This is a genomic window from Robiginitalea aurantiaca, from assembly GCF_030380815.1.
GTDB classification, from domain to species: Bacteria; Bacteroidota; Bacteroidia; order Flavobacteriales; family Flavobacteriaceae; genus Robiginitalea; species Robiginitalea aurantiaca.
The window spans coordinates 1-57,671 of record NZ_JAUDUY010000010.1 but is presented as its reverse complement, the minus strand read 5'-3'; the positions used below and the strand labels follow the sequence as shown (position 1 = coordinate 57,671).

The 57,671-nt window shown below is 48.2% G+C and carries 54 protein-coding genes and 2 riboswitches (1 of these 56 running past the window's edge); of the genes, 12 read left to right on the top strand and 42 right to left on the bottom strand.

Features of this window, described 5'->3' with window-relative positions; translation table 11 throughout:
* The 3 genes in view from QU605_RS13765 to gldB are tightly spaced (at most 50 nt apart) and all read right to left on the bottom strand, a layout consistent with a single transcriptional unit that may run on beyond the window.
* Positions 1-721 carry the 5' portion of an ATP-dependent 6-phosphofructokinase gene (locus tag QU605_RS13765; RefSeq protein WP_289725898.1) on the bottom strand. 599 nt of this gene lie to the left of the window's left edge, so the window shows 721 of its 1,320 coding nt (coding positions 1-721); the start codon lies at positions 719-721; its stop codon lies off the left edge, out of view.
* 50 nt (positions 722-771) lie between these two features.
* On the bottom strand, positions 772-1,119 hold the full coding sequence (gene gldC, locus QU605_RS13760; RefSeq protein ID WP_289725897.1) for a gliding motility protein GldC: 348 nt from the start codon (positions 1,117-1,119) through the stop codon (positions 772-774).
* 1 nt (position 1,120) lies between these two features.
* Positions 1,121-2,056 carry a gliding motility lipoprotein GldB gene (gene gldB, locus QU605_RS13755; RefSeq protein WP_492008285.1) on the bottom strand — a complete coding sequence of 312 codons (936 nt, stop codon included), beginning with the start codon at positions 2,054-2,056 and terminating at the stop codon, positions 1,121-1,123.
* 125 nt (positions 2,057-2,181) lie between these two features.
* On the opposite strand from gldB, the gene nadE reads away from it, so the two are divergent.
* A complete protein-coding gene (gene nadE / locus QU605_RS13750) occupies positions 2,182-2,979 on the top strand; it encodes an NAD(+) synthase (protein ID WP_289725895.1) in 798 nt (265 codons plus the stop codon).
* 151 nt (positions 2,980-3,130) lie between these two features.
* Positions 3,131-3,760, top strand: coding sequence for a response regulator (locus QU605_RS13745; protein ID WP_289725894.1), 630 nt, complete (start codon positions 3,131-3,133; stop codon positions 3,758-3,760).
* Between the two features lie 58 nt (positions 3,761-3,818).
* Here the strand turns inward: QU605_RS13745 and dnaG are convergent, their stop codons facing one another.
* On the bottom strand, positions 3,819-5,795 hold the full coding sequence (gene dnaG, locus QU605_RS13740) for a DNA primase (RefSeq protein ID WP_289725893.1): 1,977 nt from the start codon (positions 5,793-5,795) through the stop codon (positions 3,819-3,821).
* Between the two features lie 106 nt (positions 5,796-5,901).
* Between dnaG and QU605_RS13735 the strand changes: the two genes are divergently transcribed.
* The gene (locus QU605_RS13735; RefSeq protein ID WP_353655892.1) at positions 5,902-6,174 is read left to right on the top strand and encodes a zinc-ribbon domain-containing protein; all 273 of its coding nucleotides are present in this window, start codon (positions 5,902-5,904) and stop codon (positions 6,172-6,174) included.
* 45 nt (positions 6,175-6,219) lie between these two features.
* On the opposite strand, the gene QU605_RS13730 is transcribed toward QU605_RS13735, so the two are convergent.
* From QU605_RS13730 to QU605_RS13715, 4 genes are all read right to left on the bottom strand, one after another.
* Positions 6,220-7,323 carry a hypothetical protein gene (locus QU605_RS13730; RefSeq protein WP_289725892.1) on the bottom strand — a complete coding sequence of 368 codons (1,104 nt, stop codon included), beginning with the start codon at positions 7,321-7,323 and terminating at the stop codon, positions 6,220-6,222.
* A gap of 84 nt (positions 7,324-7,407) precedes the next feature.
* Positions 7,408-8,163, bottom strand: coding sequence for a hypothetical protein (locus QU605_RS13725; RefSeq protein ID WP_289725891.1), 756 nt, complete (start codon positions 8,161-8,163; stop codon positions 7,408-7,410).
* Positions 8,150-8,710: an RNA polymerase sigma factor gene (locus QU605_RS13720; RefSeq protein WP_289725920.1), complete on the bottom strand. Its 561-nt coding sequence runs from the start codon at positions 8,708-8,710 to the stop codon at positions 8,150-8,152. Before QU605_RS13720 ends, QU605_RS13725 begins: the two co-directional genes overlap by 14 nt.
* Before the next feature lie 89 nt (positions 8,711-8,799).
* Positions 8,800-9,777, bottom strand: a complete 978-nt coding sequence (locus QU605_RS13715; protein ID WP_289725890.1) for a polyprenyl synthetase family protein — start codon at positions 9,775-9,777, stop codon at positions 8,800-8,802.
* Between the two features lie 234 nt (positions 9,778-10,011).
* On the opposite strand from QU605_RS13715, the gene QU605_RS13710 reads away from it, so the two are divergent.
* Positions 10,012-10,293 carry a DUF202 domain-containing protein gene (locus QU605_RS13710; protein ID WP_289725889.1) on the top strand — a complete coding sequence of 94 codons (282 nt, stop codon included), beginning with the start codon at positions 10,012-10,014 and terminating at the stop codon, positions 10,291-10,293.
* A gap of 92 nt (positions 10,294-10,385) precedes the next feature.
* On the opposite strand, the gene rlmN is transcribed toward QU605_RS13710, so the two are convergent.
* Both rlmN and queA read right to left on the bottom strand, forming a co-directional pair.
* The gene (gene rlmN, locus QU605_RS13705; protein WP_289725888.1) at positions 10,386-11,435 is read right to left on the bottom strand and encodes a dual-specificity RNA methyltransferase RlmN; all 1,050 of its coding nucleotides are present in this window, start codon (positions 11,433-11,435) and stop codon (positions 10,386-10,388) included.
* A 45-nt stretch (positions 11,436-11,480) separates the two neighbouring features.
* Complete coding sequence (gene queA / locus QU605_RS13700) at positions 11,481-12,530, bottom strand: tRNA preQ1(34) S-adenosylmethionine ribosyltransferase-isomerase QueA (RefSeq protein WP_289725887.1); 1,050 nt, start codon at positions 12,528-12,530, stop codon at positions 11,481-11,483.
* Positions 12,531-12,752: 222 nt separating this feature from the next.
* On the opposite strand from queA, the gene QU605_RS13695 reads away from it, so the two are divergent.
* Together QU605_RS13695 and QU605_RS13690 are read left to right on the top strand one after the other, a co-directional pair.
* Positions 12,753-13,559 (top strand): META domain-containing protein, encoded by an 807-nt coding sequence (locus QU605_RS13695; protein WP_289725886.1) that lies wholly within the window; start codon positions 12,753-12,755, stop codon positions 13,557-13,559.
* Between the two features lie 53 nt (positions 13,560-13,612).
* The gene (locus QU605_RS13690; protein ID WP_289725885.1) at positions 13,613-13,960 is read left to right on the top strand and encodes a VOC family protein; all 348 of its coding nucleotides are present in this window, start codon (positions 13,613-13,615) and stop codon (positions 13,958-13,960) included.
* Here the strand turns inward: QU605_RS13690 and QU605_RS13685 are convergent.
* The 9 genes from QU605_RS13685 to QU605_RS13645 all read right to left on the bottom strand — a co-directional run bounded on the left by QU605_RS13685 (position 13,957) and on the right by QU605_RS13645 (position 21,946).
* Positions 13,957-15,186: a 3-phosphoshikimate 1-carboxyvinyltransferase gene (locus QU605_RS13685; RefSeq protein ID WP_289725884.1), complete on the bottom strand. Its 1,230-nt coding sequence runs from the start codon at positions 15,184-15,186 to the stop codon at positions 13,957-13,959. The genes QU605_RS13690 and QU605_RS13685 overlap by 4 nt on opposite strands.
* A gap of 37 nt (positions 15,187-15,223) precedes the next feature.
* A complete protein-coding gene (locus tag QU605_RS13680) occupies positions 15,224-15,550 on the bottom strand; it encodes a nucleotide pyrophosphohydrolase (protein ID WP_289725883.1) in 327 nt (108 codons plus the stop codon).
* Positions 15,551-15,609: 59 nt separating this feature from the next.
* Complete coding sequence (dtd, locus tag QU605_RS13675; protein ID WP_289725882.1) at positions 15,610-16,062, bottom strand: D-aminoacyl-tRNA deacylase; 453 nt, start codon at positions 16,060-16,062, stop codon at positions 15,610-15,612.
* On the bottom strand, positions 16,059-17,009 hold the full coding sequence (gene rsgA, locus QU605_RS13670) for a ribosome small subunit-dependent GTPase A (protein WP_289725881.1): 951 nt from the start codon (positions 17,007-17,009) through the stop codon (positions 16,059-16,061). The genes dtd and rsgA overlap by 4 nt, the downstream gene beginning before the upstream one ends.
* 207 nt (positions 17,010-17,216) lie before the next feature.
* On the bottom strand, positions 17,217-17,891 hold the full coding sequence (locus QU605_RS13665) for a head GIN domain-containing protein (RefSeq protein ID WP_289725880.1): 675 nt from the start codon (positions 17,889-17,891) through the stop codon (positions 17,217-17,219).
* 91 nt (positions 17,892-17,982) lie between these two features.
* Positions 17,983-19,065 (bottom strand): bifunctional 3-deoxy-7-phosphoheptulonate synthase/chorismate mutase type II, encoded by a 1,083-nt coding sequence (locus QU605_RS13660; RefSeq protein ID WP_289725879.1) that lies wholly within the window; start codon positions 19,063-19,065, stop codon positions 17,983-17,985.
* A 6-nt stretch (positions 19,066-19,071) separates the two neighbouring features.
* The gene (locus tag QU605_RS13655; RefSeq protein ID WP_289725878.1) at positions 19,072-19,932 is read right to left on the bottom strand and encodes a prephenate dehydrogenase; all 861 of its coding nucleotides are present in this window, start codon (positions 19,930-19,932) and stop codon (positions 19,072-19,074) included.
* A complete protein-coding gene (locus tag QU605_RS13650; protein ID WP_289725877.1) occupies positions 19,932-21,119 on the bottom strand; it encodes a pyridoxal phosphate-dependent aminotransferase in 1,188 nt (395 codons plus the stop codon). Before QU605_RS13650 ends, QU605_RS13655 begins: the two co-directional genes overlap by 1 nt.
* Positions 21,116-21,946, bottom strand: a complete 831-nt coding sequence (locus QU605_RS13645) for a prephenate dehydratase (RefSeq protein WP_289725876.1) — start codon at positions 21,944-21,946, stop codon at positions 21,116-21,118. Before QU605_RS13645 ends, QU605_RS13650 begins: the two co-directional genes overlap by 4 nt.
* 421 nt (positions 21,947-22,367) lie before the next feature.
* Here QU605_RS13645 and gldA point away from each other — a divergent pair, with 421 nt between their 5' ends.
* Entirely contained in the window at positions 22,368-23,273 is a 906-nt protein-coding gene (gldA, locus tag QU605_RS13640; protein WP_289725875.1) for a gliding motility-associated ABC transporter ATP-binding subunit GldA, read from the top strand.
* Here the strand turns inward: gldA and QU605_RS13635 are convergent.
* The 19 genes from QU605_RS13635 to metK form a co-directional block, all read right to left on the bottom strand.
* Positions 23,270-23,980 (bottom strand): SIMPL domain-containing protein, encoded by a 711-nt coding sequence (locus QU605_RS13635; RefSeq protein ID WP_289725874.1) that lies wholly within the window; start codon positions 23,978-23,980, stop codon positions 23,270-23,272. The two genes, gldA and QU605_RS13635, sit on opposite strands and share 4 nt — an antisense overlap.
* 112 nt (positions 23,981-24,092) lie before the next feature.
* Positions 24,093-24,854, bottom strand: coding sequence for an SOS response-associated peptidase (locus QU605_RS13630; RefSeq protein ID WP_289725873.1), 762 nt, complete (start codon positions 24,852-24,854; stop codon positions 24,093-24,095).
* Positions 24,855-24,956: 102 nt separating this feature from the next.
* On the bottom strand, positions 24,957-25,391 hold the full coding sequence (locus QU605_RS13625; protein WP_289725872.1) for a DUF4174 domain-containing protein: 435 nt from the start codon (positions 25,389-25,391) through the stop codon (positions 24,957-24,959).
* A 118-nt stretch (positions 25,392-25,509) separates the two neighbouring features.
* Positions 25,510-26,205 carry an SIMPL domain-containing protein gene (locus QU605_RS13620; RefSeq protein ID WP_289725871.1) on the bottom strand — a complete coding sequence of 232 codons (696 nt, stop codon included), beginning with the start codon at positions 26,203-26,205 and terminating at the stop codon, positions 25,510-25,512.
* 301 nt (positions 26,206-26,506) lie between these two features.
* A complete protein-coding gene (locus QU605_RS13615; protein WP_289725870.1) occupies positions 26,507-27,055 on the bottom strand; it encodes a DUF1643 domain-containing protein in 549 nt (182 codons plus the stop codon).
* A 77-nt stretch (positions 27,056-27,132) separates the two neighbouring features.
* The gene (locus QU605_RS13610) at positions 27,133-27,504 is read right to left on the bottom strand and encodes a VOC family protein (RefSeq protein WP_289725869.1); all 372 of its coding nucleotides are present in this window, start codon (positions 27,502-27,504) and stop codon (positions 27,133-27,135) included.
* Between the two features lie 73 nt (positions 27,505-27,577).
* The gene (speB, locus tag QU605_RS13605) at positions 27,578-28,354 is read right to left on the bottom strand and encodes an agmatinase (RefSeq protein WP_289725868.1); all 777 of its coding nucleotides are present in this window, start codon (positions 28,352-28,354) and stop codon (positions 27,578-27,580) included.
* A complete protein-coding gene (locus QU605_RS13600; RefSeq protein ID WP_289725867.1) occupies positions 28,351-29,076 on the bottom strand; it encodes a DUF6090 family protein in 726 nt (241 codons plus the stop codon). The genes speB and QU605_RS13600 overlap by 4 nt, the downstream gene beginning before the upstream one ends.
* A 145-nt stretch (positions 29,077-29,221) precedes the next feature.
* The gene (locus QU605_RS13595) at positions 29,222-30,043 is read right to left on the bottom strand and encodes an META domain-containing protein (RefSeq protein ID WP_289725866.1); all 822 of its coding nucleotides are present in this window, start codon (positions 30,041-30,043) and stop codon (positions 29,222-29,224) included.
* Between the two features lie 119 nt (positions 30,044-30,162).
* Positions 30,163-31,713 carry a S10 family peptidase gene (locus tag QU605_RS13590; protein ID WP_289725865.1) on the bottom strand — a complete coding sequence of 517 codons (1,551 nt, stop codon included), beginning with the start codon at positions 31,711-31,713 and terminating at the stop codon, positions 30,163-30,165.
* A gap of 84 nt (positions 31,714-31,797) precedes the next feature.
* Positions 31,798-32,880, bottom strand: coding sequence for a serine hydrolase domain-containing protein (locus tag QU605_RS13585; RefSeq protein ID WP_289725864.1), 1,083 nt, complete (start codon positions 32,878-32,880; stop codon positions 31,798-31,800).
* A gap of 1 nt (position 32,881) precedes the next feature.
* Positions 32,882-33,640, bottom strand: a complete 759-nt coding sequence (locus tag QU605_RS13580; protein WP_289725863.1) for a head GIN domain-containing protein — start codon at positions 33,638-33,640, stop codon at positions 32,882-32,884.
* A gap of 13 nt (positions 33,641-33,653) precedes the next feature.
* Positions 33,654-34,757, bottom strand: a complete 1,104-nt coding sequence (locus tag QU605_RS13575) for an acyloxyacyl hydrolase (protein ID WP_434967935.1) — start codon at positions 34,755-34,757, stop codon at positions 33,654-33,656.
* Between the two features lie 59 nt (positions 34,758-34,816).
* Positions 34,817-35,767: a methylenetetrahydrofolate reductase [NAD(P)H] gene (metF, locus tag QU605_RS13570; RefSeq protein ID WP_289725862.1), complete on the bottom strand. Its 951-nt coding sequence runs from the start codon at positions 35,765-35,767 to the stop codon at positions 34,817-34,819.
* A gap of 46 nt (positions 35,768-35,813) precedes the next feature.
* Positions 35,814-38,498, bottom strand: a complete 2,685-nt coding sequence (gene metH, locus QU605_RS13565) for a methionine synthase (protein ID WP_434967934.1) — start codon at positions 38,496-38,498, stop codon at positions 35,814-35,816.
* Positions 38,495-39,541, bottom strand: coding sequence for a homocysteine S-methyltransferase family protein (locus QU605_RS13560; RefSeq protein ID WP_289725861.1), 1,047 nt, complete (start codon positions 39,539-39,541; stop codon positions 38,495-38,497). Before QU605_RS13560 ends, metH begins: the two co-directional genes overlap by 4 nt.
* Before the next feature lie 100 nt (positions 39,542-39,641).
* A riboswitch (SAM riboswitch) is annotated at positions 39,642-39,783 on the bottom strand.
* 163 nt (positions 39,784-39,946) lie between these two features.
* Positions 39,947-41,149: a trans-sulfuration enzyme family protein gene (locus QU605_RS13555; RefSeq protein ID WP_289725860.1), complete on the bottom strand. Its 1,203-nt coding sequence runs from the start codon at positions 41,147-41,149 to the stop codon at positions 39,947-39,949.
* Positions 41,136-44,546 (bottom strand): bifunctional aspartate kinase/homoserine dehydrogenase I, encoded by a 3,411-nt coding sequence (thrA, locus tag QU605_RS13550; RefSeq protein WP_289725859.1) that lies wholly within the window; start codon positions 44,544-44,546, stop codon positions 41,136-41,138. Before thrA ends, QU605_RS13555 begins: the two co-directional genes overlap by 14 nt.
* A 102-nt stretch (positions 44,547-44,648) precedes the next feature.
* Positions 44,649-44,766: riboswitch (SAM riboswitch) on the bottom strand.
* A gap of 54 nt (positions 44,767-44,820) precedes the next feature.
* Positions 44,821-46,077 (bottom strand): methionine adenosyltransferase, encoded by a 1,257-nt coding sequence (gene metK / locus QU605_RS13545; protein ID WP_289725858.1) that lies wholly within the window; start codon positions 46,075-46,077, stop codon positions 44,821-44,823.
* A 349-nt stretch (positions 46,078-46,426) separates the two neighbouring features.
* Here metK and QU605_RS13540 point away from each other — a divergent pair, with 349 nt between their 5' ends.
* Positions 46,427-47,041: a deoxynucleoside kinase gene (locus QU605_RS13540; RefSeq protein ID WP_289725857.1), complete on the top strand. Its 615-nt coding sequence runs from the start codon at positions 46,427-46,429 to the stop codon at positions 47,039-47,041.
* 14 nt (positions 47,042-47,055) lie between these two features.
* Here QU605_RS13540 and QU605_RS13535 read toward each other — a convergent pair whose 3' ends face one another.
* The 4 genes from QU605_RS13535 to QU605_RS13520 form a co-directional block, all read right to left on the bottom strand.
* Positions 47,056-48,060, bottom strand: a complete 1,005-nt coding sequence (locus QU605_RS13535; RefSeq protein ID WP_289725856.1) for an App1 family protein phosphatidate phosphatase — start codon at positions 48,058-48,060, stop codon at positions 47,056-47,058.
* 93 nt (positions 48,061-48,153) lie between these two features.
* Complete coding sequence (locus tag QU605_RS13530) at positions 48,154-50,571, bottom strand: sodium-translocating pyrophosphatase (protein ID WP_289725917.1); 2,418 nt, start codon at positions 50,569-50,571, stop codon at positions 48,154-48,156.
* 132 nt (positions 50,572-50,703) lie between these two features.
* Entirely contained in the window at positions 50,704-53,196 is a 2,493-nt protein-coding gene (locus tag QU605_RS13525; RefSeq protein ID WP_289725855.1) for a DUF5686 family protein, read from the bottom strand.
* Positions 53,197-53,348: 152 nt separating this feature from the next.
* Positions 53,349-54,326, bottom strand: a complete 978-nt coding sequence (locus QU605_RS13520) for a pyruvate dehydrogenase complex E1 component subunit beta (protein ID WP_289725854.1) — start codon at positions 54,324-54,326, stop codon at positions 53,349-53,351.
* A gap of 185 nt (positions 54,327-54,511) precedes the next feature.
* Between QU605_RS13520 and QU605_RS13515 the strand changes: the two genes are divergently transcribed.
* From QU605_RS13515 to QU605_RS13500, 4 genes are all read left to right on the top strand, one after another.
* Complete coding sequence (locus tag QU605_RS13515; protein ID WP_289725853.1) at positions 54,512-55,258, top strand: electron transfer flavoprotein subunit beta/FixA family protein; 747 nt, start codon at positions 54,512-54,514, stop codon at positions 55,256-55,258.
* Positions 55,259-55,275: 17 nt separating this feature from the next.
* Positions 55,276-56,244: an electron transfer flavoprotein subunit alpha/FixB family protein gene (locus tag QU605_RS13510; protein ID WP_289725852.1), complete on the top strand. Its 969-nt coding sequence runs from the start codon at positions 55,276-55,278 to the stop codon at positions 56,242-56,244.
* Between the two features lie 86 nt (positions 56,245-56,330).
* Positions 56,331-56,963 carry a bifunctional nuclease family protein gene (locus QU605_RS13505; protein ID WP_289725851.1) on the top strand — a complete coding sequence of 211 codons (633 nt, stop codon included), beginning with the start codon at positions 56,331-56,333 and terminating at the stop codon, positions 56,961-56,963.
* The coding region (locus tag QU605_RS13500; RefSeq protein ID WP_289725850.1) for a Na+ dependent nucleoside transporter N-terminal domain-containing protein at positions 56,914-57,671 on the top strand (758 nt) is incomplete at its 3' end. The genes QU605_RS13505 and QU605_RS13500, both read left to right, overlap by 50 nt.

Genomic DNA, 57,671 nt, shown 5'->3' with positions numbered 1-57,671 from the left:
CTTTAGCCTCATTATGGGCATCCCTGATTATAGGTGATGCCACATCAAAGGCCGTTTCAAAGCCAAAGGATTTATCGATTAGATCGATATCGTTGTCAATAGTTTTGGGAATTCCAATCACCGAAATATCCAGGCCGCGCTTTTCAACTTCCTGTCCAATAGCCTCACATCCCTTTAACGTGCCGTCACCACCGATTGTAAAAAGCATGTCAATGTTCATCCGCACAAGCGAATCGACAATATCGGAGGCTTTCTGGCCTCCCCTGGAAGAACCGAGGATCGTACCTCCAAATTGATGTATATCCCTGACCTTATCCGGGTTTAGATCGTGATATGGATGCGGATTATCAGGTCCAAGACCCTGATATCCATACGGAATCCCTATAATTCTCGGCACTCCGTAAAAATAGTGGAGCCCCATTACCAGACTGCGGATTACGTTGTTGATTCCGGGACACAATCCTCCACAGGTAACAATCGCAGCCGTCGTTTTGGCCGGGTCAAAAAAGATTTTTTTTCGGGGTCCGGCCTTCTCTACGGCAGCAGGAATGCCTCCCTCCTTCAAGCCCAGGGAATACGCTTCAAGACCGGGATTAAAAAGTACCTTCTGGGCATCGGTGACAAAATTAAAAAGCTTATCGCCTTTCTCACTGCTCAGCGGTAAGGGGGATGTAAGCGACGCCGGTCCCAGGGTCTTTATCTTAAATCGGTCAGTTTTCATGAGATGATTCTTTTTGGAATGGAAGGTTAGCGTCAGGTAAAGGTGCTCCATCAGGGCTTTATGCCACCCAGCTCGAGTTTTTCAGCAAAATAGTCGCAAAAATCCCGCATGGTGGCCGTCATTTTTTCATCCTGTGTGGCCTTCATAAACGTATCTGACATGGCCACAAGGGTCTGATGAAAGAAGACCTTCATCTCGTCCAGGGGCATATCTTTGGTCCAAAGATCGATTTTAAGGGATTCCTTGGATTTGTGATCCCAAACAGAAAGCAGCATGGCTTTGGCCTCCTGATCTTCAATCCCCCCATCCTCGGCTGACCATGTGAGTCCTTCGGGAACCCGGTTCTCATCCAGGGTTACCGTTAACGTAATCTCTGAGGTATGTTCTTGTTTTGACATTTTATTTTTGAGGTTTGTAGTTGGACTCCCTAAAAAGCTCCTCTTCAGGAAAAGCCAGCAGTTCTGAGAGTTCAAGCTCTTTTTTCTCCATAAAGGCACGGACAATCTGCCAACCCATGTATTGTCCGATGCGCCCCGGGGATTCATTATCCAGCAAGAGTCCGAATTTACTGAAGGGCGCCGTGTCCAGAAAACGAGGCCCGAGTTTTTTATCGGTGCTGTAGAGCAACTCCCGCTCTATGAAATAACGCCAGACCTGATTCTCATTTGCTTTAGCCCACTCCAGTTCGGAAGCGGAGTACTTTATCTTGACGGAATCCGCCGCCAAAGGCATCATGCGATCCTTTAGATACAACCCCTTCCCGTAATATACCATCTGAGCAATAAAACTGCGGTCTCCGGGGGGTGGTACACTTTTCTGATTGAATGCCCCGGCCACATCACTCACCATAAAGGCGGGATCCAATTCTTTAGAAACAAAATTGGGCAGTCCTTCATAAAAAGGATGGTCCGGGCCCAGATAGTTGTCCAGGCCAATGAGAAGTAGGGAATCCGTCAGGATAACCCTGTTCTTATAGTCTACATTTGAGGTGACGGTGAGCACCCCTGGTATGGGGGCCTGAGGAAAATAGTAGGCCACATGCTTAAAGTACAGTTCGAGTTCCATCTCATAGGGCCTGAAATCCGAAAATGATTTCCGAACTTCCTCCCGGAGCTGTCGCTGAAGCGTATCACTCATGGTGGAGATCCAAACCGAATCCGGAAACTGTTGCGGAAACAGGTAGGGATAATCCGCCTTAAGGCGCGGAAGGTCCTCCGGGGCCGAAGCTCCAAAGTCGAGATCGAATCGGGTGACCTGCAGAGAAATCGGTGTGTTTAACACGGCTTCTTCGATCCCAGGCTCGGGTCCGGCACATTGAATGAGCAGGATTATCATTACAATACCAATGGTCGTTTTGGGGAGTGACCCAACAATTCCTTTCAAGTCTTTCTTATTTAAGGGATCAGATGCTATTTTTACAAGGGCAAAGTTACCCTTTTTCCAATTCAATCCGAACACCTATGCATACAGAAAAAGTGATTAACCATATTGTAGACTGGCTCAAAACCTATGCTGAGGATGCAGGGATGAAGGGTTTTGTCATCGGGGTTTCGGGAGGGATTGACTCAGCACTGACCTCTACTTTATGTGCCCGCACCGGCCTGGAGCTTCTTTGTCTTGAAATGCCGATTCACCAGTCGCGATACCAGATCACACGGGCGGCAAACCACATTTTCTGGCTGAAGCAGCACTATCCCAATGTGAGATCAGAGTGGATAGACCTGACACCGGTCTTCGATAATCTGATAGCGGCCTTCCCTCCCGTGGATAACGAAGAGGACCGTTTGATGTCCCTCGCCAATACACGGGCCCGGCTCCGGATGACTTCCCTGTATTACTTCGCTGCCCTGCAGGGTCTGTTAGTGGCGGGCACCGGAAATAAGGTAGAAGACTTCGGGGTAGGTTTCTATACCAAATATGGGGACGGAGGTGTTGATCTCAGCCCCATCGCCGACCTGATGAAAACAGAAGTATACCAACTTGCAGAATTCCTGGGAGTGGGCGAAGACATCCTTCAGGCGCCACCTACCGACGGGCTCTGGGGGGACGATCGCACCGACGAGGACCAGATTGGTGCCTCCTATCCCGAATTGGAATGGGCCATGGAAATGGATTCCAGGGGTAAAAACGCTTCAGATTTTACAGGTCGCGAACAGGAAGTCTTTAAAATCTATAAAAAATTCAATACCGTTAATCGGCATAAAATGCTTCCCATCCCGGTCTGCACAATCCCGGATTCCCTGAAATCTACCTCTTAGCTAACAATCAGGTCATTATCTCGAAAAATAAAGGTCCTTTTCCATCACATCGGAAATTTATGGACACCTTTGTTATTCCCCTGACAAGTACTGTATATCCGGGGGATGTCTGTTTAAGACAACTCAAAAATATCAGCAAAAGCAATTGAAAATGATCAAAGTAATCGTTGCGGACAACCACCCCATTGTCCGATATGGTATCAGGGCCCTTCTCAGAGGAGCAGAAGATATTCGGATTATCGGAGATGTCCCCTCAACAAATGCCTTGTTTGAGATGCTCCAGGAGTATACCCCGGATGTCCTTATTCTGGAACTGGATATCCCTCAGATCAATGGCATCGCAGCCCTCAGGCATATTAAAGAAGCCTATCCCGATATCAAGGTGCTCATCTACAGTGGCCAATCGGAAGATGTATATGCCCTAAGTACCATACGGGCGGGAGCCAGCGGTTATCTTTCAAAAACTTCTGATTCCGAAAATCTCGCCACCGCTATACAGAAAGTAGCCCGGGGGAGTATGTTTATTACCAATGAGCTGGCCCAGCGTCTTGCTTTTGACCAGGGCAGCCAGAAACCCCGACGTTTTTTCAGAAAATTATCTACCCGTGAGGTAGAAGTCCTTAAAATGCTTGCCAACGGGAAGCGCAATAAAGAAGTTGCCCTGGGTCTGAACCTGAATGAAAAGACAGTTAGTACTTATAAGGCACGATTGATGAAAAAACTCAACGTTGATAACCTGGTGGACCTTTTGCAACAAGCCAAGGCCCTGGAACTCTATTAATCCCGCTCGATTTAATATCCGGCCGTAATCCCTGTTTTGCAAATCCTGCAGTATCCTCTCAGGAAAGCACCCTGTTTAACTTTGTGTTCAGCAGCTTATTGAGTTGGAGGTAATTCACAATTTCCTCCAGCACTTCTGAATGATCTTCAGAGCCCGCCCCTTCAGTCTTTTTTTGCAACGTTTCTATACGCCTTTTAATCAGGTAGCATCGGAGTGAGAGGATTGTTTCACTCACCAGTTGGGCAATAGAATTCTTTTTTGGTTTGGGATAGATATCCTTTCGCTCCCATTGATGGAGCTGATAGCGCTCTTCTTCCATCAAAATCGCTGAGATTTCGGAGGCCAACTCCTGATCCGAATCCCGCATCAGGTCCTGAATCTGAAATTCACCTTCCTCGTTAAGCTTCTCGATCAGGGCGAAGTAGATTTTCCGGAAATGTTCATGCGTGAGTTCAATCTCATCCTCCTGCAGGTCCAGATACACTTTCTCAAAAACACGGACTTCAGAGATTTCCGGCTCCAGGGTAAGTTCGCCTTCCTCGTTTTCCTTCAGTACCAGGTCCTCAAATTGCTGGGTTTCCATACCGTAGAGCAACAACATCTCGATGATTTTTCGCTCCAGTTCGTACTGAAGATCCACACGGTCATCCTCGGGTTGGGGCGGCACGACTTCCATGGGTGCAGGAGCGGGCTTTCGGCTTTGGTCCAGCGCCTGCTTTTTGCCCAATTGGGCCAGGGTACTGAACAGGACACCCTCTGAGACACCGAGCAGGGAAGCGCATTCCTGCACGTAGATCTCTCTTTTGATGCGATCCGGAATCCTGGCGATACTACCCACGATGTCCCTTACCGTTTCCGCTTTGCGTATGGGATCATTGGCAGCTTCCCGCGTAAGCAGTGCGGCTTTGAATTGAATAAAATCCTGAGCATTGTCTGTGAGATACGCCTCAATCGCATCTTTGGAATTGTTTCGGGCAAAACTGTCCGGATCCTCGCCCTGGGGAAAGGAGCAAATCCGCACATTCATGCCCTCTTCAAGGATAAGGTCTATCCCTCGTAAAGAGGCCCTTAGACCGGCCTCATCTCCGTCAAAGAGTACCACAATGTTTTGAGTAAGGCGGCGGATTAAACGGATTTGTTCAGAAGAAAGCGCAGTTCCGCTTGAGGCCACAACATTCTCAATACCACTCTGATAAAGCTGGATGACATCGGTATAGCCTTCGACCAGATAACAGACATCTTCCCTGGCAATGGCTTGCTTGGCGTAGTATATCCCATAAAGCACCTTGCTTTTATGATAGATTTCGCTCTCCGGTGAATTCAGGTATTTGGCCTGCTTTTTATGTGAACTCAGCGTTCTGCCCCCAAACCCGAGGACCCGGCCACTCATGGAATGGATGGGGAAAAGGACGCGTCCTTTAAACCGATCGAACCTCTTTTCTGAGCTGCCTTCCGCAGTTGCCGGCTTGACGATGGTCAATCCGGTTTTTTCTAAAAACTCGAGGCTATACCCTTTATCCAGGGCAGCTGAAGTAAAAGCGTCCCACTGGTCCGGATTGTACCCCAATCCAAAATGCCTTATGGTCTCTTCGGAAAACCCCCTTTCTTTAAAATAGCTGAGCCCAATAGCCTTGCCCGATTCTGTATTCCAAAGTGTATCGGAGTAGAATTCCTGAGCGTACTCGGTGACCAGCATCATACTTTCCCGCTCACTGGCATGCTCTTTCTCTTCCGTGGATTGCTGGGTTTCTTCGACCTCAATCTGATACTTCTTTGCCAGATATCGTATGGCCTCAGGGTATGTGAAGTGTTCATGCTCCATCAGAAAGGCCACGGCATTCCCACCTTTCCCACTGCTGAAATCCTTCCAAATCTGTTTCACGGGGGAAACCATAAAACTCGGGGTCCGCTCATCGGTAAACGGACTGAGTCCTTTGAAATTGGAACCCGATTTCTTCAATTGAACATAGTCGCCAATTACCTCCTCTACGCGGGCCGCTTCAAAGACTTTATCAATTGTACTTCTGGAGATCAAGAGCTTCGGGATTTAAAGGCTTAAAAGTAAGAAAAGCCAGGGCCACTGAAAAGGATTCCGGTATTCAAATCCATGTGCTGAAGGATTTATTACCTTTAACCAACGTATGAAGCTCTATCTGATGTTTATCCTTTTTTTCGGGACCCGCCCGGGCAAAACGAGGGAATCCCACCTTCCAGGGGTTTCCTGCCCTTTCTGCTCGCAGACGGGCCAGCTTAAAGCCCGGATTCAGCCCAGGTACATCCATATATTCTGGATTCCCGTTTACAGGTTATCGCCCTCCGAATTGATCCAATGCGGGCACTGCAAAAAAGCATATAGTAAGGGCGATTGTTCCCACGAAATGCAGGAGGCTTTAAAAAAGCTGAAAAACGAATAAAAAAAGGGCTCAAATGAGCCCTTATGATTTCGTGTGTCGGCGTTTCTAAATTTGAAGCTGCAGTCCAAAGGCAACAAAACGCTGTTCCACATCCGCATTCTGGAAAATTGGGTTTAAATCGTATTTCGCGTATAGGAGCACTCCCCCAATGCCTATATAGCCATTTAGACCGTAGATCAGATCACTGGTGTTATAGCCTCCTTTGAGTTTGTCCTTAACCTTGTTTCCATCCCGTGTATACTTGAGTTTCTGACGGGCTCCGATATTGAGCCCTCCATAAGCGCCAAGCCCTAATCGGAACTGATCCTTCAGCGAATACCGAACGCCGTGTTTTGATATCCGCTTGCGAGAGGGTCCGAATTCAAAGTATACGGGGACGACGAGATTATCCATCCTGAATTTTGATTTTCGCAGATCGTACGGAAATACCTCAAGGGTCGTTTGCCCATTCTCATTGACGAAATATTGGTTGTCTTTAGGTTTCAGACCATTGAACTGAAATGCAAAACCGTAATGGAAGCGAAGCCAGTTTGAATTCTGGAATACCCGGGTTCGCCAGGACCATCCAATTTCAAAAAAACGACTACCCGCTTTTTTATATGGTGATGCTTCTAAAGAAAGTCCCTGAACGTCGGCATTACTAAATCCAAAGGACATGACCAGATCGGAATACGTACGGCGGTCGTATCTGTAATTGTCCTCCCAATCCCAATCCCATCCCCAGGAATCACAACCAAACTCGAAAAACTCACAATCAAATTCGTCCTCATCGTCGGGATACTTATAGACGGTAACGCGTTCTTCCTTCTCGGAAATACTGTCCTTAAGGGCGAGTGTCTCATCCTTATTGCGTTCCAGAAGTGCAATTTCATTATCGATGATGGCCTGGCGGTTTTTGATGTTCGCCGCCCTTCGCTGTGCTGCCTGTTCCTTTAATAAAAGTGCTTCTGCTTCGTCGATTTCCCCGGCTTCAAACCTACCGTCGATTTGGATAACTTCCTTCTTAAGGGCTTCCTTTTCCTGTTTCTCCACGAGGTCTCGCTGAGCCCTTAACTCACGAATTTTTTCCTGATAGGCTTCTTGTCCGCTAACCTGTTGCAGGCAACAGAGGACCATAATTGGAATCAGTAATCGTACTAGTGTGTGCATAGTGATTGATTTTATTGATTGATGAATAAATTTCGCCCTTTTCACTTGGTGTGTGAGCCGGGTAACTTAAAACTTGCCTGTTGGCTATTCAGAGCGATCTGCCACGGCAGTGCGCACTTTATTATAGCCTGTTTTCAATTTTTTAAGGACCTTTTCCCTAAAGGACTCATCCAGTTCAGATTCAACTTCACCCAGTAACCTGGCCGGATTCACAGTTACAGTATCCGTTGGAATACCCTTGTTATCCGCAACCTGCATGGCCTGGGTCAGAAGCGCGTCCACTTCCGAATCACGTAACCCGTCCTTACTTTCTTCATCATCCGCAGCGGCGATCAAATCGGGCGTTGCAGACTTAAACTCCTCCTGAACATCTGTGGGAAAGACTTCGAGGGTCTGATCCGCTAAATCAACCTGTTTTACAGGTTCCGATTTATTTTTAGCCACCAATGGCGCCGTCTGTTTTTCGGTTGCTCTTTTATCTGCTTCCACTTCATCCGTCGGTTGTGCAGATGCAACCCCGGCCGGCAAATCGGATTTGAAGACCTCAAAATCTGTCTTTTGCTCACCCTTATTTAAAAGGTCGGGTTTATCAGCTTCAGGGCGTTCAACGACCCCATCGGTTTGCGGAATTTTCACGCTCGGTTCCTGTAGGAGGAAATATCCCAAAAGGGCGACTACACAAGCCGCAGCCAGGACCTTCCACTTCACTGAACCTCGTTTTACTGCTGGTGCTTCAGCGTCCAGTCGGGCTTCAATGCGATCCCATGAATCCGCCCTGGGTTTTACTTCCCTGGAGCGTATTCTTTTTTGTAATTCTTTTTCAAATTCAACGGGTGCCATAACGCGGGATTCTAGATTCGTTAATTTGTTTTTGCAGTAGTTTACGCGCCTTGTATAGCTGCGATTTGGATGTGCTTTCTGAAATGGCCAGCAATTCTGCGATTTCCGAATGTTTATAACCCTCTACTGCATAGAGTGTAAAAACTAGGCGATACCCTTCTGGCAATGCTTCGATGAGTTGTTCCAGGGCCTCCAGCTGGTAGGGATCTGATGACGGGGATTCTGTCACCGGGTCCTCCATTCTGGTTTCATCGTAAACCACAAAGGGTCGTTTGCGAAGAAAGTCTATGGCCTCCCGAACCATTATTTTTCGGATCCAACCTTCAAAACTGCCCTGTGAGCGAAACTCAGCTAGGGAACGAAACACCTTTACAAAACCATCGATCATTACATCCTCCGCATAATGCGCATCTTTCACATATCGCTGACAAAGTGCAAGCATGCCCGGCGCATAGCGCTCATAGATACCCTTCTGGGACTCGCGATGGCCTTCTGCAGCCTTGCGGATCTCAGACTTCTCATTTTGGAGTAATGAAATGATTTTCACTTTCATTAGTGCTTCTATTTCTATAGACGAGAGAAATCAAAAAAGGGTTGCCCGGGATGGGCAAAAAAAAAGAAAACGCAAGGATGGGATCAGATCTTTCGATCCACCACGTAATTAACCATGAGCTCCAGGGCCTGTTTATACGGGGATGCCGAATAAGGTTTGAGGATTTCCAAAGCCTGGTCCCTAAATTCGCACATACGCTGTTCGGCGTATTCCAATCCCCCCGAATCTTTGACGTATTGAATCACCTGCTTTACGCGCTTTCTATCCTTATTGTGATTCTTAATAGAATTTATAATCCATTTGCGCTGCTTCTGGGGAGCCTGATTCAGCACATAAATAAGCGGCAGGGTCATTTTTTGTTCCTTGATATCGATCCCCGTAGGTTTTCCGATCCGCTGCTCTCCATAATCGAAGAGGTCATCCTTTATCTGGAAAGCCATACCACTGAGCTCTCCGAATTTACGAAATACTTCAACCTCCGCTGAGTCCGGTTGGACCGAAGCGGCACCAAGACTGCAACAGGCGGCAATAAGTGTGGCTGTTTTTTGCCTGATGATCTCGTAATATACCTCTTCCGTAATGTCCAGTAATCGGGCCTTTTCGATCTGGAGCAGTTCCCCCTCACTGATTTCGCGCATGGCCACAGAAATAATCTGCAACAGGTCAAAATCGCCGTGGTCCACCGAAAGCAGCATTCCCCTGGCGAGGAGAAAATCCCCTACCAGAACAGCGATTTTATTTTTCCAAAGGGCATTAATGGAAAAAAAACCGCGTCGCTTATAGCTTTCATCGACTACATCGTCATGTACCAGGCTGGCGGTATGGATAAGCTCAATGACCGAGGCACCCCTGTACGTTCGCTCATTTACATTCCCCTCATTGAGCAGTTTTGCCGTGAGAAAGACAAACATCGGCCGCATCTGCTTGCCCTTCCGATTCACAATATAATAGGTGATCCGGTTCAAAAGCGGCACTTGGGAGCGCATGGATTCGTGGAACTTAGCTTCAAAAAGCTCCATTTCCTTTTCTATGGGTTCACGAATCTGTGCGCTAATTTTCAAATGAAGGAATCTGTTTCGTTCGTCAGCTTGTAAAATTAGCCAAAAATTGCCTTTGTACAGAGGTTATACCGAGGAAGTATTCGGTTTAATCCCCTTCTCAGGAGCCCAGGCCGTTGAGGTTATAATCCAGGTACGCCACCTCCCGGTGTCTGTGTAATTTACGTTACAGGAATTGCCCGCTAAAATGTATACTTTCGCCAGAGTTTTAAAGCATTGCATTTAATCCCATCTGATATGGATACATCCCACCTTAAACCGACGGATGCCCTGGCGATTGAACGAACCCGCCTGGCCAATGAACGGACGTTTCTCGCATACTTCCGAACCTTTATCGTCTTCCTGAGCTCTGGATTTGCCATCCTGAAAATCGAGGTCCTGCAGGAAATACGCGAAGTAGGTTATTTCCTCATCCTGCTTTCCCCGGTTTTACTGATTATCGGGCTTGTTCGATTCCTTTATGTGAAACGCCAGGTTCGGAAATACTATTATCCCCCGGAACTGACAGGTAAAAAGTAAGGCGAAATGAGGTTGCAGGGGTAGGCTTTAGTTTTGAGAAAGGGGCGGGGGCACCCCCGTTTGAAAAGAACGGAATGCCCGATCCGGCCAGACTAATGGGCCTCTTTATTTGCCAACTGCCCGCAGGCGGCATCGATATCCTTCCCCCGGGAACGCCTTACGGTGATCGTTATCCCTGCCGCTTCAAAAGCACGAACATAATCCTGAACCGATTTTTCCGAGGCCTGTTGGAAATCCCCGTCATCAATTGGATTGTATTCAATAAGATTCACTTTGCAGGGGGTGGCTTTACAAAAATCCAGAAAGGCGCGAATATCCGACGCTCCATCATTAATCCCTTCCCAAACCACGTACTCATAAGTAATCCGACTTCGCGTGCGATCATACCAGTACTGTATGGCCTCTCTGAGTTCATGGAGCGGCATTTTAGCATTAAAAGGCATTATCCCGGTTCGCGTAGCTTCCACCGCTGAGTGAAGGGAAACGGCCAGGTTGCACCGCAGATTTTCATCAGCCAGTTTACGAATCATCTTAGGCACCCCGGAGGTGGATACCGTGATTCTTTTGGGCGACATTCCCAGGCCCTCCTCGGAGGTGATCATCCGGATCGCTTTGACCACATTGGGGTAATTCATCAAGGGCTCACCCATACCCATGAAGACAATATTGCTCAGGGGCCTTCCGTAATACAGACGGCTCTGCCGGTCTATGACCACAACCTGGTCAAAAATCTCATCCGGATTCAGATTCCGCATGCGTTTAAGTCTGGCGGTTGCGCAGAACTGACAATCCAGACTGCAACCCACCTGGCTCGAAACACAGGCCGTGGTTCGGCTTTTGGTTGGAATCAAAACAGATTCCACGATCAAACCGTCATGCAGACGGACTGCATTCTTTATGGTGCCATCCTGGCTGCGCTGCATCTTATCGACAGCAATATGGTTGATCGTAAAATGGGTAGATAGTAATTCCCGATGTTCTTTCGAGAGATTGGTCATCCCCTCAAAGGAGTGTGCGCCTTTTTGCCATAGCCATTCATACACCTGGTTGCCGCGGAATGCCTGTTCACCTTTTTCCGTAAAAAAGGTGCGGAGGGCCTCCCTGCTCAACTTTCTGATATCGCTTTTCTCGGCTTTTTCCATGACCGGTTTAGGTAAGCCGTTTTAGTATGCTAAAAAACAAATTTCCTAGAGGATGAGCATGGCATCCCCATAGGAGTAAAAACGGTATTGTTCAAGAATGGCTTCCTTATAGGCGCGTTTCATAAGATCGTGCCCGATAAAGGCAGAAACCATCATCAAAAGAGTGGATTTCGGCAAATGGAAGTTGGTGATCATCGCATTGGCGATACTGAATTCATAGGGCGGGAAGATAAACTTATTCGTCCATCCCTGATGCGTATTCAGTGTATGTTCAGAGGAAACTGCGCTTTCCAGGCCGCGCATTACAGTAGTTCCCACTGCACATACCCTGCGTTTCTCCCTTTTGGCATTGTTTACAATTTCCGTTGCCCTTTCGTCAATAATGAGTTCCTCACTATCCATCTTATGTTTGGAAAGGTCTTCAACCTCCACCGGATTAAAGGTTCCCAAACCAACATGCAGGGTAAGTTCGGCAAAATCAATACCCTTGATCTCCAGTCGTTTAAGCAGGTGTTTTGAAAAATGGAGTCCTGCTGTAGGGGCCGCTACAGCTCCTTCGTGTTTTGCATAAATGGTTTGGTATCGCTCTTCATCTGATTCTTCAACTTCCCTTTTGATGTATTTCGGAAGCGGGGTTTGCCCCAGCTCGCGGAGTTTACGCCTGAAATCCGGGTAAGATCCGTCATAGAGAAAACGCAGTGTTCTTCCCCTTGAGGTAGTGTTATCGATAACTTCGGCTACCAAAGCTTCATCCTCACCAAAATAGAGTTTATTTCCAATTCGGATTTTACGTGCGGGATCTACCAGAACATCCCAAAGGCGTTGATCCTGATTCAGCTCGCGAAGCAGGAAGACCTCGATCCGCGCTCCCGTTTTCTCCTTGTTTCCAAAAAGACGGGCAGGAAACACTTTTGTGTTATTTAAAACCATCACATCCCCTTCGTCGAAATAGTCGATCAGGTCCCGGAACAACTTGTGCTCAATCTTTCCGGTATCCCGATGAATCACCATCAACTTTGATTCATCCCGATGGTCAGCCGGGTATTCCGCGAGTAAGTCGTTTGGCAATTCAAAGTTGAAATGAGATAGCTTCATAAGGTGCTGGGAGTTTACAGTTTTGCGGCAGCAAATATACGATCCCGCAACAGGGGTTGTCAAGTAAAACACACTAATTCTACCTGTTGCCATAGAATCAGGGCACTCCCCTAACCGCCATAATTAGGGATGGACAATCCTTCAGCCCATAGCCCACAGGCATTGCCTGTCTCTTTTCTATAAAAAACTATCTTTGAAAATCATTCGATAATTATCACTCTAATGTGCACACCACGATATTTTCTGGTCCTTTTTTGGATGCTCTCTGCCTGCTACGGATGCATGGAGGCTAAAAAATCAAAGGACCACGAGATGGCTGAAAAAGCTATTGTTTCTCAAACATCAGAACCCGTGAGGTCAAACCGCCCAGCCCAAATGACCGAGAACAACCCATACTTCCACGCAACCGGATCAACTCCGCAATGGAGCCTTAATATTTCGCAAACCGGTATTGAACTCACCACAAAACAGGATACGATCTACACCCCCCATGTCCAACCAGATAGGGCTATGGATGCCAATGTCAAACGGTACCGTGTGATAACCGAATCCACCGAATTGATTATCGAGATAAATCAATCGGCCTTTAGCTCTGACTCAGACAAGATGTATCCTTACAAGGTCACCATACGATACAGGGCCACCGAAAACCCTGACTTCACAAACTTTGAGGGGTGTGGCTCATACATCCTGGATTACCGACTCCACGATATTTGGGTACTAGAGTCCCTTAATGGGAAGGGTATTGCAGTCCCTGAAGGCCGGGAACTCCCCCATATGGAAATAAACAGGGAATCAAATGAATTTCTGGGGACGACTTCCTGCAATCAAATGCGGGGTAAACTTTTTTTTGAGCCGGAACTGTTGCGTTTTACAGATGTGATCACTACCCGAAAAATGTGCCCCGGCCCGTTGGAGGCTGAATTTCTAAAAGCACTACAAAGCACTATTCACTATACTCTGGGCGAAAACCGGCTTCGCCTGTCCAACCCAAATGGCGTCGAAATGGTCTTCAAAAAAGTAGATTGAAGCGACTTCACACGCAGATTTAACGTAACTTCCTTCCTAAAGACCATGGCATTATGACCAACAATCATATCGACTATATCGAATTCAAGGCAGGGGATCTGCAGGCTGTGAAAAAGTTTTACACCAAGTGCTTCCGGTGGGAGTTTACCGATTACGGCCCGGATTATACCGCATTTGAAAACAGCGGGGTTTCCGGTGGTTTTGAGCGGTCAGATACGGGGCCGTCGGCAGGTGCTCTGATCGTACTCTACCATAAGGATCTCATTAAAATCCGGGATGTCATTTTAAAGGAAGGTGGCAAAATCCGAAAGGACATCTTCGCCTTCCCGGGAGGGAAGCGTTTTCACTTCGAAGATCCGGCGGGAAATGAACTCGCCGTTTGGTCCGAAGACGAAAGTTAGGCTTTATCCATAAAAAACCCCAGCTTGGACAGGTCTTCCCAAAAACCGGGATAAGACTTGGAAACCACTTCTGAATCCTCAATATACAGGTCTTTTTTCAATGCCAACGGCGCAAAGGCCATGGCCATTCGATGGTCGTTATACGTCTCTATGGAGACCCCGGCCTTCATTTCTGCATTTCCCTCTAAATGCAGGGAACGGTCGGTAACGCGAATACGGGCCCCTAATTTGGTCAACTCGGCCTTTAGCGCTTCCAATCGATCCGTCTCCTTGATCTTAAGGGTATGCAACCCCTTGAGGTCACATCCGATTCCCAGGCCAAAACAGCAGACGGCCAGGGTTTGGGCCAGGTCTGGTGCTTCCTTCAGATCCAGATCCAGGTGATCTGTATTTGGAAGGGCATTTTTCACAAGTACAAGCGTATCCCCTTCGAATTTTGATTCCACTCCCAGGGGGCGGAATAGTTCACAAAGCACCCGGTCCCCCTGCAGGGAGTCTTCGCGATAGGCTTTCAGCCCAAGCCTGCTTCCAACAACTGAAAGGGCAAGAATACTGAAATAATAGGAGGCGGAACTCCAGTCCGACTCCACCACGCAGTTTTTTGCAGGTAATTCCCGGGTGTGAAAGACCTCAATAACGGAATCCTTCATTTGAGTCCGGATTCCCACGCGATTCAAAAGCCCAAGGGTCATTTCAATATAGGGAAGTGAGGTAATATCCCCTTTAAGGGTGATTTTGAGGCCATCCGGAAGGGATGGCGCAATCAGAAGCAGGGCGGAAATGTACTGACTGCTGATATCGGCCGGCAATTCTACCGAAGATCTGGTAAGAAGCTTGCCTCTTATACGCAGGGGCGGGCAACCATAGTCCTCCAGATACTCCACATGGGCCCCAATGGCGTTGAGGGCTTCAACCAATACCTGTACAGGGCGTTGTTTCATACGCTCGGATCCGGTAAGGATCACTTCCCGGCCATCCTGGCACGCAAAATATGCCGTAAGAAACCGCATTGCCGTTCCGGCATGATGTATATCAATGAGTTCAGACGACCGGGCAAGTGCTTTCTGCATGACGGCAGAGTCGTCTGAGTTGGAAAGATTTTCGATCTGGATCCCTGGAAATAATGCCTGCAAGATCAACAGACGGTTCGATTCACTTTTGGATCCCGTGATCCGTATGGAACTATCGATTTGGGTGGATTTGACCCCTGTGAGATGTAGTTTCAAATTTCCTCGGCCTTTAGAAGGTTCAACCCTGGTACTGCTACCGGAGCTTCGTATTATCTCGGTGTCTGTCGCTGTCGCGTTTTGTTTTGACCTCGAGTTTGCGATCAAAAGCGGCCTGTAAATCAATCCCTGTCTGATTGGCAAGGCACAACACCACAAAAACGACATCCGCCAGTTCTTCCCCCAGGTCTTTATCCTTATCGGATTCTTTTTCACTCTGTTCCCCGTATCGCCTGGCGATGATCCGGGCCACCTCCCCTACTTCCTCAGTGAGTTGGGCCATGTTCGTGAGCTCGTCAAAGTAGCGGACCCCGTGTGTTTTTATCCACTGGTCCACCGCCAGCTGCGCGTTTGAAATATCCATAGGTCGTGTATAAAATCAATTGCATTTAAAGCAAAAAGACATCAATGTCTTCACCAGTGTTATTCCCGGTTCCTGGAATCGATCATAATTGTCACAGGACCGTCATTACATAGATCAACCTTCATATCAGCTCCAAAAATACCGGTTCCCACTTTGCGTCCCAGCAATTTCTCGAATTCCTGAACAAATCCCTCATAGAGCGGAATGGCCATTTCCGGCCTGGCGGCTCCGATATAGGAAGGACGATTGCCTTTTTTTGTACTGGCCATTAAGGTAAACTGACTGACGACTATTACATCTCCTTTTACCTCGGTTACGGATCGGTTCATGACGCCGTTCTCGTCGTTAAAAATACGCATGTTACCAATTTTAGGGACAAGCCATCTGAGGTCTTCCTGCGTATCTGTAGTGCTGATTCCCAACAATATCAATAATCCTGAGTCGATTTCGGATACCTTTTTACCGGAAACGGTTACACTAGCGGATCGCACCCTTTGGATTACTGCCCTCATACGTCTTCTTTCATCCCGGTGCGATAGACATCTTCCTCACCAGTGACCATTTGCACATACGATTTATAACGGCTCAGGGCTACCTCCCCGGTTTCAAGGGCCTGCTTTACGGCACATCCCGGTTCATCGAGGTGCAAACAGTTGTTAAAACGGCATTCTGACTTCAACTCAAAAAGTTCGGGGAAGTAGTCCCCTATTTCCTCCTTCTCCATATTGACCAGGCCAAATCCCTTGATTCCCGGAGTATCGATGATTCGCGCTCCAGAAGGCAGGTCGTACATCTCGGCAAAGGTCGTAGTGTGCTGCCCTTGTTTATGCTGCTCGGATGTCTTGGCGGTTTTTAAATCCAAATCCGGGGCTATGCGGTTGATAAGCGTCGATTTCCCAATACCCGAATGCCCTGCAAACATGCAGGTCTTCCCTTTCATCTGTTCAATCACCTGATCTACATTTCTCCCTGTAGTTGCCGAAATCCCAATGCAGGTATATCCGATATCCCGATAGAGGGCTGCCATATATTTGGTCTCGTCCTTCAGGTGTTCATCCATAGCGTCTACCTTATTAAAAAGTAGAATGGCGGGAACCCGATAGGCTTCAGCCGTGGCGAGAAAGCGATCGATAAACTCCGGATAAGTCCTGGGGTTTTCCAGGGTGACCAACAAAAAAACAAGGTCCACATTGGCCGCGATAATATGTAATTGCTTGGAGAGTTTTACAGACTTGCGGACCAAATAATTCCGCCTTTCCAGGATTTCATAAATCTGACCCACGGTTTCATCTCCGTCCTTTTGCAGGTTGAATTTGACTTCATCTCCTACTGCCACGGGGTTGGTACTCCTGATTCCCTCAATGCGAAACCGTCCCTTAATCCGGCAATTATAAAATGTACCGTCCGTGGATTTGACCCGGTACCAGCTGCCTGTAGATTTATAAACAGTTCCCTGCATTGTTCCAATTGGATAGGAGTGCAAATTACTAATATTCCCGATACCGCGGGTAGTCCTCCCGGGCATTATGCAGTCACAGATTGAGGATACTCCTGAGGACCTAAATATTCCTGAGGTAAGAGCACCCCTTTGGGCAAAAAGTCATGGCCACAAACAAAAAAAGCCGGCACCTGAGTGCCGGCTTCCGGATTTTGGAATAGTCATGGGTTAGTCCAGAAAATATACCCTTCCACCCATCATGACATCTTTGTTCACGCGCTGGGGATCCCCGTAAATTCGAACATCTCCCCCGGCGCGAATTTGTACTTCAACTTCTTCAGCCGCAAATAATTCGGCCTCGCCACCTGCAGACACACGAATGTTCGTATAATCGGTTTTAAGGTTGCGTCCTTCAAAAACACCCCCCGTATTCAGTACGATAACCTGGTTTGTGGCAATTCCGGAAGCATTGATGATTCCGCCGGTAACCGCCCTGATTTTCGCATCCTGCACCTGTAATCCAATCTCAATTTCCGATCCTTCCTGTGCACGAAGTTCAATGCGATCCTGCACAAATAGTTCGTTTCCGATGATTCGCGCACCTTCATTGGCGTCAATGACCCGAATGTCTGTGTAATACACCTCGATAAAGGTATCCTCTCCCTGGAATTTTTTCTCCAGGGGCATTTTTAGCTTCAGGACTCCGTCCTTATTCACAAAATTGATATCCTGGGTATTCTTTCCCTTAATAAGGATTCTGTTTTCATCCGATTTGATCAGGTTGACCTCGATCAGATCATAGACCTTGATTTCGTGAAAATCTCCGACCTCGCGATCCACGATTCCCTGGGCCATTATTCCCGTGGCACAGAGGGCTAAAAATAAAGTTAGTAGTGTTCTCATGATTGTGTTTTTCATATGTAAAGACATCACCCAAATCCTATTGTTACACCCTTTGCGAAAAAAAGTCCAGATTCCCGCTTTTTTCCTAATCTCAGGAATTAATTATGGTTTCCTGATGGTTGATGGACTCCTGGTGGATGGCCTTGAACATTTTAAGCACAAATTCTTCGCTCAGGCCGTGCTCCTGACCTTCGAGGATCATCTTACCCAGGATTGTATTCCATCGATTGGTCTGTAATACAGCGACATTGCGTTGCTTTTTCAGGGACCCGATGGCATCGGCTACTTTCATGCGTTTGCCCAGGGTGTCGATGAGCTGGTTGTCGATCACATCGATCTGGGCTCTGAGATTACTCAGGTTCTGCCGGTATTCCGCTTCCTGGTCCGTCTCCTTCCGAATCCGCAAATCCCTCATGATCTGAACGAGCCGTTCCGGAGTAATCTGCTGGGCGGCATCGCTCCAGGCTTTATCGGGATTGGTGTGCGTCTCTATCATTAACCCATCAAAATTCAGGTCGAGGGCAGTCTGGGAAACATCGAAGATCAAATCGCGTTGTCCGGTAATATGAGAAGGGTCATTGATCAGGGGGAGATCCGGGAAGCGGGATTGTAATTCGATAGCGATTTGCCACTCCGGGATATTGCGATATTTCGTTTTTTCATAGGTGGAAAACCCCCTGTGAATAACGCCGAGCTTTTTGATATTCGCAGACCTCAGTCGCTCGATAGCTCCCAGCCAGAGCGAAAGATCCGGATTTACGGGGTTTTTCACCAGGACCACCTTATCTGTCCCCTTTAGGGCATCCGCAATTTCCTGTACGATAAATGGACTTACCGTAGACCTTGCACCGATCCATAAAAGATCTATGTCGTGTTCAAGGGCCAGATCTACATGGTTCCTGTTTGCAACCTCGGTCGCAGTCTTCAGGCCTGTTTCCGCTTTTACCCGTTGTAACCATTTTAATCCAATGGCACCTACCCCTTCAAAATTACCCGGACGGGTTCTGGGTTTCCAGATACCTGCACGGTAGTAGTTAACATCTGTATCCTTAAGGGCATGGGCAATTCCCATGACCTGCTCCTCGGTTTCTGCACTGCAGGGCCCCGCAATTACCAACGGGTGGGCCAACTTCAAATCGTCTAACCATTTTCGCAAAGCGATCGTATTTTCCATTTTATCTTAGTTTTTTTGGGTAGGAATCCCATTTAAAATTTCACCTATCCGGTTGGTTTCTTCCATTTCTCTGAAGACGCCTTTGTAATCCCCGGAGTCCAGCAACTGCCGAAATCCCTGAAGATTGCCGATATATTCATCCAGGGTCTCCAGAACATTTTTTCGATTCTGTTCAAAAATAGGGGTCCACATGGCCGGCGAACTTTTGGCCAACCTGACTGTACTCTCAAAACCACTTCCTGCGAGGTCAAAGATATCTCTTTCATTCCGTTCCTTTTCAATGACGGTTTTGCCCAACATAAAGGAACTGATATGGGAAAGGTGTGACACATAAGCAATATGCCGGTCGTGGGCCTCAGGGTTCATGTATCGGATTCGCATGCCCATTTTGCCAAAGAGTTCAAGTGCCCGTTCCTGAATTCGGAAGGCCGTTTGCTCAACTTCACATATGATATTGGTTTTGCCCTCAAAAAGACCGGAAATTGCCGCTTCCGGACCCGTAAATTCAGTTCCTGCTATCGGGTGACATGCCAGAAAGTTCCTTCTGCGCTCATGGCCGGCTACCTTTCGGCAGATTTCAGCTTTTGTGGAGCCCGCATCCATCACCAGGGTCTCCTCCCCAATGGCATCGAGGACTTCGGATAATTGTTTCAACAATCCATTCACGGGAATGCTGAGTAAAACCACATCGGCTTCCCGGAGATCTAAATCTTCAGCAGGTCTGTCGATTAATCCCAATTCAACAGCCCGTTTCAGATGCGTCTCATTGTGATCTGCTCCCGTTATTTGAGCTCCCGGGAACACCTTTCGCAGATCTCGTGCAAAGGATCCTCCGATGAGCCCAACCCCTATGATAACTACTTTCATTATTCGTTTTCTTTGACAACGTTATGCTCACTGGGCACGGGATCGAGCCGCCTGAGCGCTTCCCGGATTTGCTCCTGTGGTACGCAGAGCGAAAACCGGATATATCCTTCTCCCTGTGCCCCAAAAATAGTTCCAGGGGCTACGAAAAGGTGTTTTTCATATAACAGCTGATCCACGAAAGTGACCGCATCCGGACTGCCCTCAGGCAGGCGGGCCCATACAAACATACCCACCGCTCTCCGATCGTAGGTACAGCCCAGGCGATCGGCGATCTGAAACATCCCGGCCCGGCGCACCCTGTAGGCCGCATCAAGGGAATCAAACCACTCCGAGCCGCTTTTAAGGGCCGCAATGGCTCCTTTCTGTATTCCGTAAAACATTCCCGAGTCCATATTGCTTTTTACCTTGAGTACCGCCTCCAAAAGGGGAGCAGCCCCCAGAAGCATCCCAACCCGCCATCCGGCCAGATTAAAGGTCTTGCTCAGGGAGTTTAATTCAAGAACATATCCCTCCCCTTCCGGAATTCCAAGAATACTGATCGGATCCCGGCTGAGAACAAAACTATACGGATTGTCATTGACCAAAAGAATATTGTGCCTCCGGGCAAAGGCGACCAGATCGGTGAGCTGCCGGCGTGTCGCAGTGGCACCTGTTGGCATGTGCGGGTAACTTACCCACATGAGTTTTACTTTTTCAAGTCCCCCGGCTTCAAGTTGCTCCAGATCTGGAAACCAGCCTGTGTCCTCGGCCAACCGGTAAGGAACGGCCTCAGCTCCTACCAGACGGGTGACCGATGCGTAGGTGGGATAGCCCGGATCTGGTATGAGAACGCGATCCCCCGGATTCAGGAAGGCCATACTGATATGCATAATACCTTCTTTAGAGCCCATCAGAGGCAATACTTCAGTTTTGGGGTCGAGCAGAACCCCGAACTTATTCTGATAAAACGCTGCAATCGTTTCCCTTAGCTCCGGAAGTCCCTGGTAACTCTGATACTGATGGGCTCCGGGTTCCTTCAGGGAATTCCTCAAGGTGCTCAGGACCGTTTCAGAAGGGGGCAGATCAGGGCTTCCTATCCCCATATTGAGAATTGGGTGTCCTTCTTCCTTAAGCTTTCGAACCTCCCTGAGTTTGGTCGAAAAATAGTACTCATGTACTTCTTGTAATCGATCTGCAGTACGTATCATAAACGCGCATTTTTATAGGCTCCGAGGAGTTGAAAATCCTCAGTTAAGATTGAAATCAGGGACTTTGCCTTCTCGAATTGAGCGTATTCTTCGAAGGTCACATCCACAAAAAAGGAATATTTCCAGGGTGTCTCAATGACGGGCAAAGACTGGATCTTGGTCAGGTTCAGGTTGCAATCACTCATTACGTTTAATACGGTAGCCAGACTCCCCCTTTTGTGATCGGTGACAAAGCGAAGTGATGCCTTATCGATCTGATCATGTGGTAATTCCTTATTGGTGGGTTTGACTATAATAAAGCGGGTCGCATTGTTTTGAATCGTTTGAATATCACTGGCCAGTATTTCCAGGCTGTAGAGTCCTGCCGCCATCTGTGGCGCTATGGCGGCTATTCCTTTGAGATGCTTCTGGTGGATCCTGCGGGCTGTTTCCGCCGTATCCGCATCCTCAACCATTCGTATATGCGGATGCCTTTTGAGAAACTCACGGCATTGCAACAGGGCCATGGGATGGCTGTGCACTTCCCGGATTTCGGAAACCTTCTGTCCCGGAAGTGCCATCAGGTGATGGTGAATATTCAGATAGTGTTCCCCAATGATGTGCAGGTGGTTCTCACAAACCAGGGCGTAATTTGGGATTATGGAACCGGCTATTGAATTTTCTATAGCCATGACAGCCTTGTCTGCCCTCCCCTCAAGGAGGGTATCGGTGAGGGTATGGAAGGACATACATTCGACGAGTTCAACCTCCCCACCAAAAAAATCGTCTGCGACCTGATGGTGATTTGACCCGCGTATTCCCTGTATGGCAACTCGAATTGGCTTCATTCTTATTTTGTTTTACAACAAAAAAAAATCCCGTTAAAACGGGACCTTACATTACAACCTTTAAACGTAATCTAAAGCGGTCCCGTACTTCTTAAATAAAAGAAGTAGGCATAAAATCCGTTCCAGAAATACGTGGTGTTCATCGAATTCACGATTTGCAGCTAATGTAGGTATTAATTCTCAATGGCCATGGACCTGTCATTTTTTTTAGGATTATTTCAAATTTCTTTCTGTATGCTGAATATTTTTCTGGAAAAATGCCCGATTGCTGGAAATAATGCAGGTCATCGGGAAAACAGATCCTCCCCTTTACCTCCTTTAAGGAGCGCATCGAGCCTGTGTTTCCGGAAGGAGGGATTTCCAGTTTTTTGAAGTTCCTTAAGGTTCATTGTGTATTTTTACCAGAAAATTAGCCCCCCCTATGTCTATAATGGTTTCCCATATCAGCAAGCGTTTTGGCAGTCAACCAGCTCTGGATGACATCAGTTTTGCAACCCGCAAAGGTGAAGTAGTCGGTTTTCTCGGGCCCAACGGAGCAGGGAAATCTACCCTGATGAAAATCCTGACGACCAATCACAAAGCGGATTCGGGCATAGCCGAGGTCAATGGTTACGATGTGGTGAGCCAGCCCAGGGAAGTTCAACGCAGTATTGGGTACCTGCCTGAACACAACCCTTTGTATCTGGATCTCTACATAAGGGAATACCTGGAATTCTGCAGATCCACATATGGAGTTTCCAAAAATAGGATAGAGGCTGTGATCGGGCAGACAGGTCTTGAGCCTGAAGTTCATAAAAAGATAGGGCAACTCTCCAAAGGATACCGCCAGCGGGTGGGACTTGCGGCAGCCCTGATCCATGAACCCGAGGTCCTGATCCTGGATGAACCGACCACGGGACTGGATCCAAATCAACTCCTCGAAATCCGCAAACTGATTCGCGAGGTCGGATCTGAAAAGACCATCTTGCTATCAACCCATATCATGAAAGAAGTTGAAGCCGTGTGCGACCGTGTTTTGATCCTCAACAAAGGAAAACTTGTCGCAGATGCTACCATGGATGCGCTGCGCAAAGATGAAACCCAGGTGGTAGAGGTGGAATTCGATTACAGGGTCGAGGAAGTTTTACTGGAGCGATTACCCAATGTGGCTTCTGTTGTAAATACAGGTGGTTTTGTTTATGAAATAAGCTTCTCAACCTCCAAAGATATGCGTGGGGTCGTTTTTGATTTTGCCCACGATAATCAGCTCAAAACCCTTCAGTTGAGCCGGAAGACCAAGAATCTCGAAAACCTCTTTACCGAACTTACCGGAGGGCAGGCCGTCTAATCTTCGAGCTGAAAATCAATTGTGGTCACCACCCTGACCTTTTTTACCTGAGGGGTATTTACATCCCTGTTGGAAATGGAGAACAGGCCCTGACGCGCCACCCTTATCTGGCCGACTTCGGAATTTGAATCCCTGGCGAACTTCTCCGCCACCTCGCGGGCATTTTTCGTGGCCTCTTCAATCATCTCAGGTTTGAGCTCATTGAGTCCGGTAAAAATATACTCTATGGGCTGCCATTCATTTTTCGAACCCATAACAATTCCACCGGAAAGCAATTCCAGCGATGCCGTCAGCGCTTTTTGCAGTTTGGGAACATCGGAGGTCCTGACTGTAAACTCCGATTTTGCCAGGTATCGGTATGGAGGAGTACCCGGACCTGAGCCATACAGATTTGCCTGTGCATCATTAATATTTACCGGACCCCGCGTAATTTCTTCAGGGCCAAATCCCTGTTGGGTGAAAAATGCGTTTACCGTCTTGTTCTGCCTTTCAATTCGCTGTCTGAGTTCCTGCAGGTCATTTCCCGTTAAAATAATATTGATAGGCCAAACGGCGAGATCAGCGGCCACTTCCCTTTCTGAAAGTCCTTTTACAGTTACGTACCGGTCATACTTTTTACCGTTCACTTGTATATTCCCGATGAAATACCCCCCTGTTGCCAGAGCGAGCGAAATCAGAACTGCTGAAATCCAGATATGGCGTGTCATAAACTATCGATTACAATATTAAGGCTGCACAGAGTGTGTAAAGGATATACGGATTAAGAACTGGGTTCAGATTCCCCGAACTCCTTGAAAACCCAGTTTTTTTGTGCCTTTTTCAAGCGAGCTCCGGGTAAAATACCTCAGAACTTATTTCAGGTTTGTTTCCGGCGTACGCCTTCCCTCTTAATCTCCCGACGGTATGAGCCTTTAGGCCCTCATCGGGATACGGGGTAATCAGGCGCTGAATCTCGGCGAGATCCCGTTCATCCGCAATGGGATCCAACCATTGGTCGGCAAGCGCATCCGGAAGAATTACCGGCATTCGAGGGCCAGAGAGTTTTGGGTTATTGTGTATGTCCGAAAGCAATGAATTTCCCTCGGTGGTCACAATGCTGAAAGTGGTCAGCACCTTACCCGTATCGGGATCCCTCCAATCACTGGAAAGTCCTGCAAAAATCATCGGATGACCATCCGACCGATAAATAAAAAATGGATAAGAGGCTCCTGAATGATGGTGATGTTCATAAAACCCGTCCACATAAATCAGGCACCGGTTGTCTCTGGCAGCGCTTCTAAATGATGGCTTTTCAAAAATTGTCTCCCCTCGGGCATTCAGGGTTTTGTTCCATATTTTTTTACCCTGATCCCAATCGCGTATCCAATGAGGCAAAAGCCCCCAAATGGCTAGAATCGGAAAGTCGGGGCTTCGGGTTGTATATATGAGTAATTTCGGATGGCTGAAACCCGATGCGTGATACAGTGGCAAATCGGTCAGCGGTAATAGCTCTTCTTGTATCTGTCGGGCAGCTTCCTTATCGCCCCGCCTTAGCGCACGCTTTAGTTGGGATTCAAGGCTTGCTGCAATATCGTAACACATGATTTGTAATAAATAAGGTTTTTCGCGGGTCCCCCCCTTATTAACTTAATCTTTTAAGCTGCAACCACCAAGCATATGGCCTACACAGCGTTAACCACCTCCCTAGGGGTTGCCTTTTGTCCGCAGTTCCTCCCTCCGCATCGGCATCCCGTCGATAAGCGCCCAAAGTTGTTCCCTTGGGGTTGCCGTAGTCGTAGTGTATTTAAGCCCCCCATCTAAACCGATTAATTCCAGTCGAAAACCTTCCGCCAAATCGGGAATCCTTCCCGCCCGGGGTCCCAGTTTTTCCCATATCTCAGCAGGCAAACCGCGTGATACCTGTTCTCCGACAATCGTAAAGATGATAATTTTCCGAGTGGCTACTCCGGCTGCATCTGCCTGGAGTCCCGTCTCCATTTTTTTATACTCCGGGTGATCCAGACTATGGGTATAGAGCAGAATCACCCTGTTTTTCCAGCGAAGTGATTCCAGGTCCTGAGCGCGCACGCATAAACCAAAAAGCACAAACATTGCAAAAAATACGCCTGTAGCCCGCATCCCTTAAAAATACAAAGGAAGATTTAAAGTAATTGCGTTTTTATCCATCCACCTAGGCGAAAAACAACACCTATCCGGAAGCCCCATTGGGAAAAGCCCTTAGCTTTGGTTATGGCTATTACTCCAACTTGAATTTAGCCTGTATACCCAACTGTACCTTAATCTGGTCGAATTGGGCCGGCAAAGAGACATAGACATCCTCTGCCTGATCAGAGGCCATTCTCATGACCCCCGCATCCATGGAAGTGTTATATACACTGCTACCGCGATCACTGATATGAAGCGCCTTACCCAGCGTCTGTTCCAGGGCTTCAGCCATTAGAATACCCTGTTTCTTTGCCTTTTGGACCGCCCGAATTCTCAGGGTATCCTCAAGGGCTTTCATTTTTGAATATTCAGTCTTTGCGAGTTGAATGTTCGAAATTCCGATTTTCTCCAATTCAAATAATACCCTTCCGGCTGTCTGCGCGTCGTATAGCACCAATTCAAAAACCTTTTCCTTGAGAATATCCTGTTTGCGCAAAAAGTATTTCTGAAATTCGCTGGCCAAATCGGAAACTGTCAACTGTTTTTCCAGGTCCACACCCAGTTCTACAAGTTTGTCGCCCATCCTGCGCTCGAGCGATTCCAGGGATGTGCGACCCTTAGAGTCACTTTCCTGAATTCGTATACTCAGGTAGATCCGATCCGGGGTAACCAGGGTATCCACCTCAGCTGCGGTTTCGAGGTAGGGTTGGTCTATAAAATTTTTCGTCTGTGAAAATCCGGTCTGAAACATGGCTATACAGGCCAGAAAAAGGCATAATTTCTTCATTTTAGGTCATATTAATGGTTTAAGGTGGGACTGCCCCTCCTGCTACTATCAAAGATGATGCTAAAAATGATTTCTGCACAAAAAATTGGCAGAAGTATTAAAAAAATGATGTAGTTCCCGATTCCCCGATCAGGACCAAAGAAGAAAGATCACAACACAAAGGCCCACGAAAAGTGCTTTGTAGATGATATTGAGACGACAGGTTGTCATGATGCAAATATCTTTAATGTGAAACGTTATTGGGGGGACTTTATTATAAAGACGCAAAGATGATCATTTTGTTACATCTTTAATCGCAAGTTCATGGAATAATTGAAATTAATGGATCTGAATATCCCCATATCTGGCCATGCCTGGGGAATTTAAGACGTGTCAAAGAACCTACATGGTAAACGGGATTTTCATTTTGGCGCATCCGTTCCCAGGCTTCTCTGGAAAGGGACTCATGTATCTGCGTGAGTCCGGCTGCCGGATTCCCCCATGCGATGATACAAGGGTTTTGCCCGGAAAGATACTTTCCGATCGTCCTTATGTTTTGGGGATCTATCAGCGTTTTCCCTTTATGGATCAACTGATTGGAATACGTTTCGTACCAGGGAATCAGATTCAAAAAAACTACTTTTCCGACTTGACTTAAGACCGGATAACGATCCTGGTTTTTGTGGATGTAATTCAGAACCCTGTTAATCGTATGGTCCGAATTTCCCGCATTGGCTTTACTTGGGTTTTTCTGGATGATCAACCACGTATCCGGGCCAGCCAAATCCAGCTCCACCTCCAGGCTGTAGCGTTTACCCGCCTCCTCCTGAATCAAAACAACCTTCGCAAATCCGGGATATGAATATGGCATAGTGATAGATCAGGCATGTCCAGTTTCAGGGGCAGAGGTTTGCAAAAAACCAGGAGTTTCAAACCCAATTTCCGTTCCTAGACATGTTGGTCAAAAAGGATGGTATTGCCATCGGGATCCTGAATGGTAAAACTTCCCGGACCCGAAGTTTCTTTTAACGACTTCTGGATTACGGGAATCCCTGCTTTCTCAACGGTCTTGTATAGTTGCCGGACATCATCGTAATCGGTCTGGGTTTTGGCTTCCTGGTCCCAGCCCGGATTAAAGGTAAGGATAGACCCTTCAAACATTCCCTGGAACAATCCAATTAGGGTTTCACCATTTTTCATGATAAGATAGTTTCGGGCTTCCTCACCTGCAAATACCTCAAATCCCAGGGTTTCATAAAATGCTTTAGAAGCCGCTAAATCGGATACGGCCAGACTAAGGGAAAATGCACCTAGTTTCATTTTTAAGCGGATTTAGATTTTAGAAAAGATACGTAAAAACCGGGTATCCACCATCCCGGTGCAACTCATACCCCTAGTAGACCAGCGCCAGAAGTTCCTTGAAAAGTTTGGCCCCCAATTCTGCAGTAATTCCTTCCAGATCGCGATTGGGGTTGTACTCCACGAGGTCAACGCCAACCACCTCACCCTCGATACCCTGAATTATTTTAATAACCTCACGGGGGGTAAGTCCGCCTGATTCCCGGTGCGACACGCCGGGGGCAAAAGCCGGATCTATCGCATCCATGTCCAGGGAGACATACACGGGATTGGCAAACCTCAGGGGAAGTTCTGGCAACCCGGTATTCATGGTATACATTTCTACGTCAAAGCGCTCTGCCTGCTCTTTTTGATGTGGGTTGAGGGTTCGAATCCCCACCTGCACCAAACGCTTTGCGAGTCCATCTTCCATAATCCGCGCAAATGGGCATGCATGGGAATACGGATCTCCTTCATAGTCCTGGTAAAGGTCCGGGTGCGCGTCGATCTGAAGGATATCCAGTTCGGGGTATTTGCCCGCATAGGCCTTGATAATCGGATAGGTAATACTGTGATCCCCTCCAAGGGTAAGAAGCTTGTCACCTTTTGAAAGATGTTCTTTAGTGAGGGACTCAATATCGGGATACGCCCCGATCTCAAAATCCCCTTCATCAAAAGTTTCCCAATCCCCGAGATCCTTTAAAGATTCGGAATACATATTCATCATCCCGGAGCGCAGGGGCTCCCGGATACAGGCAGGAGCGCCGGCCGGCCCCGTTAAAAAGGAAGACCCCGAATCATAACATATGCCGCGTATCCGTATTTTACTCATAATTCGTCTTTTGCCAGTTCCCGTTCCACAATTTCCAGCACCTTATTGATCAGCTGCAGGCCCTCCCCCATGTACTGAATGCTTCCATCGTAATTCGATTGGTTCAATATTAAAATGTTGCGGAGTTTATCGGAAGCCAAAAAGGCCTGCTCGTCGGGCAGGATTAAATATTCTTTGAATTTAAATTCGACAACCCCCTGCCGCATAAGCGGAACCCAATCTTCAACAAATGTTTGTTTGAGGTCCTCATTGGCATTGCTGATTATATGGGCCTGGTCGTCGTAATAGGTACCCATCAGGAATCTGAGTTCCTTGTCAGACAACAAATCCAGTCCCCTGGACTTCAGTACTTCATAGGCATTGGTCAGGGGTTGGAACCGATCGAACTGAGCAATACTGCCCAACCAGTATTTCAGGCTATCCGGAGGAGGGGACCCCCTTTCTAAGGCGAGGATTTTCTCAGAACATTGGACTGCCCTGTTCGCATTGGCAATGATATTTTTGAGATTATCCTTGTCCTTTCTGAGATTTTCGCGAATCTGAACAAGAATCTCCTTTTCAAAAACCCTGCTTTTGCGTTGTTCACTCCAGTTGTTAATGCCAAGGGCAATTAAAATGCCAATCACCACGAGCACGATTTCACCAAGGGCATATCCCAGGTACTTCGCGGTGGAATTTCCGGGAATTAGTTTTTGGCGAACTTTTCTGAAAAAAATGAGCATTTTCTATAATTATCGCGTGACCTGGCCAAATAAATCCTCTCAAAGGCTTCGGACTATCCTCAGGTTGGCCGCACTGGGTTGGTTTGGAACCGTGGCCTGCTGATCGCAAAAAACACCGGGGGAACCAACCGTTACCTATCCCATTTTACGGAAAAGCAGCCACGAAGCGCGCCAGGGGTGCCATGCGCGCCTTATTAAGTGAAAGGGTATCTCGCTTCAAGGTATAATTATCTACCTGATCGAAAACCTTTAAAAACTCCTGCTCGGGGTTCTCCCCCGGACAGGCCATCATTGTGGAGGCAAATTGCGAAAATGAAATCCGGTTGTTATCGGTGAGTTCATATCCCCCCATAATTGTATTACACCCGCCATTTCCATTGACCCGGCCCGACCCTGGGACTAACATTAAGAAAGGTGCTGAAGGGGCTCCATCCTCAATGGGTTGTCCACCTAACTCGACGAGTTTCCAATAGACCCCCTCTATACCGGTTAAACTATTTTGTTTGCTGAGCTGATATCTCTCCGCGAGATCCGATTCATTGCGATTCCCTTTTCGATCGAGCTGGAAGAGGCGGTTTTCGCCTACCTGATACCATACGACCTCATCCTTCGATTTGGAATCCCCAAGTCTTATTTTTCCGCCGGATCCATCCCATTGAAAAGTCCCTTCCGACTTAATGACCTGTTGGTCCTTCCCCCAGTAGACGCGCTTCATCAAATAACTGCCATTTGATTCAAGCACCAACTCGGTAAGGATTCCCCCGCAATCTGCGCAGGGCAGGAAACCGTAATAGGTACCATTCCAATCTACAGAGGTACGACTGGTATCCCCCAAAGGAACGGAGTCCTGTTCCTGAATCCTTGTCATTTGTTCGGGTTTTTCTTTAGAGGGCTTACATTGGGTAAGTCCAGTGAGCAGGGCCAGTCCTAAGATCCATGCCGTGCGTTTTAATCCATTAGAGCTCATACGATCATTTGAGTTTTGCGATCCCTAAATTTAGCCAATATCTCCAACTAATAAATGCCGTGTTCCAAATTCAAGCCTCCTTTTTTCATCAAAAAAAGAATAAACATGGCCCGCCGGAATCAATTTTCCGAAGCAACTCCAGTCATAAAGCTTCGAATGTCTTTTGCAAGTTTTAAATAATCCTCATGATGGGTATACATCATATGTCCGGCCTCATAATAGGTCATCTGAATCCTTTCTGTCTCAATTCCATTTCTGGAATAGGTGTACTCCGAATCGAAGAAGGGACAAATCAGGTCGTAATATCCATTGGCCACCAGGACCTGCATCTCGGGATTCCGCCTCATGGTCTCCCCCAGCTTATGGGCAACATTTACATGTTCCGGCTCCCAATATTGCCCTTTGGGCACGGGTCTCCAGTTCCATTTACTTCCAATCTCACCGTTTGAGGTCAGGTACGGACGATCCATTTCAACATCCAGCGCATTGCGCAAATAGTGGTTCAGGGCGGCGGTATACGCGCCGCTGATCTGATAACTCGACGGATCCCCAAGATGGGGGCCATCGGAAAAAGCGTCGATCTCATTGCCCATAAATCGCCCGTCAAGACGGCCCAGGGCTACCCCCTTATCCCTGAGCAGCTCCTTTTGAAACCGGGGAACCAGAACCCTGAGGTCCGATTCGAGAATGTAGCCGGTACTCAGGCCTGTAAACCTGGCCATTTCGGCAGCCACGGCTTCTTTTTCCGTTGGAGTCAATAAAGATCCCTTGTACAAGGCAGGGATATAGGTGTTATAGGTGAATTCCCTGCACTGTTGGACAAAAGTTTCCAGAGAAGTTCCCTGCCCCGCTTTTTTATGGTACCAGGCTGTGGCCGCCATACTCGGGAGGTACGTAATATACGAGGTGATATTGTGATGGGCAGAAGTTGACCCACCATAATCCAAGGCCTGTGAAATGAGGATCAGACCATTCAATGCCATATTCTGCCCTCCCCCTTCCAGCTCCTGGGCTACAGCTACGGCACGGGTCGTCCCAAAACTTTCTCCTGCGATAAACTTGGGGGACATCCAGCGATTATGCTCGGTTATCCAGTCCCGGATAAAGGTCGCTATTGAACGGGCATCCTCATTCAACCCCCAGAAGTCTTCTACCTTTCCTTTGCCGATAACCCGACTGTAACCTGTCCCAACCGGATCGATAAAAACCAAATCGGACACATCCAGCAATCCTTCCTGGTTTTCTATGAGTTTATAGGGTGCGGCACCATCATCTTTGGTAGCATCAGAGTCCACTTGAACCAACTGCGGCCCAAAAAGGCCCATATGCAACCAAACAGAAGCAGAGCCCGGTCCCCCGTTAAAAATAAAGGTCACGGGCCGCTGGGCTGGATTTGCGGTTTCCGTGGCATTATATGAAACAGACCAGATAGAGGCCACAGGCTCCCCGGCATCATTTTTTATATAGTGTTCTGACGCATTGGCTTTATATGCAATTTTTCGATTCCCGTTCTGGATCTGATGATTGGTAACAAAAGATTTTGGGGCCGGAATAGGGCGTGTTTCTGATTCTTCTAAGGGTTTATCCTGGGCGGTGACCGAGGTGAGGAAAAAAAATATCAGGATAAATGGACTGAGGGTAAGGCTTTTAAACGTGGTGTATCTGCTCATAATTAAACATTTGTGGGCTTAAGATACGGCTATTAAAAACGAAATTCCCGGTCTTTAGAATCGAAATTTGATCCGGAGAACCGATCAGCCATTCGGAGGAATGGACTGATGCAGTGCCTCGATCACAGCGTCCAGGATGGGTTGCACTTCCGGCACGGAAGCATTTATAAGTATCCCCAGGACCAGCTGCTCTTTCGGGAACACTTTAAAATTACTATAAGCCCCAATGGCATTTCCCGTATGCCCGTAAAAATTACGTCCTTTCGCATCTGAGCTAACCTCCCATCCCAGACCGTAAAAGGTTGAAGTCCCATCAACCTCCATAGCTGTGAGAAAGTCCGATTCCAGAACCTTGGGGATGGCCCTTCCATCCAGGCAGCCAAGACCCAGGCGACAAACATCTGATACCGTTGAAAGATACCCTCCTCCTGCCAGTTTAAAACGGGTATCCACGGGTACGGATTCGCGAAATCCCCGGGGCGTCCTGCTATAAAAAGTAACCTGATCCGCTAAAGGTGCCCCCGGATTTTCCACAACCGTCGCCTCCATCTGAAGTGGATCCAGCACCCGTTCCAACACGAGTTCATGAAACGGTTTTCCAACTGCTCGTTCCATGGCCAGGGCGAGGAGAACAAAATCGAAACTCGTATAATTATATCCCTTTCCAGGTGTAAATTCCAGAGGATCACCGATGAATAACTCAAGACTATCCGAGATACTCATTGGCTTGTTCAGGGCAAATTCCTTCCCTTTGTAGGACCGGATACCCGCAGTATGAGAAGCGAGTTGTTCCAGGGTAACCCTTCCGTGGGACACTGGAAATTCCGGAACAAAAACGCGGATATCCTCCTGAAGGTCCAGGATTCCGTCTGAGACTAAACTCGCGAGGGCACAAGAGGTAATCGGTTTTGAAATACTCGCAATCCGAAAAATTGAAGCTTCAGGGTCTACCCCTGTCTGTTCACCCAGGTCTGCGTAGCCATAGCCCCCGGAGAACCATTCCTTACCCTTTAGAAGTGCTTTTATCGACAACCCCGGAACTTTTTCCCGGGCGATCAGATCGCTTAAAAGGGCATCCGCCAATTCCAGCCCGGAGGTACCAGAAGGGGAAGGATCGGATTTTCCGATATCCAAGATACTGCGGAGGATATTCCAGGGCGTTCGCATTTTAATCCATAAATATAAGCCGTCCCCTAAAGGTTTCCTCCACATCAACCTCAGGGGGGCGTTCAAAACTCAGAACATCCCCATATCCATTGATGATTCCCGAAATTCGCATTATTGGACTCACAGAAATATCATTACTCCCCCTGTGATTTACCCGAACCGTTTCCGACAGCAATTCCCGGGCATCTACTTTGGAATCTCCCGATGCAATGGTAACCAAAAACTGACTGGCCTGCCCCCTCAGCTTGAAATAGGCTATTCCATTGGAGACCACCGTGAGTCGGTTCACCTCAAGGTCGAGGTCAAAAGAACCATCGTTTGTGTTTGTCTCCTGATTATTAAAACTTTCAGAAGTAAGGCTGAGGGTATCGAAGGGCAGTACTCCTTCGCTGCGAATGGGCCATCCGGTGCTGCTTCTGATAGCTTCGAGGTCCGGGGTGGTAACATAAAAAATGGTCTTGCCATAGGATCGGAAGAAATTGCAGGAATTTGCATCCCTGAGCTCCAGTATTCCATCCACGACCTCGGCGGTTACTCCCGCCCTCAGATTTTTACCCGTTTCCAGAATTACTTCCTGCCGGGACCCGTGTTTTACAACCAGTTGAATATTCTCAAAAACGGTGATCCTGGAAAATTCAGAAACCTCGAGGGTTACGCGTTCCAGGTCGCCAGAAGCCTTGAAGCAGTCGGGGCTGTCCGCCCCGCAACCCGCTCCGAGAAGCGTCAGTAGTATGAGTGATATCAGGTATAGCCTTTTCATTTGCTCATTTGCTTTACAATCGTATTCCGACACCGAATTCAATTCCCTCTGCCTTGGCTCCATGGGATTTCAAGCTGATAGCTCCGAACCATTTCGAACCAAAATACCTTTTAATTCCCACCCTGTTATAGACCCTGCCCTCAAAATCAAAAGGGTAATACACATAGTATCCCAACTGGGTGATAACCGTCAGTTTGTTTATAAAGAGTTCATGTCCGATAAAAACACCCACCCTTTTATAATCTGCATTGGGATCTACAGGCATTTCAGGGAATGAATTGGACTGAAACGCAATGAGTTCTTTGAGAAAGTTAGAGAAAAACACATCTGTTCCTACCTGTATTGCACTCACCTGGGCCAACCGTTTATCGGCATAGGCAGAAAAAATGTAAAATGGAAATTGGCCTGAGCCGACCACATCACTTTCATTAATTCCTGAACGAAAAACCAGGTTGAGCCGAACACCCTCGGTTACAGGCTCTTTTGGCCAGCGTTTGTACTCCTCGATACCGGGCTGCTCTGCCTGGAGTTCATAGAGTATCCCGGCCGTTAGCCCCAGGGTGTTGGTAGAGGTGTTGGGGGCCCTGACATTCGCATTGGAATAGTGTACCAGGGTAATCCCGGCGTTTATTCCCAATCGGTTCCAAATACGCTCCTTGTTGAATTGAAGCATCAAATACGTTGAGCTCATAAAATCGGAACCATACGCATTGTTCCTGAAGTTAGTTATGGCGTCATAGGGGCTGGATGCATAGGCTATTCCCTGCCCGATACGCATCTTGAGATGCCGCTTGAGCAAATAAAAATTATAGTGCAGGTACAGGCCGTAATTTTTCCCCAGGGTAGAGGTACCCATATCCTGATAGATAAAGGAGATGCCCTCGTCGGGAAATCCAAAGCGCTGCTCCCAGGCTTCTTCCCCGAATGTCTTGCGGTTAAAACCAAGTATGACGCCCCCCGGATGCTCCCGTATCAGATGTGAAATATCGGGGTTGTGAAGTAAAATGGATCCGTAAAAAGGATTCAAATCCAGGTTCCGGACTGCCTTGGTTTTTTGAGCGTGAACGACCATTGACCAGGAGAAGGCCAAAAGAACAAAGCAAATCCTTTTTCTCATGGGCGGTAAAGGTAAGTTTTTTGAAAGAAGTCGGATCGGTTCCACAGGGGTGGTTCCGCTTAGAAAACCGCCTCAGCAATGGCCTTGATATTATCCGATTTACCCATTGAGTAAAAGTGGAGAACTGGAACCCCGGATGCTTTGAGCTCCCGGGACTGATGGATCGCCCATTCAATTCCCACCTGTCGCACCGCCTTATTATCCTTGCAGCCTTCCACAGCCTCAATGAGATCTTCGGGGAGGTCCGTTCTGAAAACATGCGGCAACAATTGCAGGTGCTTTTTTACGGCAATCGGTTTTATCCCGGGGATTATAGGCACTTCAATCCCCATGGCTCGAGCCTTGTCGACAAAATTATAATACTTCTGATTGTCAAAAAACATCTGAGTCACAATGTACTCCGCTCCAAGCTCAACTTTGTGTTTCAGCCATTTTAAATCTGTGTTCAAAGAAGGGGCTTCCATATGCTTTTCCGGATATCCGGCAACCCCGACGCAGAAATCCGGACACTGATCCGTTTCTACCACTTCATGAAGGTAAAGCCCTTTATTGAGGTTGACAATTTGGGTAACCAGTTCAGAGGCATTCGCATGGCCTCCGGGGGTTGGCGTGAAATACTTTTCCTCCTTCATGGCATCTCCTCTGAGCGCCATAACGTTGTCGATTCCCAGGTACTGGCAATCCACCAATAGATATTCGGTTTCCTCCCGGGTAAACCCACCACAGAGCACGTGGGGAATCGTGTCTACATCGTATTTGTGTTTAATCGCAGCGCAAATACCAAGGGTTCCCGGGCGCATCCGGGTCCGGCGTTTGTCCAGCAGGCCTTCCCGATCGATATAGATGTATTCCTCCCTGGAGGTCGTGACGTCGATAAAGGGCGGATTGAATTCCATCAGGGGATCGATGTTCCTGTACAGTTCCCCGATCTGCTTCCCCTTTACCGGAGGAATTACCTCAAAGGAAAACAGGGTATCCCCTGCTGCCTTAATATGTTCTGTTACTTTCATAAATTATGTTTACATCACTGGGCTCCCGGCACTTCGAACAGATGCCTTAAGACTCCTCAGCCAGATTCGGGCTCAGCCATTTTTCGGCTTTCTCCACAGGTATATTTTTCCTCAGGGCATAATCCACCAATTGATCCCTGGTTATTTTGCCCAATCCGAAATAACGACTCCCGGGATGGCCAAAATAGTATCCGCTGACACTTGCGGCCGGCCACATAGCAAGGCTCTCGGTCAGGCGAACGCCGATGCGTTCTTCCACCTGAAGCAATTCCCAAATGGTCTCCTTTTCGAGATGGTCCGGACAGGCCGGATATCCGGGTGCCGGACGGATACCCCGGTATGCTTCCTTAATAAGGGCCTGGTTGTCCAATTTTTCGTCGGGGGCGTATCCCCAATATTTCATGCGTACCTCCCGGTGCAGATACTCTGCAAAAGCTTCTGCCAACCGATCTGCCAGCGCTTTTACCATAATGCTTTCATAATCATCCAGGTTTTCTTTCAGGGACGCAGCCAACTGTTCAACTCCCAGACCAGCGGTCACGCAAAAACACCCCATATAATCCTGCATTCCTGTAGCCTCAGGAGCGATAAAATCCGATAATGCAATGTTGGGAACCCCGCTTCGTTTTGAACTCTGCTGCCGCAATGTCCTGAAAAATGAGATTTGACCTTCAGGGGTTTCAATTTGTATATCATCTCCTACGGCATTTGCCTTAAACAATCCGAAGACCCCTTTGGCAACGAGTTTTCTCTCCCGTATGAGTTTTCTCAAAGTTCGCTGCGCATCGGCATACAAATCGCTGGCCTGGGTACCTACCACAGCATCTGAAAGGATGTCAGGATATTTACCGTGCAAGTCCCATGCCCTGAAAAAAGGGGACCAGTCGATGTAGGGCAGCAATTTTCTTAAATCAACCTGTCCGGTTTCCTGTACGCCCAACATTCTGGGAACAGCTATTTCTCCGGAATCCCATTCCAATCTCAATTTGTTTGACCTCGCTTCTTCGATAGGCAGGTAGGATTTCTGCCTGCCCCTTGCCAGAAATTTTTCCCGGAAAGATTCATAATCGAGTTTAATGGAATCCCTGTAGGCTGCGGACCGGTCTTTTTGCAGGAGGTCACCAACAACTGTCACGGCGCGACTTGCATCATTTACATGTACAACCGCCGCACTGTATTTGGGATCTATCTTTACCGCAGTATGTGCCTTGCTCGTGGTTGCACCCCCAATGAGCAGGGGGATTTGAAAGTGCTGCCGTTCCATCTCACGGGCGAGAAATACCATTTCATCCAGAGACGGGGTGATCAGGCCACTCAGACCGATAATGTCCACATTTTGCTCCTTTGCGGTCTGAATGATCTTCTCCGGTGGGACCATAACACCCATATCCACAATTTCATAATTGTTGCATGCAAGGACCACACTGACAATATTCTTGCCAATATCATGCACATCTCCCTTAACGGTAGCCATCAAAATCTTTCCAGCTGGCCCCGAGGTCTCCCCCGAGCGCTTTTCTTCCTCTATAAACGGGGTGAGGTAGGCCACTGCTTTTTTCATTACCCGGGCGGACTTGACCACCTGGGGCAAGAACATTTTTCCACTCCCGAATAAATCTCCCACAACGTTCATGCCCTGCATCAAAGGGCCTTCAATCACTTCAATGGTTCGATCGAATCCCTTTCGGGCTTCCTCCACATCCGCCTCAATATATTGATCGATACCCTTTACCAGTGCGCGGGTGATCCGATCCTGCAGGGGAAGCTCTCGCCAGGATTCATCCTTCTCCCTTTTTTTATGATTTCCCTGTACGGTTTCTGCGTATTCCAGGAGTCGTTCGGTAGCGTCTTCCGTCCGATTCAACAGCACATCCTCCACTTGGTTCAGAAGGGTTTCGGGAATGTCGTCGTATACCTCCAGCAGTGTTGGATTGACAATTCCCATATTCATCCCGGCCTTTATGGCGTGGTAGAGAAAGGCGGAGTGCATTGCTTCCCTTACCCTGGCGTTTCCCCGAAAACTAAACGATACATTGCTCACCCCACCACTGACACTGCAATACGGAAGGTTCTGACGCACCCATCGCGTAGCTTCTATAAAATCAACGGCATTCCTCCGGTGCTCTTCCATACCGGTACCCACTGGAAATATATTGAGGTCAAAGATGATATCCTCTGGTGGAAAATCTGCCTGCTGCGTCAGCAGCTCATAAGATCGGGAAGCGATCTCAATTCGCCTTTCCAGGGTATCGGCCTGTCCCTGTTCGTCAAAGGCCATAACAATAACTGCTGCACCATAGCGTCGGATCTGACGCGCCTGCCACAAAAAGGTTTCCTCCCCTTCTTTGAGGCTGATTGAGTTCACAACACACTTGCCCTGTACCACCTGCAAACCCGCTTCAATAATCTCCCATCTGGAGCTGTCTATCATCATTGGAATGCGCGCGATATCGGGTTCTGCCATCACCAGATTCAGGAAGCGCACCATGGCTTCTTTTCCATCGATCAGGCCATCGTCCATATTGATGTCCAGGATCTGAGCCCCGCCTTCGACCTGGTCCCTGGCCACATCCAGGGCCGTTTCAAAATCACCTTCTTTAATCAGGCGAAGGAAACGGCGGGACCCGGCCACATTGGTCCGTTCCCCAACATTGATGAAATTGCTTTCAGGAGTGATCACAAGGGGTTCCAGCCCCGCCAACTTCAAATAACGTTCCTGAGTAGTGCTCACAATGATGGATTTGAATTTGGGTTCGCAGAAGTGGAAGCCTGCTTTTGGGCTTCCGGGAGTACCCTTGGGTTAAATTCGGCCGCCAGGGCGGTAATGGCCTCAATATGATCCGGAGTGGTACCGCAACAGCCACCAATAATATTGATAAGTCCCTTTTCCAGGTATTCCCGGATTTGACCGGCCATCTGAGAAGGTCCCTGATCGTATTCGCCAAATGCATTTGGCAACCCGGCGTTGGGGTGGGCGGAAACACCCACATTGCATCGGTCGGCAAGGATTTGCAGGTAGGGTGTCAGCTGACTGGCCCCCAAAGCACAGTTAAACCCTACCGTAAGCAAGGGCATATGGCTGATCGAAATCAAAAATGCCTCAGCTGTCTGACCCGATAGCGTGCGTCCGGAAGCATCTGTGATCGTGCCGCTGACCATCACAGGTACTTGTCGCTGTCGTTGTTCCTGGGCATCTCCAATGGCCATCAGGGCTGCCTTGGCATTGAGGGTATCAAATACGGTTTCAACCAGTAAAAGGTGGACCCCTCCATCGAGCAAACCTTCAACTTGTTCCCGGTATGCCTGGCGTAAGGCCTCAAAAGTGATGGCGCGAAACCCTGGGTTATTGACATCCGGGGACAGGCTTGTCGTTTTGTTAGTAGGGCCGATACTCCCCGCCACAAAACGAGGTTTGTCCGGGGTGTCCTTACTGACTTCAGCAGCGACTTCAACGGCTATTCTGGCTGATTCCAGGTTCAGCTCATAGACAAGGTCCTCCATCCCGTAATCAGCCATGGCCACGGAGGTGGAAGAGAAGGTATTGGTTTCGATAATATCCGCTCCGGCCAGAAGGTACTTTCTGTGAACTTCGGCTATGGCTTCAGGCTGTGTCAGGGACAACAGGTCGTTGTTTCCCTGAAGGGGCTGAGGCCAGTCCTTAAACCGCAATCCCCGGAAATCAGCTTCCCCGAACTGGTAGCGCTGCAACATGGTGCCCATGGCCCCATCGAGTATGAGAATGCGCTCCTCCAGTATTTTTTCAATGTTTTCCATGCTATAAATCTATACCCCCTGCCCTAAAGGCTTTTGAATCAAAAATGTAATGGATGTATTGGAAAGGAAGGCGTAAACCGGATTGGTTCGGCGAACTCAAATGTTATCTTTCCCATCTTGTGAAGTTGTCGGATGACAAACTCGAAGTACAGGTTAGAACGTAGCACCTTCTTTTCCCGAAATGGGTAAAAGGGTTGCTAAGGTTTCACAGGGTCTAATCCCTCCACCTTTCTCAATAACACCACAATCTGACAATGAACTCCTGCAAAGTAAGACTACACAAAGTTTTTAAACAAGGAATCCTCTTGCTTTTTGGCCCAAAAGGCCACAAATACTCCCGATGGCTCAAATCCGCCTGCTCGCCGTGAAGCGATTGGCCAACCCTAAAAGCCGCCTTCCCTGGGTCTAACCGCTCAGCGCCTGATCCAGGTCCGCAATTATGTCCTCCGGGTGTTCCAGTCCTACAGAAATACGCACCATTCCGTCTGTTATCCCACTTTGGGCCCGCTCCTTTGCACTAAGTTTACTATGTGTGGTGGAGGCCGGGTGCGTTACTATACTACGGGAATCCCCAAGATTTGCAGAAAGGGACAAAAGCCCGATCCGGTCAAAGAAGTTTCGCCCGCCTTCTACGCCTCCCTTTACCTCAAAGGCCACTACACAGCCCCCGGCCTTCATCTGCTTTTTGGCCAGATCATATTGAGGATGGGAGGGAAGAAAAGGATACTTCACCCAATGCACCTTTTTATGTGATTCGAGGAAGCGCGCGACCTGCAGGGCATTCTCACAATGCCGGTCCACCCGTACGGGAAGCGTCTCCAGGCTTTTAGACAAAACCCACGCATTAAATGGTGAGAGGGCCGGTCCTGTAATGCGGGCAAAACGGTAAATCCTATCGATCAGGGATTCCGCACCCACGGCCAGGCCCGCCAGCACACGTCCCTGTCCATCCATGAGCTTGGTTCCGGAATGAATCACCACATCTGCACCAAAACGAATGGGTTGCTGCAGGTATGGGGTTGCAAAACAGTTATCGATCACGAGCAGCAAATTGTGCTTTCTGGCGATTTCTCCAAGAAGTTCAAGGTCGAGGATATCTACCCCGGGGTTGGTCGGTGACTCGGCGTAGAGAATTCGGGTTTCGGGCCGGATCAGCGACTCAATCTGTTCAGGAGCATCAAAAGGGAAATAGGAATGGGAAATGCCCCACTTCGGGAAAATCGAGGTAAACAGGGTATGGGTCGATCCGAATACCGATCGGGAAGCCACAATATGATCCCCGCTGTCCAGCAGGGCGGCAAATGTTGAAAAAACGGCTGCCATTCCTGAAGCAAAGGCGAACCCGCGTTCCGCCCCTTCCATCAGACATACTTTTTCAATGAGTTCATCCGTATTCGGATTGGCATACCTGGAATAAATGGTACGCGCTTTCTCTTCTGCAAAGGAAGCCCTCATGTCTTCTGCATCTTCAAAGACAAAACTGGATGTAAGGTACAAAGGAACCGAATGCTCCTGAAAATCTGTCCTCGGCAACTGTGTACGTATGGCGCTGGTTTCTGTGTGTTGTTTTTTCACGATGATATGGTTTGTGATGTTAAAATTCGGCATGGCCTTTTTCGGCAATTCGAAGCAGGTCCCCGAAAACCCCCCTTGCGGTCACAGCTGCCCCCGCCCCGGCGCCCTGGATTACCAGAGGATGGGTCCCGTAGGAGGCTGTGTAAATCTCAATCAGCGAATCTGCTCCTTGTACATTACCCAGGGGGCTCGCCTGGGGCACAGACTCCAATTTAACTTCCAACCGGCCCTTTTCCTTCTGAAGGTCACCGGAAAGTTCTCCTATGTAGCGAAGCACCTGCCCTTCTGGCACGCCTTTTAACCGGGTGTTGTAATGGGAATCCAGCGTTTCGGAAGCGCTTAAAAAATCTGTCAGTGATTTATCCCGGAGTTCCTCAGGGATCAGGTTTTCAATCAGGATATCCTCAAACTCATTTTCCAATCCCAATTCCCTTGCCAGTATCAGTAATTTCCGGCCCACATCGCTCCCCGAAAGGTCTTCCCTCGGATCTGGCTCGGTATACCCGGCTTTCATAGCCCTGCTGAGGATATCGGAAAAAAGGGAATCCCGGGAAGAAAATGTGTTAAAAATAAAACTGAGGGACCCTGAGAACACCCCTCTGATTCGGGTAATATTTTCACCCGACAAATGCAGGAGGCGTATCGTATCGATCAGCGGAAGCCCTGCCCCTACATTGGTCTCGTACAAATACTGCTTTTGACATCTTCGGAGTTCTGTTCTCAAATGCTGATACCCGGCATAAGAACCTGTGTTGGCAATCTTGTTGGAAGAGACCAGGTCAAAGCCATTGCGTAGAAAATCCAAGTAATGGGTTGTAAACTCCAGGCTCGCCGTATTGTCGACTGCGATAAGGTTTTCCAGGTGGTAAGCCGAAGTCTTCTGATAGACCTCCTCAAGGGTATAGCCATCTTTCTGGTCTTTAAAACGAATTTCCCAGTCCTCCCCTATCCCATTGGGATCAAAAAGCAGTTTTTTTGAATTGGCGATGGCCACAATTTTTAGGTGTATCCCCTTGCGGGATTCAATCTGATCTGCCGAAGCCAGAACCTGTTCAATAAGCGTGCGGCCAACCTGACCTACACCGAACAGGGCGAGATTTGTGATTTTGCTAATCCCGAAAATCTGACTGTGCATCACATTGAGCGCTTTGATCATGTCGGTCTTGTGCACAACCAGACTGATGTTGCGCCCCGTCACCGCATTGTTAAACAAAAGGGGCACAATCTGATTGCGGATCAGCGCATTATAGGGTTTATGAAAGGTGCTCAAATCCTGCCCCACCAGGGATATGACCGCAACCCCCCGGGTGACGAAAATTCGGCTGATGTCCCTGGTCTTGAGGTCCGCTTCGAATTCCAGTTCCAGTACGCTCCTGGCCCTGTCTGCATCGGATGCTTTTACGATCAGTCCAATGCCGCGTTCTGAGGAGCCCTGGGAAATCATTCCCACACTAATCCCGGAGCGACCCAGGGCCTGAAAAATACGCGCGTCCACTCCCGCTTTCCCCAGGAGACCGCGACCCTCGAGATGAACCAGAGCCTCATCCTCGATGACCGAAAGGGAACGGACACCCCCTTGTGTCCGGGCCGCACTGATCAGCGTGCTCTCCCCCTCCTTTTCAAAAGTGTTTAGAATCCTCAGGGGGATGTTTTTCTCAAGCAAGGGGATTATCGTCTTGGCATGCAGAATACTCGCCCCGAAATTGGCCATCTCATTCGCCTCGTCATAGGACAAACGCTCAATTCTTTTGGCATTGGGCACAAGGGCCGGGTTTGCGGTATAAATCCCGTCAATATGGGTGTAATTTTCCAGTTCATCCACGTTAAGGAAATTGGCCAGTAAAGCTGCCGTATAGTTGCTTCCGTTTCTCCCTAAGGTTGTGGTTTCCCCATTTGTAGTTGAGGCGATAAAACCGGTGACAACCCCCACCACATCCCCTTTGAGTTTATCGAAAAAGTTCCGGGTCAGCTCGCTTGAAGGAGCCTCAAGGATATGGGCATTTCCGAATTGGGCATCTGTCCTGAGGAAGTCTCTGGCATCGATAAATTCGGCCGGAACGTCCCTTTTATTCAGGAGGCCGGCAACAAGTTGGGAGGATAGCACTTCCCCGTAGGCCACAACCTGATCCCGAATCTTGGGGCTGTAATCGCCTAACAGGCGCACCCCTTCCAAAAGACGCTCCAACCCTTCAAAAGCGCTGTCCATTTCCGAATCCGACAGCGAATATCTTTGGTATTCCCGAAACGCTTGCAACTGCTGGGAATAATCCCTTCCTTTTGCGGCGTACTCAAGCATGTCTAACAGCTCATCGGTGGCCCTGCCCCTTGCGGAAAGCACTACTACCAGCCGTTCCCCTTTACGGTACTTGTCCTCTATGATCTCCAGGACCCGAACCAGGCCTTCCCCATTGGCCAGGGATGTTCCGCCAAATTTGAGCACCTTATAGGCGCTGTAGGCCGCTTCGGGCTGAAAAATGGGCCGGAGCAATTCCTCCATCTGTTCGTGCTCAATCAAAAACGCGTCATGCCCATGCAGGGATTGAATCTCCCCATAGGTCACATTGCTGCGGGACTCCGCCAGTTGCCGATAAGTGGCTCTGTTTTCGGAAGCGGTAAAGAACAGGTCCGAGTCCACGCCTATAATATGAATACAGGTATCACTTCCCTTCAGGGTCTCAAAACGATCGCCGCCACCCCGGGAAATATCAATGGTTTTCAACAATTGATTTGTAAACTTATAGGCCCCCAATTGAAACCGTTCCTGCAGTCTCTTTCCGTGATGCAACAGCCAGCTCTCCACATTGAATACCTGAAGTTCTTCATTGGTGCTGCGCTTAAAACGCGCCTTGAACGACTCCGGGGTTCGATAACAGAGCATGGCGTGCATACGGGCATCGTGTACAGGATTGCTTGAATTTTCGAGAAATTGCTGTTGAATCTGGCAATTCGCGATCAACCAGTCCGTAGACTTCCAATCCGAAGCCACTGGGATCAGGTGGCGGGTCAGATCCGGTTTCAGGGCTGCCATTTCCCAGGCAATTCCACCCCCCAGCGAACCCCCAATAAGGGCAAACAGGCTGGAAACACCCAGGTAATCCAATCCCATGAGGAATATCCTGGCAACATCTGCGGCTACAAAGTCCCTGTAATTCTCAATCAGGAAACCGTCGTACCCATTGCCGGGGATATTAAAACACAAAACCGTGAAGCGGTCTGTATCAATACATTTGCCCTGGCCGACCAGGGAAGCCCACCAACCATCTGCGCCGGCTACATTGGAATTACCGGTAAGGGCGTGATTCACCAGGACTACCGGAGCCGTATGCAATTCCCTGCCAAACTGTTCATAGGTCAGGGCGATGGGCATTTTGGTCCCATTTAGGGTGGTAAAGGCATCCCACTGAATCCCATGTAATGTATGTGTTTTCATTTTTTTCAGGCGCTGTTCCAGCCGGATCAAATCCAAAAGTTTGCTCCGGGGAGATGAATATAAAAGCGCTAAAGGAAAGGGAGTAGGCAGGGCCATTGCCAGAAATTATCTTTCCCGGGAAAGGTATTCCCAGGTAGAATGTAGCACCTTCTCAATCTTATGAGATCAAGGGTTGCCAAGGTTTTAACGGGTCTATTCCCTACACCTTTCTCGATAACGACAAAAAATTACTGAACGTTTTGACTGTAAAATCTCAAGCGATTCCCGGCAGCCCTTATAGGTTAAATGCCTTTTTTACTTCGGCGACACGATCGAGCTTTTCCCAGGTAAAGAGCTCTACTTTCTTTTCAACACGCCCATTGTACGGGGATTCGAATACTTTTTCCACCACTCGGGGTTCCCTGCCCATATGGCCGTATGCAGCCGTCTCCAGGTACATCGGATTCCTCAGTTTAAGACGTCTTTCTATGGCAGCTGGCCGCATGTCGAAGAGTTCGATTACTTTTTCACCTATGGCTCCATCGGTCATTGGCACCCTGGATGTGCCGTAGGTATTTACATTTACTGAAGTGGGTTCAGCCACCCCGATCGCATAACTAACCTGTACCAGGATTTCGTCTGCTACTCCTGCCGCAACTAAATTCTTGGCCGCATGGCGGGCTGCATACGCTGCACTGCGGTCCACCTTACTGGGGTCCTTTCCACTGAAAGCCCCACCCCCATGGGCACCTTTCCCCCCATAGGTGTCCACGATTATTTTCCTGCCTGTAAGGCCCGTATCCCCATGGGGACCGCCGATAACGAACTTACCAGTAGGGTTGATATGGTAGGTGATCTCTGAATCGAATAACTTCTGAATCCGCTCCGGAAGGCCTGCCACGACTCTGGGAATAAGAATTCCTCGAATGTCTGCCTCGATTTGCTGAAGCATAACTTCATCTGATTCATCAAAGGGGTCATGCTGGGTAGAGACCACTATGGTATCGATACGCTGTGGGACATTCTCGTCTGAATACTCCAGGGTCACCTGTGCCTTGGCATCTGGACGGAGATAGGTCATCTCCTTTGACTCCCGACGCAGCATCGCAAGTTCTTGCAGAATTCTATGTGCGATATCCAGGGCGACCGGCATATAATTATCCGATTCCCGTGTGGCGTATCCAAACATCATTCCCTGATCACCCGCCCCTTGCTCTTCCTTGCTTTCGCGGTCTACCCCCTGAAGGATTTCAGGAGATTGTTCATGGATAAGGGAGATGACTCCACATGAATCCCCACTGAAGCGATATGCGCCCTGTGTATAACCAATGCTGTTGATCGTTTCACGGGCAATCTGTTGGAGATCTACGTAGGTATGGCTTTTTACTTCCCCGGCCAGAACTACTTGACCGGTAGTCACCAGGGTTTCGCAGGCTACTTTGCTTTCCGGGTCAAATGCGAGGAAATTATCGAGCAAGGCATCGCTGATCTGGTCGGCAATTTTATCCGGATGCCCCTCACTCACAGATTCGGAGGTAAACAGGTACGACATGTTCTTAATTTTTGGAGATAGCTGACTAAAAGCAAAAGAAATACTAAACAGTAGAAAAGCCAGCACCTGTGCGGTGGAGCATACTGCTTTAGCATTTTATGGATTCCGGTTACCGGACTCCGAGGTTGCAATCAGTCAAATCTATCCTCGTTATCGACCTCAAAAATAGGGTATCCGTTCTAATCGGCAAAATAAAAAAAGAAAACCCGGGTACCCGGTCCGCAGCCGGGCATTTCATCAACTTTTAAACCCTGAGTGCATTGCATCGTTTTTATTTCCCCGAAGTGCAGATACTTTGTATATTGTGCTTCTACATTTGGTCAAATCGACCGGGCAAAAAAAGAATTGTATGCATATTGCAGTGGCCGGGAACATAGGCGCGGGAAAAACAACACTAACCGAACTGCTCGCCAAACACTACAAGTGGGAAGCGCATTTTGAAGATGTAGTCGACAATCCCTATCTGGACGACTTCTACACCCAGATGGCGCGTTGGAGCTTTAACCTTCAGATCTACTTTCTCAATACCCGTTACCGGCAGATTCTCAAAATCCGGGAAAGCGGCAAGAATGTCATTCAGGATCGGACCATTTACGAGGATGCATTTATTTTCGCCCCAAACCTGCATGCGATGGGCCTGATGACCAATCGTGATTTTCAGAATTACATCGGCCTTTTCGACCTTATGGAAAGCCTGGTTCAGCCACCTGACCTCCTCATTTATCTCAGGAGTTCCATACCCAACCTTGTCAATCAGATCCATAAAAGAGGGCGGGAGTACGAAAACTCCATCTCCATAGATTACCTGAGTCGCCTCAACGAACGCTATGAAGCCTGGGCGGAAGGGTATGAAGGGGGGAAACTTCTGATCGTCAATGTTGATGACCTGGATTTTGTTTCCGAACCGGAACACCTTGGTGAGGTGATCAACAAGATCGATGCAGAGATCAACGGTTTATTCTAGAGGCCGGTCTCAACTCAGATAAAACCCATTTTTTTAGCGTGCTGCGCGACTTCCTCGCTCCTGTCTACGACCAGGATAGGGATATCGGTTTCCTGCTCTGTCAGTCTTCGAACGCGTTCCGTCCGGGACCTGCGCCTTACCGAACGCAGATAAATAGCGCGGATTCGGCCCGGGTACTCCCTGGCGATCTTAAGGTAAATATCCGCATCCTTTTCCCCACTGTCACCGATGAGGATAAACGTCATCTTTGGATAGGTTTTAAGAATATTGCCAATCTCATGCTCCTTATGGGGAATGTGTCCTTCGGCCGCCATCCCCAAAACACTCGCCATACTCCTGAGCAGAATCGGCCCTTTTGGAAACTCATTGGCACTGAGGAAAAATTCCAAATAGCGGTAGAGATTCCAGGGACTGTGACTTACATAGAACACGGGATTCGCCTCAAAACCGGTTTTCCCCCGGTGTAGTTGATGGTACAACTCCGCTGCACCCTGTAAGGGAATGCGACTATGAGCTCTTTTGAACAGGGTATTGGCGATCACCTGCCATTTCATATAGGACGTCACCCCGGTGTGTAATATGGTATCGTCAATATCCGTGATCACGCCGTATGAAACATCATCTGAAGGTATCAGCAGGGATCCCGGAAACCGGTTAGACCCCAGGATCTGATGACGGGTGTTTTCCATATCAAAGGAGATCTCATAGGTAAGCCAGTTTTCCTGGTTGACCAACTTTCCAAGATCGCCTACCGTTTTATCCAACACAAAATACCCGTGGTCATCCGTCGTCACACCCATCCTGCGTCCGTCTGAAAGATGCATACTCAATGGCGCATGACGTATCTCATCCGTTTCAAAACGCTTCCAGCTATTGAGTAGTAATTGAATGGTCCCCTTCTGGGCGAGATCTATGGTCTCATCTTCCAGGGCCCTTCCCCGGGCATAAATATGCTCTTGAGTTCCATAGGTCTGAAACCCGATAATCTGTAGGGGATCCTTCTTTCCAAACCACGCCATGTTGCTAAGTTACAAATTACCGCACTGCCTTAAAGCACAAAAAAACCCGGACACTGAGGCCCGGGTTTTTAAACTTAATTTTCGAAGGAATATTTATTCTTCTTCTACGATGACTTCCTTGATGACCTTTCCGTCTGCAGTCACCTCTTTGAGGTTTTCAATCTTAGCTTTGACCTCTTCCTCAGAGCCTGAAATTATTTGCTGATTCACATTTTTCTCTCCGTTTTCGACGGTCGTAGTGGTAATGTGGGCTGTAAGGTTACCTTCTTCAGAAGTTTCCATATGCACCTCAATCTTCTGGCTCATTTCAGATCCAACTCCTGCTTCGGCATATGCCATGGCTGTGTCAGAGGAAAGCGCGATACTCGGTGCAATAACAAGGGCAACAACAGAGATCAATTTAAGCAGGATATTCAGGGAAGGTCCGGAGGTATCCTTAAACGGATCCCCAACCGTATCCCCAACAACAGCTGCCTTATGTGCATCCGTTCCTTTGCGACCTTCTGATTCGATCATTTTTTTGGCATTATCCCAGGCACCCCCGGCATTCGACTGGAAAATGGCCATCAGAACGCCGGCAGAAGTAACTCCGGCCAACAGGCCCCCGAGCATTTCAGCGCCACCGATAAATCCAATAGCAACGGGAACTGCAATTGCGAGCAGTCCGGGAAGAACCATTTCACGGATGGAAGCTTTGGTGGAAATCTCCACACATTTGTCGTATTCCGCCTTGCCGTCTGCAGCATCAAAAATCGCGCGGTCCTCAGCATTTGCCTTAGACATGTCTGAGTCGTACTTGCGCATCACTGCGAGGGCTTTATTGAGTTCCGGAATATCCCTGAACTGGCGGCGCACTTCTTCGATCATGGCCATAGCCGCTCGGCCCACAGCATTCATGGAAAGTGCTGAGAAGACAAATGGAAGCATGGCCCCGACGAGCAATCCGGCCATGATATCCGGACGGGATACGTCAATGGCAGTTACTCTTGCAGTCTGCATAAAGGCCGCAAAAAGGGCCAGGGCAGTAAGTGCCGCTGAAGCAATTGCAAAGCCTTTTCCTATGGCTGCGGTGGTATTACCAACAGCATCGAGTTTATCAGTTCTTTCGCGGACTTCCTTGGGAAGTTCTGCCATCTCTGCGATTCCTCCGGCATTATCGGAGATCGGTCCGTAGGCATCTACCGCCAACTGAATTCCTGTATTGGCGAGCATTCCCACAGCCGCAATAGCGATACCGTATAGCCCGGCAAAATGGTGCGAAACCAAAATAGCTGCAGCGATAAGGAGAATTGGAATTGCTGTAGACATCATTCCCACGCCCAGACCTGCGATAATATTGGTCGCTGCCCCTGTTTCCGATTGGCGCACGATGGCATTTACGGGCTTGGTACCTGTACCTGTATAGTATTCGGTCACCTTACCGACAAGAAGACCGGCGATAAGACCAGCGATTGTGGCAAAGAAAACACCCAGAGAGGAGTATTCCTTTCCTCCCATTGTCCAGGTCTCAGGAAGCATATTGACAATCAGAAAATACGATACGATCAGCGTTAAAATCGCTGAACTGAATTCGCCGATATTCAATGCCCTGTGCGGAGAACCTCCGTCCTTAACGCGGACAAAGAACGTTCCGATAATGGACATCACAATCCCCGCACCGGCCAGCGCCAATGGCAGGTAAACGGCTCCAAGACCATTGAATGCCTCCTGAAATTCGGGAAGTCCCACAAAAGCAGCTCCGAGAACCATGGTCCCTATAATAGATCCCACATACGATTCAAAAAGGTCAGCGCCCATTCCTGCGACATCCCCAACATTATCTCCTACGTTATCCGCAATCGTGGCGGGGTTCAACGGGTGGTCCTCAGGAATACCGGCTTCTACTTTTCCCACGAGGTCGGCTCCTACATCGGCCGCCTTGGTGTAGATCCCTCCGCCCACACGGGCAAAAAGGGCTATGGATGATGCTCCTAGAGAAAAACCGGAAAGTACGTTAAGTACCATAGCGATACCATCTACGGAACCCGTACCACCAGCCCATCCCATTGAGCTATAAAACATAAACAAACCACTGAGTCCGAGTACACCCAGACCTACAACGCCCATCCCCATTACGGATCCTCCGGCGAATGCTACTTCAAGGGCTTTCCCCAGGGAAGTCCTTGCTGCATGCGTAGTACGAACATTTGCCTTAGTGGCAACCTTCATCCCAATAAAACCTGCGAGGGCAGAACAGATCGCTCCCACTATAAAAGAAAGGGCAACCATTCCATTGGAACCAACTTCATTCTCTCCTTTAAAATAGAGGAGAATGGCAACGGCTGCAACAAAAATGGCGAGGATACGGTACTCAGCCTTAAGGAAGGACATCGCTCCTTCAGCTATATTCTTGGCGATGCGAGCCATTTTGGCATCTCCCTCCTCCTGCTTGGATACCCATGCATTCTTAAAAAACACAAAGACGAGGCCCAGCAGTCCGAAGGCCCATAAATAATTCACGATTTGTTCCATCATGTCAGCTATTTAGTAGTTTAAAACGGGTGCAAAAGTAATGAAAGGGGTTGGAATATGAAAGCACTTTTTTGAACGCCTGAGGACCTGAAAAGAATGGAAGAATCCCAGGGAATCTATTTTTGAGAATCCCTAAAACTGAAGGCCAAAAGTCCCTGTAACGCTGAAGGGTCGGGCTCCGGGGTTTTCCAGGTAATTCCCCCTGAAGTTGAAATCGACCCTGAATAGCTTAAAGATGTTGCCAATGCCAAAAGAGTACTCCCAGTATATGCGGTCATCCGGAGCCTGCAAGGGGATGTTGGTCGGGGAACTCAGCAGGCGATTTTCCTCCGAGAGCTCGCCCCATACACCCCTTAATCCGACGATCTCACGGAGATTCAACTCCCGGAGCAAGGGAATTCGCGAAAACAGACGACCGTTAAAATTGTGTTCCATATGCATGGAGGTGTAGGTATCGGTCACAAACTCGTAAAAATCAAGGTTGGGAAACGCATTGAAAATCGTGAAGAATGTCTGGTTACCCGGAACAATATTGAGAAGTCCGAGCGGTACAGCCCCAAAAGTTTTCCCCAACTCCACAGATGTCGTAAGGCGTCCCAGACCACCGATTTGCCAGGGTTTGGTATAGGACAACTGAACCTTGCGGTAGTCGAAGTCACTCTCCAGAAAACCACGTACCCCATGGGTGAAATTCAATAGCAGGGTACTGTAGTCATCATTGATATCCCGTCGCTCTACCCCGTAACCGATAACGCGTTTGCCAGGCGTATAGACCAGTGTCGTAATCAGATCAAACTGCTTTATCTGGGAGGATATACCCCCAGGGGCATCCGGATCCAGGTAATCCAGGCTGAAGGCGTCCGGCAGAGCCGATTTCATGGTGCGAAAAGAAGTCCCAAAACGCATCCGGAGGTTTTTGACGGGTTCCATTTCCAGCATCAGCGTACTGAGGTTGATGTTCGTCAGCCGGTCATTTGACCCCACGGTGAGAAAATTCCCAGAGGCTATACTCCGCCCCAATACGTCTGTGGTTGCAGTCAGGTTTAAGCCCAATTGTTCGATATCCCGTCGGTTACCCCCGGAGAGGATCAGGCGGTTCTTCCGGTCCAAAAGTATCTTTCCCGATAATCCGTACTTGAACTTTTTATCCATAAAACCATAAGCCCCGTAGGCCTGAAGACGCCAGGGGTCATTCTGCCCGAAAAAGGTCCGGGCCCCGCCTCGGAAGCGCACGCCCTCTGCGTCGTTATAACCCCAGGCACTGTAAATGTCGCCCAGGTCGATGTTCCATTTATCTATTTCGATATACCCGGAGCCCAACACGCTGGACAAATAATAAAAGGTTTTGAATTTAGGAACGGTTTTAAGGGTATCCAGCATCGCATAGATTCCTTTCTCGTCCTTATTGAGATCCTCCAGGCGGTTGTTGTCCCAGAAGGTATCACTACGCTCAAGGATTACAGGATTATATGGATCCTGCTTCTGCTTATAGAAATCCCTGGTCTGGGGCTGATCAAAAAAGTAATTGTCGTATACCGTGGTCCGTTTCCCGTACACCCCCCTGGACTTGTCTTTTTTATTCAGTGCAAAATCGGTCAGCAGATAGTCCCGTTTAAGCAGGAAAACAGAATCAGAGAGCACTTCAAACTCCTGTTCGATATAAAGTTCCTTAACCCAGTTTACATTAGCGCTTCGGGTGGCCTGCATGTTAATTTCTGCAATCGCATATGTGGAATCATTAACCCAGAAATCCCCTTTGAAGGTCAGCTCGTTTTTCCGTCTTGGGTAGTAAATGATGTTATAGCACCATTTATCCTTAATAAAGGCACTGTCTGCAAGCACGTAGTTGTAGGTATCGATTCCTGTACGAGAAAGTGGGCTCGTAAAGCTTTTGTCGAATATTTTGATGTAATTATCGTAAACATCATATTGGGTATACAGGTCCTGCAGAAAGGCAATGATTGCCTGATTATTGCTAAAGCCTGAGTTTTTATTCCCGAGCACCATGCGTTTTTCGAGATTCATGTCGTTGTCTCCATAAACCTTGGTCAACTTCTCATTGATAAAAACCGGCAGGTAGGTTTTCCCTGTAATCCGGGAGGTATCGAGGTCTTCAAAGACGAACTCCATTCCATCAAACAACTTGCTCTGCATCAGGGCACTGTCAATGGTATTGAGGTCGAATTCTGTTTTTTCGTATTCATCGTACCGGTACTGCCTGTAAAGCTGAAGTCCGTTGGAACGTTTTTTGGCCCATATTTTTCTCAGAATTTCAATGGCCGGGTTGTTCTTTTTGGGCTGTTTTCCGACAAAAACAATAACCTCATCCAGCTGTTCCCCTTCTGCCAGTACAATCTCCATCCTGAGGTCCGCCCTGGAGGTAAGCAGAATCTCACGACTCGCGTACCCTACAAAGGAAACGACAAGGGTGTCGTAGCGCTCTTCGGATTCGAGGTAAAAGCGACCATCGTCATTACTGATAGTCCCTTCCGTGGAGTTCTTAAAAAGGACATTTGCAAAAGCAATAGGATCCCCCAGTTCGTCCACGACAACACCGCCGACCTTGGTCTGGGCCATGCCAATGGCGGCAATCCAAAAAACCAATACTGCGAGCAGTCGCTGCATTTATAGACGTTTTAAAATCCGGGATCCATAACCCTGGAGGTCCCGTTATTTTCTAAATGAAAATGGGAGTATAAGTGAATCGTAAAATATCAATTGAACACGGCCCTCTGTTTGGTCGGGATAGCAGAGGAAACGTTACACACGGCTTCTGTTTATTTGTATAACACTTTCTTGACCGCTTTTATTACATCTTCCCGGTTAGGCAGCCATTCCTGGAGGAGTACCGGTGAGTAAGGCGCAGGGGTATCTGCAGTATTGAGCTTTACGATGGGGGCATCCAGGTAATCGAAAGCCCTGGACTGAACATGATAGATAATTTCTGTAGCAATATTCCCAAAAGGCCAAGCTTCTTCGAGAATTACCATGCGGTTTGTTTTTTGTACGGATGCTAAAATGGTTTCGTGATCCATGGGGCGTATGGTCATCAGGTCGATAACTTCACATGAAATACCCTCTTTCTCCAACGCTTCAGCCGCAGCAAATGCCTCTTTGATGATTTTACCAAAAGAAACAATGGTAACATCCTTCCCTTCGCGTTTGACTTCGGCAACACCGATCGGGAGTGTGAATTCGCCCTCCGGCATTTCACCTTTATCCCCGTACATCTGCTCGGATTCCATGAAAATCACCGGATCGTCATCGCGAATGGCAGATTTCAGCAATCCCTTGGCATCCCGTGGATTCGACGGGACAACTACTTTGAGGCCCGGGCAATTCGCAAACCAGCTTTCAAAGGCCTGTGAATGTGTTGCCCCGAGCTGACCAGCAGAGGCCGTAGGCCCGCGAAAAACGATGGGTATATTAAACTGACCTCCAGACATTTGTCGCATTTTGGCCGCATTGTTGATAATCTGATCAATACCTACCAGGGCAAAGTTAAAGGTCATAAATTCGATAATAGGCCGGTTTCCGATCATTGCGGAACCGACTCCGATGCCCGCGAAGCCCAGTTCGGAAATCGGAGTATCGATCACCCGTTTCGGGCCAAATTCATCCAACATCCCTTTTGAAGCCTTATATGCTCCGTTGTATTCCGCGACTTCTTCACCCATTAGATAAATGGATTCGTCCCTTCGCATTTCCTCGGACATGGCTTCTGCAATCGCTTCTCTGAATTGTATGGTCTTCATGGCAAAATTTTAATCAATGCATTTTCGCTTACGCGAGAATCGCCCACAAAAATAGAAAAATATAGTGCAAATAAGAGGCCTCAACTTCATTAAATTCAATACTATTTTTATTATGCATGCATAGTATTTTTCAAAATTATTGGCTATCTTAGTACCCACTTTTAATCGTATTAAACCGCGTTTATATGAAGATCCTTGTATGTATCAGCAACGTGCCGGATACCACTTCTAAAATTAATTTTACCGCCGACCAAAAGGCCTTTGACACTACAGGCGTGCAGTTTGTAATCAATCCGAATGACGAATTCGGGCTAACCCGTGCGATGTGGTTTAAAGAAAAGCAGGGGGCTACCGTGCATGTAGCCACTGTAGGTACTGCGGCTGTGGAACCCACAATCCGCAAATCCCTTGCCATCGGAGCCGATGAAGGTATACGTATCGATGCCGAACCTGTAGATGGTCTTTTTGTAGCCCGACAGCTATCGGAGATAGTCCAAAAAGGGGGTTACGACCTGATCATTGCAGGAAGGGAATCTATAGATTACAACGGAGGTATGGTTCCGGGAATGATGGCTGCCATGCTCGATATGAATTTCATCAACACCTGCATTTCCCTTGAGGTGGAGGAAAACAAGGCCATAGGGGTCCGGGAGATCGACGGGGGTAAAGAGACCCTTGAAACCTCATTGCCTTTGATTATCGGAGGCCAGAAAGGACTCGTTGAAGAAAGTGATCTGCGCATCCCCAATATGAGAGGTATTATGATGGCGCGTCAGAAAAAACTTACAGTAGTACCTCCGGTAGATGCTGCAGAGGGTACCCTGGATGTTCGGTTTGAAAAGCCTGAACCCAAAGGAGCCGTTAAACTTGTAGATCCGGAAAACATAGACGAATTGATACAGTTGCTCCACAAGGAAGCCAAAGTAATTTAAACGCAAAACAGAGAAAAATGCCAGTACTCGTATATACAGAATCCGATAAAGGAGGTTTCAAAAAAAATGCCTTTGAAGTGGCGAGCTATGCCAGTGAATTGGCTAAAAGTATGGGGACAGAGGTCATAGCCCTTTCGGTAAATGCCGAAAATCCCGATCAGCTCGGTGCCTTTGGTATTTCCCGCGTACTCAATGTTACTGAGGATCGGCTGGACGCATTCAACGCGAAGGCCATTGCATCGGTTATGCGTCAGGCTGTAGCCGAAACCAATGCGACGGTTGTGGTAACAAGTTCCAGTACAGACACAAAGTACGCCGCCGCCATCCTCGCCGGTATGTTGAAGGGTGGATACGTAAATAATGTGGTGAGTCTTCCCGAGAGCACCGAACCGCTTGTAGTAAAACGGACCGCCTTCAGCAATAAGGGATTTGCCTTCACCGAACTCAAAGGAGAACCCGCCATTATCGGGGTATCCAACAATGCCTTCGGAGCCCGGGAGCATGCCGTCACTGCTAACGTGGAGTCGTTCTCCCCGAATGTATCCGATTCCGATTTTGGGGTCAAATCAACGGCTGTAGACAAGGCATCGGACAAAGTGACTATTGCAGATGCAGAGATCGTAGTTTCAGGTGGACGTGGCCTGAAAGGACCAGAAAACTGGAATCTGATCGAGGACCTCGCCGATGTACTGGGAGCGGCAACTGCTTGTTCCAAACCGGTTTCAGATTTGGGTTGGAGACCCCATAGCGAGCACGTTGGCCAGACTGGAAAACCCGTAGCCAGCAACCTTTATATCGCCATTGGAATCTCAGGTGCCATACAGCACCTTGCAGGGGTAAATGCCTCCAAGACCAAAGTAGTGATCAATACGGATCCAGAGGCGCCATTCTTTAAAGCAGCGGACTACGGAGTGGTTGGCGATGCCTTTGAGGTGGTTCCTGAATTGATCGAAAAATTAAAGGAATTTAAGGCACAAAACGGCTAATTTTTGTTAATTTGTCGTTCTTAGGGACCGTTAAATAACCGGAGCTCCCTGTTGTTTAACAGTCCTCTCATGCATTAAATTTGCCTATGAGCCTTGTCAGGTTAAAAATTAAAGGGATTTCTTACAGCCAGACTCAGAATGGAGCCTATGCCCTTATTCTCAATGAAGTTGACGGGGAGCGCAAGCTCCCAATTGTAATAGGAGCTTTTGAAGCACAGTCCATTGCCATCGCTTTGGAGAAAGAAATTCAACCTCCCAGACCCCTTACGCACGATTTATTCAAAAATTTTGCCGACCGATTCCAGATCGTCATCAAACAGGTGATTATCCACAAACTGGTCGACGGCGTTTTTTACTCCAGCATTATTTCGGAAAGAGATAAGGTAGAGGAGATTATCGATGCCCGTACAAGTGATGCCATTGCCCTGGCACTCCGATTTGACGCACCTATTTTTACCTATAAGGCCATCCTGGACAAGGCGGGTATCTTCCTTAAATTCTCGTCAAAAGACAAGGAAAAAGAGGATGGGGACGAAAGCATCATGGTAGACGAAATCCTGCAGGAAGGAGAGGCTGTTGAAATCGATCCGGGATCATCGGCCCCATACAAGGAAATGAGTTTGGAAGACCTCAACAAGGAACTCGAAAAGGCCGTAACAGGCGAAGATTATGAGAAAGCTGCCAAGCTCAGGGATGAAATATCCAAACGCAAAAGCTGAGTTGAATAAGGGGCGGTATTCGAGTTTCGCAACCCTTCTCTTCCTGGTTCTGCTCTTTTTTCCAATTTCGGGATTTACGCAGGAAATACCTTTAGACACCCTCATCCCAAATCAGGGATTCAGCATAAACTCTTTTGGCAGAGGCATCCTCGGATTGGTCGTATTACTCGCCATAGCCTTTGCCTTTAGCTCACACAGAAAGCGGATCAACTGGAAAACTGTGGGCATGGGTATTTCCATACAGGTACTTCTGGCCATCGGCGTGCTTAAAGTCCCGGCCGTTCAGTGGTTCTTTAATCTGCTGGGTACTTTCTTTAACAACATCCTCGAATTCACCCTTGCAGGGAGCACCTTTATTTTTGGGAACCTTTTGAATCTCGATAACCCAAACATCGGTTATGTTTTTGCCTTTCAAATTCTCCCGACCATTATCTTTTTCTCCGCCCTTACTTCGGTCCTCTATTATTTAGGCATCATTCAGCGCATTGTAAGAGGTTTGGCCTGGTTGCTCTCCCGCTCCCTTGGAATTTCGGGACCTGAAAGCCTCAGCATTGCAGGGAACATTTTCCTCGGACAAACCGAGGCACCCCTACTGATTAAAGCCTATTTGGAAAAGATGAACCGATCGGAGATTCTTCTGGTCATGATCGGGGGGATGGCAACGGTAGCCGGTGGCGTCCTGGCCGCCTATATCGGATTTTTAGGGGG

Excerpts from the sequence above, each read along its gene's own strand:
- gldC (WP_289725897.1), bottom strand. The coding sequence starts at position 1,119 with ATGTCAAAACAAGAACATACCTCAGAGATTACGTTAACGGTAACCCTG.
- gldB (WP_492008285.1), bottom strand. The coding sequence starts at position 2,056 with ATGATAATCCTGCTCATTCAATGTGCCGGACCCGAGCCTGGGATCGAA.
- nadE (WP_289725895.1), top strand. The coding sequence starts at position 2,182 with ATGCATACAGAAAAAGTGATTAACCATATTGTAGACTGGCTCAAAACC.
- QU605_RS13745 (WP_289725894.1), top strand. The coding sequence starts at position 3,131 with ATGATCAAAGTAATCGTTGCGGACAACCACCCCATTGTCCGATATGGT.
- QU605_RS13735 (WP_353655892.1), top strand. The coding sequence starts at position 5,902 with ATGAAGCTCTATCTGATGTTTATCCTTTTTTTCGGGACCCGCCCGGGC.
- QU605_RS13730 (WP_289725892.1), bottom strand. The coding sequence starts at position 7,323 with ATGCACACACTAGTACGATTACTGATTCCAATTATGGTCCTCTGTTGC.
- QU605_RS13725 (WP_289725891.1), bottom strand. The coding sequence starts at position 8,163 with ATGGCACCCGTTGAATTTGAAAAAGAATTACAAAAAAGAATACGCTCC.
- QU605_RS13710 (WP_289725889.1), top strand. The coding sequence starts at position 10,012 with ATGGATACATCCCACCTTAAACCGACGGATGCCCTGGCGATTGAACGA.
- rlmN (WP_289725888.1), bottom strand. The coding sequence starts at position 11,435 with ATGGAAAAAGCCGAGAAAAGCGATATCAGAAAGTTGAGCAGGGAGGCC.
- queA (WP_289725887.1), bottom strand. The coding sequence starts at position 12,530 with ATGAAGCTATCTCATTTCAACTTTGAATTGCCAAACGACTTACTCGCG.
- QU605_RS13695 (WP_289725886.1), top strand. The coding sequence starts at position 12,753 with ATGTGCACACCACGATATTTTCTGGTCCTTTTTTGGATGCTCTCTGCC.
- QU605_RS13690 (WP_289725885.1), top strand. The coding sequence starts at position 13,613 with ATGACCAACAATCATATCGACTATATCGAATTCAAGGCAGGGGATCTG.
- QU605_RS13680 (WP_289725883.1), bottom strand. The coding sequence starts at position 15,550 with ATGGATATTTCAAACGCGCAGCTGGCGGTGGACCAGTGGATAAAAACA.
- dtd (WP_289725882.1), bottom strand. The coding sequence starts at position 16,062 with ATGAGGGCAGTAATCCAAAGGGTGCGATCCGCTAGTGTAACCGTTTCC.
- rsgA (WP_289725881.1), bottom strand. The coding sequence starts at position 17,009 with ATGCAGGGAACTGTTTATAAATCTACAGGCAGCTGGTACCGGGTCAAA.
- QU605_RS13665 (WP_289725880.1), bottom strand. The coding sequence starts at position 17,891 with ATGAGAACACTACTAACTTTATTTTTAGCCCTCTGTGCCACGGGAATA.
- QU605_RS13660 (WP_289725879.1), bottom strand. The coding sequence starts at position 19,065 with ATGGAAAATACGATCGCTTTGCGAAAATGGTTAGACGATTTGAAGTTG.
- QU605_RS13655 (WP_289725878.1), bottom strand. The coding sequence starts at position 19,932 with ATGAAAGTAGTTATCATAGGGGTTGGGCTCATCGGAGGATCCTTTGCA.
- QU605_RS13650 (WP_289725877.1), bottom strand. The coding sequence starts at position 21,119 with ATGATACGTACTGCAGATCGATTACAAGAAGTACATGAGTACTATTTT.
- QU605_RS13645 (WP_289725876.1), bottom strand. The coding sequence starts at position 21,946 with ATGAAGCCAATTCGAGTTGCCATACAGGGAATACGCGGGTCAAATCAC.
- gldA (WP_289725875.1), top strand. The coding sequence starts at position 22,368 with ATGTCTATAATGGTTTCCCATATCAGCAAGCGTTTTGGCAGTCAACCA.
- QU605_RS13635 (WP_289725874.1), bottom strand. The coding sequence starts at position 23,980 with ATGACACGCCATATCTGGATTTCAGCAGTTCTGATTTCGCTCGCTCTG.
- QU605_RS13630 (WP_289725873.1), bottom strand. The coding sequence starts at position 24,854 with ATGTGTTACGATATTGCAGCAAGCCTTGAATCCCAACTAAAGCGTGCG.
- QU605_RS13625 (WP_289725872.1), bottom strand. The coding sequence starts at position 25,391 with ATGCGGGCTACAGGCGTATTTTTTGCAATGTTTGTGCTTTTTGGTTTA.
- QU605_RS13620 (WP_289725871.1), bottom strand. The coding sequence starts at position 26,205 with ATGAAGAAATTATGCCTTTTTCTGGCCTGTATAGCCATGTTTCAGACC.
- QU605_RS13615 (WP_289725870.1), bottom strand. The coding sequence starts at position 27,055 with ATGCCATATTCATATCCCGGATTTGCGAAGGTTGTTTTGATTCAGGAG.
- QU605_RS13610 (WP_289725869.1), bottom strand. The coding sequence starts at position 27,504 with ATGAAACTAGGTGCATTTTCCCTTAGTCTGGCCGTATCCGATTTAGCG.
- speB (WP_289725868.1), bottom strand. The coding sequence starts at position 28,354 with ATGAGTAAAATACGGATACGCGGCATATGTTATGATTCGGGGTCTTCC.
- QU605_RS13600 (WP_289725867.1), bottom strand. The coding sequence starts at position 29,076 with ATGCTCATTTTTTTCAGAAAAGTTCGCCAAAAACTAATTCCCGGAAAT.
- QU605_RS13595 (WP_289725866.1), bottom strand. The coding sequence starts at position 30,043 with ATGAGCTCTAATGGATTAAAACGCACGGCATGGATCTTAGGACTGGCC.
- QU605_RS13590 (WP_289725865.1), bottom strand. The coding sequence starts at position 31,713 with ATGAGCAGATACACCACGTTTAAAAGCCTTACCCTCAGTCCATTTATC.
- QU605_RS13585 (WP_289725864.1), bottom strand. The coding sequence starts at position 32,880 with ATGCGAACGCCCTGGAATATCCTCCGCAGTATCTTGGATATCGGAAAA.
- QU605_RS13580 (WP_289725863.1), bottom strand. The coding sequence starts at position 33,640 with ATGAAAAGGCTATACCTGATATCACTCATACTACTGACGCTTCTCGGA.
- QU605_RS13575 (WP_434967935.1), bottom strand. The coding sequence starts at position 34,757 with ATGAGAAAAAGGATTTGCTTTGTTCTTTTGGCCTTCTCCTGGTCAATG.
- metF (WP_289725862.1), bottom strand. The coding sequence starts at position 35,767 with ATGAAAGTAACAGAACATATTAAGGCAGCAGGGGATACCCTGTTTTCC.
- QU605_RS13560 (WP_289725861.1), bottom strand. The coding sequence starts at position 39,541 with ATGGAAAACATTGAAAAAATACTGGAGGAGCGCATTCTCATACTCGAT.
- QU605_RS13555 (WP_289725860.1), bottom strand. The coding sequence starts at position 41,149 with ATGCCGAATTTTAACATCACAAACCATATCATCGTGAAAAAACAACAC.
- thrA (WP_289725859.1), bottom strand. The coding sequence starts at position 44,546 with ATGAAAACACATACATTACATGGGATTCAGTGGGATGCCTTTACCACC.
- metK (WP_289725858.1), bottom strand. The coding sequence starts at position 46,077 with ATGTCGTACCTGTTTACCTCCGAATCTGTGAGTGAGGGGCATCCGGAT.
- QU605_RS13540 (WP_289725857.1), top strand. The coding sequence starts at position 46,427 with ATGCATATTGCAGTGGCCGGGAACATAGGCGCGGGAAAAACAACACTA.
- QU605_RS13535 (WP_289725856.1), bottom strand. The coding sequence starts at position 48,060 with ATGGCGTGGTTTGGAAAGAAGGATCCCCTACAGATTATCGGGTTTCAG.
- QU605_RS13530 (WP_289725917.1), bottom strand. The coding sequence starts at position 50,571 with ATGGAACAAATCGTGAATTATTTATGGGCCTTCGGACTGCTGGGCCTC.
- QU605_RS13525 (WP_289725855.1), bottom strand. The coding sequence starts at position 53,196 with ATGCAGCGACTGCTCGCAGTATTGGTTTTTTGGATTGCCGCCATTGGC.
- QU605_RS13520 (WP_289725854.1), bottom strand. The coding sequence starts at position 54,326 with ATGAAGACCATACAATTCAGAGAAGCGATTGCAGAAGCCATGTCCGAG.
- QU605_RS13515 (WP_289725853.1), top strand. The coding sequence starts at position 54,512 with ATGAAGATCCTTGTATGTATCAGCAACGTGCCGGATACCACTTCTAAA.
- QU605_RS13510 (WP_289725852.1), top strand. The coding sequence starts at position 55,276 with ATGCCAGTACTCGTATATACAGAATCCGATAAAGGAGGTTTCAAAAAA.
- QU605_RS13505 (WP_289725851.1), top strand. The coding sequence starts at position 56,331 with ATGAGCCTTGTCAGGTTAAAAATTAAAGGGATTTCTTACAGCCAGACT.